Source organism: Planctopirus hydrillae, from assembly GCF_001707835.1.
Lineage (GTDB): Bacteria > Planctomycetota > Planctomycetia > Planctomycetales > Planctomycetaceae > Planctopirus > Planctopirus hydrillae.
In genome coordinates this window covers 461372-519042 of the sequence record NZ_LYDR01000039.1, presented here as the reverse complement: position 1 = coordinate 519042, position 57671 = coordinate 461372, and the positions used below count along the sequence as shown (strand labels likewise).

Sequence of the window (57671 nt, the reverse complement as noted above, 5' to 3'; positions counted from 1 at the left end):
AACCCCAGTTCTTGGACTGAAAATCCAATGTCCTAGGCCTCTAGACGATGGGGCCCAGTGCTAAGAAATGTAGCTGCTCTGTCGGAGGCAGGCAAGTGTTCCGACAAGAATCCTGGTGTGGATTTTTGAATCGCGAGAATTCTGCCGTTCAGAGCGAAGACTGTCGACCAGTCAGGGAATCGTTTGCTTCGAAAATCCGAGCGATAAAACGACGTAACTCAGGCGGCTGGTGAATTCTGAGCTTTTTCCAGTGATGAATGATCGGGCACAGGCTGGCTGCCATTGACGGCAGCTTCACCCGCGATGGGAGGCTCAGACTGATGGCGATCTTCGAGTTCGCAGCGCTTAATGGAAATGTCCCGGGGGGCCTCGATCCCCAGCCGGACTTTGTCTCCCCGAATCTCGACCACAGTAATGATGATCTGCTCATCAATTACAATGCTTTCAAGCTTTTTTCGTGAGAGAACCAACATAACCATGCTCCGTGGCAATCGCAGTTCCGCGATGCTGCGTCAACTTCACCGACAACTTTTGCCTCAGCCTTGACAAAACAATACGAAGCGTTCAACGCACCAATTGTTAAGAGAAAAAATTCGCTCGTCAAGATGCGAAATTCCTTGAAATCCCTCAAGTTTGGCAAATTTTCACTGAAAATTTGCACTAACGACCTCCACATCGGATTTATCCGACCTGTAAGGAACCGGTTTTGCACTCAACGCCTGAATTTCAGTGACTTGCGTCCTGTTGATTCCATTGGCCGGCTGAGGTCTGAAAAACGCGGTCAGTTCTTGAAAGATCGGCTTCCGAGAGTGATTCCCAGACCGCCTCACACCAGACGCATTCTACCGTTTCGAGATGAAAACGGATCTGTTCCGAGAGGCCGGCCCCGCTTTCATTTCTCGCATAACGAGCCAGAATTTCCCGGGAAAAACACCCCACGCGATGGCATCGCCAGATTTCACCCAACGTTAATGAGCCGTTCTCGCGAGTTTGCCGCAGTCCATTCAGTCGGTTTTGGAGTTCGGCCGACTGCCTGACGAGATGCTCTATTTGAGCACTGCGTGCCAAGGAAACGGTCTCATCCAGCCACGCCAGAAGTTCTTCGTCTGTTGGTTCAGGATTGGTGACGGTGAGGTGGCGAAGTGTCATCGCTCGAAGAGATCCAATCCGTCAGTAAGGATATGAAGACAGTCCAAATCGCTTATGGCAGTCAGGATTCGAGAAATCCTGCAGTAAACTCGTTCGCCACAATGCCACATCGATATCGTTCATTCAATCGTTGATTGTCAGGAACTGGAAATTCCTTCAAGCAGCCGCTCGAAGAAGTGGAATTCGCGTCAACGAACCCGTCTGCTGAGTTTCCACAAGCGATTTTTGCATCCCTCTTGAATTTCTGGCGTCACTGGTTTTGGGAATGTAAGGCTGAATTTTAACGTGAATTCATTTTTAGAAGCAGAAACCTGCCAAGTTTGCATGGGTTCAGTCGTGCAGGCTTGCTGCTGGTTTTCTTCAGCGTTAGGATTCTGCGGGCAAGGAATCAAGCGGAATTGGCAGTATGTCAACTATTTCGCCCGGAACCACTGACAGGCGGTTGGGTGAATTTTTGAAGACGTGGTGTCCACTGGCTGCCTGAAGACCTGCTATTGAACAAATTTTCCCGTCGCCTCCCATCGAAGGAATATCGAGTGGCCATTTTCAAGCCGCTGTCGCTGGACGAGATGAAAGCCAAAACCAAGGTGCTGCGCCGACACATTGTCCGCATGACCACCGAAGCTGGCAGTGGCCATCCCAGCAGTAGTATGTCTGCCGTGGAGATGGTGACAGCACTGTTTTTTGGCGGGTTTATGCAGCACGACCCTGCACAGCCTCGCTGGAATAACCGTGACCGCTTTATTCTCAGCAAGGGTCATGCTGTTCCCGTGCTCTATGCCGCCCTGGCAGAATGTGGTTACTTTCCTGTCGAAGAACTGATAACACTCCGCAAGCTGGGGAGCCGACTCGAAGGGCATCCCAATATGAAGCGACTCGATTGCATCGAAGCTTCAACGGGTTCGCTGGGTCAGGGGCTTTCCGTCGGTGTTGGACATGCACTGGCCTGCCACATGGACGGTCTTTCGGCTCATACCTACGTCATGCTGGGTGATGGCGAAATGGGTGAAGGCCAGGTATGGGAAGCTCTCGCTTCTGCCGAGAAGTACAAGCTGGCAAACCTGACGGCGATTGTCGATCAGAATGGCTACCAGCAGACGGGAGCCACCAAAGACGTTCTCAAGCTCACCGAATTCCAACCCAAAATCGAAGCTTTCGGCTGGCACGTACAAACCATTAACGGCAACGATATCGAGCAGGTGATTGCCGCTCTGAAGATCGCCCGTTCCGTCAAAGATCGTCCGACGGCGATTGTCTCTCAGACACAAAAGGGCTTTGGAATTCTGCCCGTTCTGGCCCCCACCGGCGATCTGAACTATCACGGCAAGCCACTTTCCAAAGAACTCGCCGAAAAGGCATTGGCCTTGCTGGCCGATTAGTTCGCACAATTTCTTGTTGCTGCTGTTATTTTCCCGTACTTCAAGTTCATGCCTGTAGAACAGGATTTTTCAAATGACAATCGGACAAGCAGCCGGTCTTAAGCTGGGCAAAGCCGTACGCGATGCGTTCGGTACTGCCTTGAAAGAACTGGGCAATGAATTTCCCACAGTCGTCACTGTCGATGGTGACGTGGGCAACTCCACACGCACAGAAGTCTTCGCGAAAGCATTCCCTGAGCGTGGCTTTAACGTCGGCATTGCCGAGAGCAATATGGTGGGCGTGGCGGCTGGTCTGGCTGCTGCCGGCAAGATCCCTGTGGTCTCCAGCTTCGCCGCCTTCCTGACATGCAATGCCTACGACCAGATTCGTATGTGTGTGGCTTACCCTCATCTGAATGTTAAGATGGTGGGTTCTCATGCAGGGATTTCGATTGGTGAAGACGGTGCCTCGCAAATGGCCATTGAAGACATCGCCTTGATGTCGGCTTTGCCAGGTGTGGCAGTTGTCGTCCCGGCCGATGCTCCGAGCACCAAGCACCTTGTGAAAGGCATGCTCGAGCACAAGGGCCCGGTCTACATGCGTTGCGGGCGTATTGATGTGCCTGAAATCTATGGTCCGGATTCGGTACTGACAATTGGTAAAGCCAATCAGCTTCGGGAAGGTAAGAACCTCACCATCATTGCGAATGGCCTGATGGTAGGTATTGCTCTCGATGCGGCTGTCGCACTCGAAGCCAAAGGCATCACGGCTCGCGTGCTCGATCTTCACACCGTTTCACCGATCGATGAAGAGGCGATTGTCAAAGCGGTCAAGGAAACAGGTCGCCTCGTGGTGGCTGAAGAACATCTGCCGCACGGTGGTGTGGGTTCGGCTGTGGCCTCAGTCACTGCCCAGTTGGCACCTTGCCCGATTGAGTTCGTCAACATTGGCAACACTTATGCCGAGAGTGGCGATCCGGAAGGCCTGCTCAAGAAGTACGGTCTGACTGCCGAAGCGATCGTGGCTGCTGCTGAGAAGGTTTGCAGCCGCTAAGCGAGAAATCGGTGAAAACTTGTCGATCAGAACAAGGTCGCGTGGACATTCCATGCGACCTTGTTGCATGATTAAGATGTGATTGATGATGATGGTGTCAAATAGACTAGGTTCAGAAAGACATCTCCTCCGCGTGAAGTTGATCTGACGGATTTGCAATCAAAACCAGGGAGTGAGTTTGTTGGAGTTTCGTTCGTTTCGAAACCATGATGTCCCCGTGATAGCCGAACTATGGAATAGTGCCGAGCTGGGTCGTGGTGCGGTGATCATGCACGGAACGGACGAGCTCGACTTTTTTGTGCTCTCGCAGCCTCACTTTGACCGGCATGGCTTAATCCTGGCGTTTGTGGATGGTCAACCGGCTGGCTTTGTCCATGCCGGATTTGGTGTTGGCAGCAATCGCACCACGGTGGATTCCACAACCGGTGTGATCTGTGCTCTGGTCGTTCACCCGGCTTTTCGTGGGCGCGGCATTGGGCGGGCACTGGTTCAACAGGCGGAAAGTTATCTTCTTTCGCACGGTGCCCAGGTTTTACTGGCGGGGCCGGCAGACCCTTTCAATCCTTACTGGAGTGGTTTGTATGGTGGCAGCGAAGCCTCTGGATTTCTGGAATCAGATGTTCTTGCTAAGCCGTTTTTTACATCCCTCGGTTATCGTCCACAGAGCATGATCGGAGTATTCCAGCGAGTGATCGGCCAGCGAGATCCGATCAATGTGCGGCTGATGCGCGTCCGCCGATCGACGGAATTGCGATTGCTGGAGGATCCAGTCCCGCACGACTTCTGGACACTGACCAATCGAGGTCGTCTGGAAACGGCCCGGCTCGGACTGGTCCTCAAAAAACAGGAGTTACCCGTCGGCTGGGTGACCATCTGCGGGCTCGATATGTATTCGAGCAAATGGCAACAGCGGGCGATTGGTCTGCATGGAATTCATGTGGCTCCTGAACATCGCCGGCAAGGCTATGGACAGGCTCTGTTATGCGATGTCAGCAAACAACTCAAAGATGACCAGGTCGACCTGATGGAGGCTCACGCCAACATGGAAGACCCTGCCGCAATGGCAGTACTGATTTCGAGTGGCTTTCAGTTGATTGATACGGGAATCGTCTATCGCAAAGCCTGAGTTTTTCGACGGTAACTCCCTTCGACTGACGGGAGAACCGGCGGATGACAAGTGAGCGTTGTCTGGCTCAGGCGACGCACATGGCGCGGCTTCTTGTTGTCGATGCTTTGCACAACAACCCGGCCACAAGTTGGCCGGGCCACCCTGCCGGGCTCATCATGGCGATGGCCTGGATGAGACTGGCTCGGTCATGACGGGAAAGAGTTGTGCCGTGATCAGTTTCTCATTGGAACCGAGGCCCTGAATGAGCTGGGGGGCCCAGTTTTCGATCAGTTGACGGTCGGATGCGGAAAGATCTTCGGCATTTCGTTCGCCAATCCCTTCTGGCCATCGAATCGGCTCGCCAATCAGTTGCATCTGCTGGAGCTTTTCGATGCTCCTGGGATTCGCAAAGTCTGTATAGCCATAGCTCGTTCGATAACGCAGAATCTCCCGCCAATTGACGAAGAGATGGGTAATGCCTGCTTGTGCCAGGCGTGCCCGAATCTCGTCGGCTGTACGCCACTGGCCGTCTGGGTCGGTACACCACTCTTCCAATAAACAGAAATCGAAGACGGTGTTGTATCTCAAGTCGAATCGTGCATCGAAGATTTCTGCCTCACCGACCATGAGAACACGAATATCTTTGGGAAGCGCCCCCTCTTCAATCGCCAGATTAATGGCGGCAATCTCGGGGCAAGTGGTTCTCGCAGTGAAATCGCTGGCCGCAGAGAGTTTTGTCAGCCACGAGTTGTAGTTGCCGACAGGGCCGGTGTTGATCGAGAAATTAAAGACTGCCGATGCCCCCAGCAGCACCATCAGGGATTGCCTGACCACATGGGGGACACTCTGAGAAAAGCGAGTTAGCCCTGCAGCCGAGATCAGGCAGAGCAGAGGGAGCATTGGTGCCCAGAAGCGGTCAATCCGGTGCGTGAACAACCACCAGGTGGCATAGAACCATGCCAGAAACAAGAGAGCCAGGAGGAGAACGTCTGGGGAGTCCTCGGGTTGTTCATGATTTTTTTTGCGAGCGGCAGGCAAAATCCAGCAGAGAGGTAAGCCCAGCAGAATGAGACCACTTTGCCAATCACTGTGGGCCAGGATGTCGTAAACATCGGTAACAAACGAAAGGGGCGAATAATGGGGTGGGGCATGCCCACGTCGCCATTTTTCATTGAGTGCCGCATTCCAGTCGAGGCCACCGAAGACAGAGTAGAGCAGGGGATAAACCGGGTTCCCGGTTTGCCAGAAGTTTTTAATCAGCCAGGGGCCAGCAAAGACGAGCACGCCGGCAGAAAAGATCAGTGGCCAGATCCACCATGTGCTGAGTGACCCGGCTGATGGATTTTCACTTGTAGAGCTGTCGGCCTTATGGAAACGTGGAAACCGAATGATCGTTGCCAGGCCGATGGGGATGACCACGAAAAGGAGTGCCGGGTATTTGCAGCCAAAAGCAGCACCAGCAGACAAACCGGAGATCCACCACCAGAAATTGGCATGCGCTGCTGAAGATGCGGCACGACTGATTTGCGGGAGATTAAAGGATCGTCCATAGAGAGCCGCCAGAAAAGCGGCGAGCAGATAGCACGAAAAGGCTTCTTCCACATACGCAATCGTCGAGAGCCGGTACGTCCAGGGGATCGTGATCCAGATCCAGGCTGACAAAAGAGCTGCCTGCGGAAACCACTTTTCACAAAGGGCCCATAATCCCAGTGCCGTCAGTGGTCCGAAAAAAGCGAGTGTCAGAGTGGCGACATAACTCCCGGCCAGCCAGTCGTTCATCAGCACCATGGCGGCCAATGACAGCATCTCGGTAAGAAACGGAAAACTCGTGTAGACGTTATGTGGCAAGAATTCAATCTGGCCTTTCAGGAAGTATTCCTTGGGCCCGCCGAGATGATACTCCTTCACGTCGAAGTCGGTTGTGGGCGAGACTCCACCCAGCCAGATCGTCCATAGAAATAGCAGTGCCGAGACCCAGCCCAGGAGAGTCCAGAGATCGCGGGATTGCCAGGCATTGGCGATTGATGACCATGCCAGTTGGCTCAACCGAAGTGATGGCTGAGCTAAACCCACGAAGGCCCCGGCACTTCCAACGACCAGCCAGACGGCCAGCAGAATGGTCGATAACTGCCCCATCAGCCCGACAATCAACACGCATGTCGATGTCGTGGCGAGCCCCAGAGCGGCGGAGAAAAACAGCAGATTTCCCGTTGAAGCGTTAGTTCCATGGATTGCAGGAGTTGCCTGATCGATCAGCTCTTTTTCTACGAAGAGATCCGTTTTGAATAATCGACTCGATCCGAGGATGAGCAGCCACCCCCAACCCGCCGAACCGATGATGAGAGCCGCAGAAACCAGCGAGTAGCCGATGCGTTCAAACAGATAGAAGAATCCATGTGGCAATCGTGATTCAAACTCGGGATCGACGAGATCCATCAGTTGGAAAGGGACCAGCGACCAGTAATCAAGCCGGGAAACATTGCCATTATTGGGCAAACCCGTCACGTAAAAGAAAACAGTCGCTAGCACCAGCCAGAGACAGGCGACTGCCCAGCGAACTGTTCGAGATAAGGCTGGTGTCTGTGGGGCTTCAAGACTCGATGAGTGTGAAGCAGCCGGCGGAGGAGGTGTTTGTGAACCTGAGCGTTTTCGACTCATGGGCCGCTTTACTGAAATCGCAGTCGTGGGATCCATCGGGTCATAGTGTGATCATGACATGCCGCTGCCGGAAGTGCGATCGAACGGGCTGCCGGATGTATTGGGGCTGTTGATCACATGCATCAGGCCTCGGAAAAAAGTCATCAGGCGATCACATCGTGAACAACATGTCCAAAGACATCTGTCAGTCGCATATCCCGCCCGCCAAAACGAACCGTCAATTTCGTATGGTCAATTCCCATGAGCCAGAGCATGGTGGCATGCAGGTCATGAATCTCCAGTTTTTTGTCGATGGCGTAATAGCCGTATTCGTCAGTCTGGCCATAGCTCATGCCTCCCTTCACACCACCGCCAGCCATCCAGACCGTATAGCCAAAGGGATTGTGATCACGGCCGTCGGCACCCTGAGCCTGAGGAGTTCTGCCAAACTCACCTGCGAAGACAACCAGTGTCTGGTCGAGGAGGCCACGGCTTTTCAGATCGGTCAGGAGAGCAGCAATCGGTTGATCGACCGCTTTACAGTTCAATTCATGACCATTCTTGAGACCACCATGCTGATCCCAGCGATCGACTCCCACGCCGGGGCAAGTCAATTCGATAAAGCGCACACCTGATTCGACGAGCCTGCGGGCCAGAAGACATTGCCTCGCATAAACGCGCGTTGGAGCAAAATCGGAATCGAGACCATAGAGTTTCTGCGTCGCTTCGGATTCGGTCGCCAGATCCACCAGTTGAGGAACAGTGGTTTGCATCCGAAAGGCCAGCTCGTAGTTGGCAATCGCCGATTCGAGAGCATCTGGCTTTCCTGCGCGATTGGAAGCGGCCTGGTCGAGTTGCTTGAGCAGATCGAGCTTTCTTTTTTGGGCTGCGGGAGGGCCGGGAGCCGGCTCCAGATCCGAGATGGGCATCTTTTGCGATTTAAGAATTGACCCCTGATGGGTGGCTGGCAAAAAGCCATTGTGGAAACAATCGACACCACCGGGAGGGATCAGCCCTCCGTTCAGCACGAGAAAACCGGGCAGATTCTGGCATTCTGTGCCAAGACCATACGAAACCCAGGCACCCATGCTGGGGCGGCCCTGAAGGCCATGGCCTGTGTGAAGAAAGTAGTTGGCATTGGTGTGTTCAGAGAAGGCGGAGGTCATCGAGCGGATCACGCACAGATCGTCGGCCTTCGAGGCGATGTGAGGAATCAACGAACTGAAAGGTAAGCCACTTTCGCCATGTTGGGTGAACTCCCAGGGCGACTTCATGATCTTGCCGTTGTTATCGAACTGCGTGGCCTGAACTTTCATCTTCATCGGTTCGCCATGCTCTTTGGTGAGCCTGGGCTTGGGATCGAACAGATCCATCTGAGATGGGCCACCATCCATGTACAGAAAGATGATATTCCTGGCTTTGGGGGCATGATGGGTCGCTGGCAGAACCGGTGCACCGGCAACATCGGCATAGCCTCGTTCTGCTGCCAGGCCTGCCAGTGCCACACCACCAAAGCCACAAGCCAGTTGTGCCAGATATTCACGGCGATTCGTGGGAGATGTCTGAAAATTCAAGCAATGTGTCATGGCGGGAAAATCCGGCGGGTGAGCCACGAAGGGCGGAGCAATGCACCCCCTGATTCCAACACATCGAATGGCAAGATGCCAGAGGAAACTGGAAGCCAGGCCCCGGCGAACCGGGGCTGGCCTTCTGGGGGACTTACGCTTCGCTGGCAGGTAACTGAGCAATCCACTGCTGCAAGGATGTCACGCTCGGCTCTGGTGACTCCTGAATCGATTCGAGGGCCTGCACCACGGCAATACATCCAGGCAGTGTTGTTACACAAGGGATGCCATTCATGACCGCAGCAGCACGAATACGGCCTTCATCGGAACGGGCACCCTTTCCACTGGGTGTGTTGAAGACCAGTTGAACCTGGTTATTGGCCATGTAATCGAGCAGGTTCGGTCGACCTTCCTGCAGCTTACGAACCGTCTCGACTTCGATACCGGCTTCCCGCAGGACACGCGAAGTCCCCGAGGTCGCCAGAATCTTGAAGCCCATATCAATCAGCCGACGGGCACTGCTGATGATGTGCTCTTTGTGTCGGCCAGCGAGACTGATGAAGACGGCTCCGCTCGAAGGGAGTTTGTTCCCTGCACCAAGTTGAGACCGGGCATACGCCGCCGGGAATGTTGAGTCGATCCCCATGACTTCGCCCGTCGATTTCATCTCGGGCCCGAGGATGATATCGACACCCGCGAATCGCGTGAACGGGAAGACACTCTCTTTAACTGAAACGTAAGGCGGCACAACTTCCTTCGTGAAGTTCAGCTCTTTCAAGGTTTTACCAACCATGATCTTCGCTGCCAGCTTGGGCAAAGGGACATTCGTGGCTTTACTCACGAAAGGCGAGGTGCGGCTGGCCCGCGGGTTGACTTCGAGAACATAGACGACCGGTTCGCCACCCTGATGTTTGACGGCGAACTGGATATTCATCAGGCCACGCACCTGCAGTTCTTTGGCCAGTGCATAAGTGGCGGTTTTGATTTCATCGACAATGGCGTCAGGGAGGGAATAAGGTGGCAACACACAGGCTGAATCGCCGGAGTGAACACCCGCTTCTTCGATGTGCTCCATCACACCGCCAACGAGAGTCGTTTCACCATCGGAAATGGCATCGACATCAACTTCGACCGCGTCTTCGAGAAACTTATCGATGAGCACAGGACGATCGGGCGAAACATTGACAGCTTCCGTCATGTATTCGCGAACCATACGCTCGTCGTAACAGATCTGCATGGCCCGGCCACCCAGCACAAAGCTGGGGCGTACGAGGACGGGATAACCAATTTCACTGGCAATCTGCACAGCACGGGCGGCATCGGTGGCCATGCCGTTGGGTGGCTGATGGAGGCCCAGTTTGTCGAGAATCCCCTTGAAGATCTCGCGATCTTCGGCGGCATCAATCATCGATGGACTTGTACCAATGATCTTCACGCCGGCCTGTTCGAGACCACGGGCCAGGTTGAGTGGTGTCTGCCCACCGAATTGAACAATCACACCATCGGGCTGAAGTCGATCGCAGATATTTAGCACGTCTTCCGTGGTGAGTGGTTCAAAGAAGAGCAGATCCGAAGTGTCGTAATCGGTCGAAACTGTTTCCGGATTGGAATTGACCATGACCGATTCAATACCCAGTTCGCGCAGTGCGAACGAGGCCTGGCAGCAGCAGTAATCGAACTCGATCCCCTGGCCAATTCTGTTGGGGCCGCCACCTAAAATGATCACTCGCTGACGACCATCGGTGCGTGGCCCGGGGGCTTCGTCTTCCGATTCGTAGGTCGAGTAGTAATAAGGCGTGTAAGCTTCGAATTCCGCAGCACAGGTATCGACCTGCTTGAACGTGGGGAGAATGCCCCTCCGTTTGCGTTCACGCCGGACTTCCATATCCGAGATATCGAGCCAATCGCCAATCTGCTTGTCGGAGAAGCCATAGCGTTTGACTTCGCGCAGGAGTTGATCACTGACCTCGTCGAGTCGCTCATGGCAGCGCAGGCGGTCTTCCATCCGGACAATGTCGCGGATGTTCTCAAGGAACCACGGGTCGATCTTGGTCAGATCGTGGATTTCGGAGTTGCTCAGGCCGGCTTTCATCGCATAACGGAGATAAAAGATCCGCATGTCGTTGGGAGTGGCGAGTTTGCCTTCGATCTCTTCGATGGTCGGGCGATGATCAGATTCCCAGAGGTCTTTCTTGCCGCCACCTAAGCCGAAGTGACCAATTTCGAGGCCGCGAAGAGCCTTCTGCAGTGACTCTTTGAAAGTCCGGCCAATGGCCATCGTCTCGCCGACAGACTTCATCTGCACGGTGAGTTCAGGATCGGCTTCGGGAAATTTTTCGAAAGTCCAGCGGGGAACCTTGGTGACGACATAATCAATCGTCGGTTCAAAGCAGGCGAGAGTTTCCCGGGTAATGTCATTGGGGATTTCATCAAGTGTGAAGCCGACGGCGAGCTTGGCAGCAATTTTAGCGATTGGGAAGCCCGTCGCCTTCGAAGCCAAAGCACTGGAGCGACTGACACGCGGATTCATTTCCACCACAACCATGCGGCCGGTCTGCGGATGAATGGCGAACTGGACATTCGAGCCACCGGTCTCCACGCCAATTTCCCGCATGACGGCAATCGTGGCATCACGCATGCGCTGATATTCACGGTCCGTCAGTGTCTGAGCAGGTGCGACGGTGATCGAATCGCCGGTATGCACACCCATCGGGTCGAGGTTCTCGATGGAGCAGATAATGACGACGTTGTCGGCCTTATCCCGCATCACTTCCATCTCGTACTCTTTCCAGCCAATGATCGATTCCTCAAGGAGGACTTCATTGATCGGAGAGAGTTCAATCCCTTTGCGAACCTTCTCTTCGAATTCTTCGCGGTTGTAGGCGATGCCGCCGCCCATGCCACCCAGAGTAAAACTGGCGCGAATGATGATGGGGAGGCCGATTTCCTTAAGTACGTCGCGGGCCTCTTCCATCGAGTTCACAATCCGGCTGCGACAGACATCGAGCCCGATCTTCTGCATCGCTTCTTTGAAGAGTTGGCGATCTTCCGCCTTTTCAATAACGTCCGCGCGAGCCCCAATCATCTCGCAGTTGTATTTTTCGAGAATGCCCCGGCGGAACAGTTCCATGCCGGTATTCAGACCGGTCTGGCCCCCCAGCGTGGGGAGAATCGCATCGGGACGTTCGTTTTCGATGATTTTGGCAACATATTGCCAGTGAATCGGCTCGATGTAGGTGGAATCGGCCGTATTCGGGTCAGTCATGATGGTGGCGGGGTTGGAGTTGACGAGGACGACCTCGTATCCACACTCGCGCAAGGCTTTACAGGCCTGAGTCCCTGAATAATCGAATTCACATGCCTGCCCGATGACAATAGGGCCCGAACCAATAATAAGTATCTTCTTGAGGTCGTCGCGGCGGGGCACGGCTGTGAAATCTCCCTAAGACGGTCAGCAATCAGCGAAAACAATTGGCAGTTCTACTCTTACGGCTGAAGTTGCTGCCTCGAACCAATCGGCGCAAAACTTCCCAAGCGTACCAAGCCCTCATGGAGAATCAAGGAAGCGAGACCGACTGGTTACAGTCTCGGGTAAATGGTCAATTCGGCATGGCGAAATCCCCGCAGAATCCTGGTGACTCATGAAAGCAGATCGAAAGCTTTCGCTGCGGGAATAAATCTGGTTCGATAGTGGTTCCTGGGAACCAAAGAGAGCAGACATTTTCTGCGGGAGCAAAGCCGATGATGGGAATGATGGTGTCGCCTTTGTATTCGATGGTCATCGAAAAGGCTTTGCGAGTCGCGGCGGTCGCACATCATGGTCAATTGCGGAAGGCGACCAATGTGCCTTACTTATCCCATCTGGCGGGGGTGGCTTTGATTCTGCAAAGAGCGGGATTCGCCGACGATGAACTGATTGCGGCCGCGATTCTCCATGACATTGTTGAAGATACCGAGGTCACCATCGCTGATCTTGAAACGCAGTTTTCTCCGGCGGTGATTCAGGCCGTCATCGCCTCGACCGAGGAAAAGGAAGACCCCACGGGAGCGGCGATTCCCTGGAGAGCCCGCAAAGAAAAGCATCTTGCGCAAATGCGCATGGCCTCACATGCAGCCAGAGCCATCACTCTGGCCGACAAGCTGCACAATCTGGGAGCCACATGGTTCGACCTCCAGGAGAACCCCAGGGCCTTGGAAAAGTTCAGTGCGACGCCTGCGGAATGGCTCTGGTACCACCGCGAAATGGTGACAGCGGCCAGTGGGATTGATAGCGATCTGCAAATCCTGTCTTCCGCCTGCCGGCAGATGATTCACCAGATTCAGGAGTTTATTGAGGCTCAACCCACGGAGACCTCTCCAGGTTGAGTCGATCGCGATGAGATCCAAGTTTGGCAGAGTTGACCTTCGACTGCCGAGTTTGCATTGTATGGCAATAAGTATTTCCGCACGCAAAATCAAACCTCAACTTCTGGATAGATGCCATGGGTCTATTTTCTCTCAGCGACGTTCAGGCAGCGATTCGGGAACAGGGAGTCGATGGCTGGTTGCTGTACGACTTTCGCAAGTCGAATGTCCTTGCCGAGCGTGTGCTGGGGCTGGACAAAAAAACCAGCCGTCGCTGGGCCTATTTAATTCCTAAAGAAGGGACCCCGCGAAAACTGGTGCATCGCATCGAAACGGGTGTACTCGATGGATTACCCGGCGAAAAAAGGATTTATCTCAAGTGGAGTGAGTTCGAAGAGGGGATGGCGGCGCTGGTGGCGGGCAGCAAAAAAATCGCCATGGAATACGCTCCCCGGAATGGTAACCCTTACATTTCGCGTGTCGATGGCGGAACCATTGAACTGATCCGGTCTTTTGGTGTGGAAGTTGTTTCATCAGGAGACCTTATTCAGTTGTTTGAAGCGGTCTGGGATGACGAGCAGATCGCCATGCATCTGGAGGCGTCCAAGGTCACTGATGCCGCTTATGCTGTGGCCTGGAAGACGATCGCCAACGATATCAATACCCAGGGTCACTCAGACGAACTGCGAGTCCAGCGGGCCATCCTGGATCATTTCGAGGCTCACAATCTCACCACCTACAGCCCGCCGATTGTGGGTGTGAATGCCCATAGTGGTGACCCGCATTTTGAAACGGGTTCACTGCCTGACACGATCATTCGCGAAGGCGATTTCGTACTGGTCGACTTGTGGGGCAAGCTCGACAAGCCACGGGCTGTTTACAGCGACTTGACACGCACGGGTTATGTGGGAACGAGTGTTCCCGAGAAGTACACCAAAGTTTTTCAAGTCGTCGCTGCTGCCCGTGATGCCGCCATCAGGTATGTGGAGGAGGCTTTTGCTGCAGGCCGGCGTGTTGAAGGTTATGAAGTCGATGATGCCTGCCGCGAAGTGATCGAAAAGGCAGGCTACGGGCCTTACTATGTCCATCGGACAGGGCATAACATCGGCCAGGAAGTTCACGGGAATGGCGCCCATATCGATAACCTTGAAACACATGAAACCCGTGCCTTGATTCCCCGGACATGCTTCTCGATTGAGCCAGGAATTTATCTGGAAGAGTTTGGTGTTCGCAGTGAAATCGATGTGCTGATTCACCCGGATGGACGTGTGGAAGTGACTGGTGGAGCACTTCAGACAGAGATTGTGCCAATTCTCGCTCAATGAGTTCTCGGGAAGATCTCGTGACTGGCTGGCGAGTGATCTCTCCAACGGATGGTTGACGCCATGCGGTCGATACCTGCATGCTGACGTGCATTCGTTATGAAATCGGTACTCTTCCAGAGGGGATCCCCCGGAAAATGTCGGGCGGTCATGTTGTCATTACCATTGATGGGCCAGCAGGGACAGGCAAGAGCACAGCCGCTCGAAAGTTGGCTCAATTGCTTGGTTTTTCATTCCTTGACACGGGCGCGATGTATCGAGCCATTGCCTGGGGATGCCTGCAGCAGGGAATGGATCTGACTCGACACGATCTGGTGACCAACTTTGCTCGCCAGGCCGACCTGCAGTTTGAAGATCAAACCATCCGTCTGAATGGACAGGATGTCACGCAGGCTATTCGCCTGCCACAAGTCACGCTCGTCGCTTCGCAAGTGGCGGCCATCGAAGGTGTGCGCGAGCAGATGGTGGCACTTCAACGGCGTGCTGCCGAGGGGCAGAATATCGTCACTGAGGGACGAGACCAGGGAACCATCGTGTTTCCGAAGGCTCCCTGCAAGTTTTTTCTGACGGCATCACCATTAGAGCGTGCCAAACGGCGTGAAGCTCAGCTTCGCAGTTCCGGGCAAAGTGTTCCTCTTGAAGAGATTCTTGAACAGCAGCAACTGCGCGATGAACGGGATGAGAACCGAACCATTGCTCCTTTACGTCCAGCGGCTGATGCAACGATCGTGGATACGACATCGACATCTCTCGAAGAAGTCATTGATTATCTTCAGCGGGTCGTCATGACAAAAACTTCTTCACCCAGAACGACAGCCTGATTCCTCGGCAATGCCGGTCGAATCCATAGGGTTTACGCACAGATTCTCTATCGATAGAAATGAGCTTTTTGATGCCGAAGATATTGATCATCGCGGGGGATTTTGTTGAAGATTACGAGTTGATGGTTCCTTACCAGATGCTGCAGCTTTTGGGCTGTGAAGTCGATGTTGTCTGCCCTGATCGACGCGCTGGTGATTTCATCAAAACCGCGATTCACGATTTTGAAGGGGATCAGACCTATAGCGAAAAGCCTGGTCATCGATTTACCTTAAACGCCGAACTTGATGAGGCAACCACTCAGCAATCGACTTACGACGGTCTCTATCTCCCCGGCGGCCGCTCTCCTGAATATCTGCGGCTCGACCAGCGTGTGCTGGATCTGGTGAGGCACTTCTTTGAAGCCGCCAAGCCAGTGGCTGCCATTTGTCATGGTATTCAGCTATTAACCGCCGCCAGAGTGATAAGCGGCCGTCGCTGTACGGCTTATCCCGCCTGTGGCCCGGAGATCACATTGGCGCAAGGGCAGTATGTCGCCACGCCCGTCAATGAAGCCTATGTCGAAGGCAACCTGGTCACGGCCCCTGCCTGGCCCGCCCATGCCGCGTTGATCGGCGAGTTCGCGAAACTTCTAGGGATTACCATCAGCCACTCAAAGGCCTAATAATCTCGATCGAAACTCCGTTGTCAGGCATTGTTTTTTGTCAGCAACCGGTTATTTGTCAGAAACTGGTCACTTGTCAGCCACTTGTTATTTGTCGGCTACTGGCAAGATCGGCAGTGCTCCGAAATCGTGCTGGCGATCGGCAGGTCGACTTTCAAATTCTCGATGTGGCTTGTAAAAGAACTTGAGTTGATGTTTTTTGATAGCGGCTTCGGGCAAAGGACTCCCTGTGCGGAGTGTTTGTGAATTGGTCTGCAGACGGAAATCCTGACGAGCGATATCGACCCAGCCGGGTTGATCGCCGGTTTGAAGAACTCCCAGTTCGTGAATCTCTCCCTGGCCTGTCGAATGGGTTTTCCGCCAGTCCTTTTTCAGCCAGTTGTTATAGAGGTTGACTGTCCCATTCCCATCGAAGATCGCAAGTGATCGACCGGGTGCCGTCGTCCAGACAATGTTGTTGCGGCAATCCACACTTTCCTGCATCGACGAAAGTCGAAAGAGGACTGTGGTGGCGGGACGTTCGGAGATGACGGTGTTGTTGTAGAAGTACAGCATTCCCATGCGGTATTGATCGAGGCGGCCGCTGTCTCCGCCATAATGAACGACCTGATTATTCCCCTGGTCGTTCTGTTTGATCAGGATGTTGCCGAAGACGAACGTCTCGCGATAGTTGGCCTCTGGTGATGTTGGCTCTTTCCAGTGACTATCCACCAGATCGAGCATGCGGTTTCCCCCTTCGATCCAGTTGTATCTCACCACGAGACCTGCTGAGCGGTCCTTTAAGTTATTCCCCAGGCACCCCTCTCTTAGAGGGCCGAACTGATTGAACTGAAAGGTGATCCCCTCGGAAGAGGTGTAGTTGTTATGTTCAAGGATGCTTCCTTCGATCCCATTGCCATAGATCGAACATTTCTCCACCAGAATGCGGCGTGTCTGGGGTGAGGTAAAAAAGCCATTACCGCTATCGTGCAGCACACAGTTAGAAATTGTGATGTCTTCTCCCTTTTCGATGAAGATACTGGCCGCGTTGACCGGGTAGGGGGTGAGACCTTCTCGTCCTTTGAACTGAAAAGGGGGGCGGGCACTGCGAATTTCGAGGTTGGCGATGGTGATATGGGCGGGTATGAGATCGGCTGGGCGATTTGCACCACCGATCTTGATAATCCCCCGGCCTTCACTCCAGAAATTCAGCGATGAGCGAGTGAGGGCATCACGCCCATCAATCACGGGTCTTTGGCCACTGCTATTGGCAATCCCCATAACCACAATCGGTTGATCTGTCGTTCCTCGTCGGCAGATGACCCACTTGGAACGATACGGCTCCAGGCGGGCATGAATCAGCACTTTGTCGCCAGGTTCGAGGGATTCCCAGGGAACTTCTTCCAGTTCTTTAAGTGGGGCCTGGGGGCCGACAACGTAATCTTTGGCACTGGCATGGGGCGAAAAGACCGTGATTGCAGAAATCAAAATCGACCACAGAAAGACCACAGACATCAACCGGATCCAGTGATGACTTGCATTCTGTCGCCCTGAGGCGGGCCATGAATCGCAGTGATTGATCAACGGAAGGTCACTCATGAAGTTGCTCTCGTCAGCGGAGTTGTCGATCTGTGATTGTCCCGGCCACTGTAACTTTGCCATCCCGGGAGAGCTATAGGGTGGTTCGATCGGACAGAATCTGCGCAGAATAGAATCTGGTAGGTGCGGGAGTCGGGTCATTCGAATTCAGTAGTTCAGAACATGAAGGTTCTCCATGAAACCTCAGTGGTGGTTGATCATCGGTGCCATGATTTGCGGGACGAGTGTCGGCACCGGAGCGTTTGCGGCTCATTCCCTGACCGATCATTTTGCCAATGTCTACGCAGGGCAGACGCGTGAGGTGGCGGGGGAAGTGATTCCTTTGGCACGCAAGTATCTTCAGGATTTCAAGACTGGTGCGGAGTACCAGATGTTCCACGGCCTGGCCCTGCTGGCTGTTGGCATCTGGACTCTGGTCAAGCAGCAGAGTGGCCAAGCCGCTTCTCGATTGCTGAACTGGGCAGGATGGATGTTTCTGGTGGGTGTGATGCTCTTCTCAGGGAGTCTGTATGCACTGACGCTTTCGGGAGTTCGCGTCCTGGGTGCCATCACACCTCTTGGTGGGGTCGCGTTTTTGGCTGGGTGGGTACTTCTGGCCGTGGCAGCGTTTGCTGATCAAAAAAATCTGGTCACTCAAAAGTAGGCAAGATCCACTTAGAGGGCCGAGACCTGGCGTGCTTTTGAACTCTCTATCAATTCTGGGTGAGTCATCGCGATCCAGCAGGTGCGGCAAAACCCTCAATTTGCATCGTCAGATCGAAAAGTCGATGAGTTTTGCCACAATGATCGTTTCAACAATCAATGATTGTGCTATCATTAGCCGCAGGATCCACGGGCCGGGTCAGTGCGAATAGCCAATATGATGGAACAGGAAAGGCCCTTTATGTCCTTCTCGCTGCCCAATGAGGGTACGTCACGTCCCCTTTGGACAAATCCGGAAGTCTTTGATCGCATTGCTGAGCGATTGCGAATTCTCGCTCACCCCCATCGACTGCGGATGGTGGAAATGCTGCTCGCTGGCAAATATTCCGTCGGAGAGTTGGCCGAGTCTTGCTCGATTCCCAGCCACATGGCATCCGAACATTTGCGACTCATGCAGCATTGCGGTCTTTTAGGGAGTGAGAAAGAGGGGCGGTATACCTACTACCGGATTGCTGAACCGAATCTGCAGAGACTTCTTTCCTGCTTAAAGGATCAGCAGTTGGGGATGGATGAACCCGGCATGGTCAGCCATAACCCAGTGTCTTTTGCATCTGTCTCTGCTGAGTCAGTGGACGCTGCCGCTACCAATGGTCTGGAATGTTCGAAAGATGCGGTCGCATCCCATGGTGAGAGTCAACACATTGAAAAACTGCATACTCCGACAGAATTGAACGGGTAGACCGTTTCATTAATTGTCGTCTTGGCTGTTGAACTGCTTTTCAAATTGGCCATGAAATCAAACCTCCAAATCGAGAAAAGTATCTGGTTTTCGTCCAATCGCTAAGGCATTCTGAATGTTAGTTCGCGTTGCTCAGTTAGAGGCGTTGAGTCATTCAGGATACTTCGATGCCAGACAATCCTCATTCATGTGACCATGGGGTGGCTGCCACTGTGGACAGTCAAGATTCTACGGCCAGCTCTAAGTCTCCGACATGGTTGTGCCAAACGACGGGGGCTTTGGTCGGCGCAATTCCTGGGCAACTTCTTTTATTTCTCCCAGTGAATCAACGAATTGCTTTGTCTATTGCCGGCGCTTTGATTGGGTTGATGGCTTTCTATGAAGGGATTGGTCTGCTCAGATTGCTTGCTCTGTCGTTAGTTCCTTTGCTTGGCAATGGGGCGGTTGCTGTCCTCGATGAAGTTGGCGTCGAGCCAGACAAAAGAGAAAGTCAGGAGACAGGTAACGCGTTCGAAATCTGGATTACGACCGTTGAAGGGATTGGCAGACCATGGCTGGTGCTGTTCGCTATGGTGATTGCAGCCTTGATCGCAGGCGGCATCGGATGGCTTGACTCCTTGAGCATCAAAGAGGGGAAAGCTGGTTGGATTTTACCCTACGATAACTCCAGGGTAGATCTTGGAACACAGATCGCTTATCTGGCTTACTCAACAAGTGCGCTGGCAGGGTTTGGCACCGTGACTTTGTTTTCCCCCAGATATCGTCGCATCCTTGGTTTTGCCACATTCGTCGCCATGATCTTTGCCTCAATTATCGCAATTGCGAGCATCTCAGAATTGCCGAAGTTTATCGATTTTGTGACCCTATTCATGATCATGGGAATGTTTGCGACGTTGATGGGAATCCTGCTTATCACTCTGTTTCCGACTCCGAATGAAGGTGAATTGGAGAATCAGTGAGTGTGCAATAAGGGAACGGCGTATTCCTTGAGCAAAAACACGAGCTTGATTCCAAACTTCAGAATACAAAAAACGCCTTGCTGAATTACCCGTGGCTCGGGAACATCAGCAAGGCGTTTTGAATTGTGATCGTCAAATATCGAGAATCACAAGCGAGGCCGGCGGGGCTCGAACCCGTAACCTCCGGATCGACAGTCCGGTGCTCTAACCAATTGAGCTACGGCCCCGGAGAGAATTTTGTTTCGCAACAATCTCCTCTGCGAGATGACGCGATTGTAACCCGTTGCGAGCGTGGGTCAACCGAACCGGCTCTGTTGAGTTGCTGAAGAGACTCCGTGATCCTCAATCGCTCTGCATTCGTGAAACTTTCGCTACAACCAGTCACTCAGAGAACTGCCGCGAATGTTCAGGGATTCCATCGCAGAAACAGACAAAAAATCTGGACCTGATATTCCCACAACCTCTTGGTGCAATTGGGGGTTACGACCGAATCATATCCCGAGTCCAAGCGGCCATTGCGCCTCCAATAAAAACCGGGAACCAGGCTGCCAGATCTGCTGCAATGATTCCCGAAGTGCTCAGGTAAGCCGAAAGTTGCATCATGCCGAACAAAATTCCCTGTGCGACCGCGCACACGCCGGAGTCCATCACCAGTCCTGCACTTTCTCGACGCACCAGCAAAGGCAGTGACAGCAGAACGGCAATCAGGTTGATCAGCGGTTGAGTCAAACGACCGTGAACCTGTGTAACAAACTTCTGCACCGCGAGTGGGCCGTAAGCCTCATTCCGAATGCGCCCGAGAAGTTCACTGGTCGACAGGTAGTTCGAGCTCGATTTTCGTTTAAATAACTGATCGCAACTGACGGGGCTGGCAATAAAAAGCTCTCCGCTGCGACCCACTTTCCGTACGATTTCCTGCCCACGAGGCGTCAGTGCCAATTCTTCAAACTGAGGTGCTGCTCCAAAAATCACCCAGCCATCAGGACGCTGCCCGGCCGCTTTCCGGAAGATGGCCTTCGTCCCGCGAATAATCGTGAGATCATGCACGATTAATGGAGCTGGCAGGACAAACTGAGCTCCCTCCAATTGAGATTCTGCCAGACTGACTTTCTCGCCATTGATCGAGATTTTCGTCGAATAATCGTAAATCGGTTCGACCTGCCCCCCTTCACCCGTCTGGATACCGCGCCCGCCGTGGGCAGCGTGAGCAATCACCGGAACGATCAGTTCCTGATTGGCAACGAGAACAGCCGTCACGAGGACCGGGCCAATCATCAAAGCTCGCAATACGCGATACATCGGCACCCCGGCTGCCAGCATCGGATGGAGCTCGCCAGATCTTTGAAAAAGTACCAGCACCACCATGACGGCAATCACCATCAACGATGCACCGCCACGATCCAGAAAGAAAATGGCCTGATACCCGTAGTAAGTTCCAATCGAAATCAGCAGCGAAAGTGCCCCGCCACCCTGATTATTGAGCATGAACTCGTCAAGATTTTCCAGAAGATCAATCGTGACGACCAGCCCGAACGCTGCCACAAAGCACACGAAGAAGACGTAGAAAAAATTTCTTAGCAAATATTGATCAAATGTCCACACTGCGATTCATCCTGAATGTCCGCGTGGCAGTATTTTTGCCGAGCCATCATCTTTTTCGGCTGTGCAGCCCACCATCCCCAATCAGAACTGAACTCATGGTCAGATTCCGAGGTCGTTGATGAGAGGGGATTGAACGTTGTAACTGGTCTGCCGGTCAAGGTCGAATCTTCTGAGGCATTCGACTTTTCCTCTGTTGAGAATAGCCCCACGCGGGAGGACAATCAGTTACAATGACACCTCAGGCGTGCGGTGAAGCGACTTCTGGCCGGGAAGATTCCAGCCGGTGATTCGATGATGCACCCGGATATTGCCTGAATGATGACTGTGGGCTCCCTGGGGGCCAGGAACATTTTCGCTCGATTTTTGAAGACACTCTGACCATGACAGACAGCCGTAATCTCTTCAACAAGGTGTGGGATCTCCATGCCTGCCAGACCCTTCCTTCAGGTCAGGATCAATTGTTCATTGGCTTGCATCTGATCCATGAAGTGACCAGTCCTCAGGCTTTTGCCATTCTGCGAGAGCGGAATTTAAAGGTGGCTTACCCGGAACGGACAGTGGCCACAGTGGATCATATTGTCCCCACGCAAAGTACAGCGCGACCCTTTGTCGATCTTCTGGCCGAAGAGATGATGTCGGCGATCGAGAAGAACTGCCGCGATTTTGGAATTCGGCTCTTTGATCTGGTCGATAACCGCCAGGGTGTGGTTCACATCGTCGGGCCTGAGCAGGGACTCACGTTGCCAGGCATGACCATTGCCTGCGGCGACAGTCACACAAGTACGCACGGTGCGTTTGGGTCGATTGCTTTTGGTATCGGTACCAGCCAGGTGGCCGATGTTCTGGCCACACAGACACTGGCTCTGGCAAGGCCTAAAGTCCGCAAGGTTGAAGTCACTGGCCAATTGAAGCCTGGTGTTTACGCCAAGGACGTGATTCTGCACATCATTCGCAAGCTGGGTGTGCAAGGTGGCGTGGGCTACGCCTATGAGTATGCAGGTGATGTGTTCGACCGGATGTCGATGGAAGAGCGCATGACGGTCTGCAACATGAGCATCGAAGGGGGAGCCCGTTGCGGGTACATCAACCCTGATCAGACAACAGTCGATTACATCCAGGGGCGGCCTTTTGCGCCGCAGGGCGAAGAATTTGAGCGGGCTGCCAAGTGGTGGCTGAGCCTGGCCAGTGGTAAGGACGCTCAGTTTGATGACGTGGTTGTCTTCAAGGCCGAAGAGATTGAACCCACAGTCACCTGGGGGATTACGCCTGCTCAATCTGTCGGTGTCAAAGAGACATTGCCGACGATTTCCAGCTTTCCTGCTGACGATCAGAAGGTGATCAGCGAAGCCTTCCAGTACATGGATCTGAAGGAAGGTCAGCCGATCCAGGGGCTTAAGATCAATGTGGCCTTTATTGGTTCTTGCACGAACGGTCGCATCAGCGATCTGCGGGAAGCGGCCCGAATTGTCAAGGGGCGCCATGTGGCTGCCGGCGTGAAGGCATTAGTGGTTCCCGGGTCACAACTGGTGCGTAAGCAGGCCATGGAAGAAGGCCTGGACAAGATCTTTGAGGAAGCTGGCTTCGAGTGGCGTGGTGCCGGCTGTTCGATGTGCCTGGCCATGAACCCTGACAAACTCCAGGGGAATGAAGTCTGTGCTTCGAGCAGTAACCGGAATTTCAAAGGTCGCCAGGGCAGTCCCACCGGCCGCACATTACTCATGAGCCCCGCCATGGTCGCCGCCGCCGCCGTGACTGGTGCCGTGACCGATGTGCGGGAGTTGGAATAGGTGAATTGCTGACTATAGGAGGAACGAAACCATGGCGCCAGCCCTGACAACACCGCAGAAAGCAGAGACCCAGTTATGGGTCGATGATCTTTTTCGTCAGTTGGAAGGGATCGAGGGGAAGGCTGAGATTGTTAATGGAGGGATTTTTCTCATGTCTCCCGCAGGGGCCTGGCACACGATTGTGTCCGGATTGATCTACTCGCAATTGCTGGCATATCAGAAGAAGATCGGTCACGGAATCGCTGTCTCGGACAACGGGACTTTTCGATGTGAACTGCCTCATCGGCAATCATTCAGTCCTGATGCCGCGTTTTATATCGGGCCTGACGTGGATATGGGACCATTTCCTATGGCTCCGATCTTCGCTGTCGAAATTCGGAGTCAACACGATTACGGAGTCCATGCCGAGCGGGTGATGGCAGCCAAGCGAGAGGATTACTTTGCCGCAGGGACTGTCGTTGTCTGGGATGTGGATCTTCTCTCGACGAATGTCGTCAAAGCGTATCGAAAGGATGCTCCCGAAGAGCCTGCGATTTTTAGCGATATGGAAATCGCAGATGCCGAACCAGCTCTGCCGGGCTGGAAAGCCCAAGTGAGAGAGTTTTTGCCGGGCAACTGGAAACCAACCAGATAATCTTGCGGCTGTTTAGCATGCGTTGATTCAATGTGCCGGAGAATCAAAAGCGGCTTTAAAGTACAGGAATTTATTCAGGCATCAGTGTTCGTTATGGGTGGACTTTTGAAAGGACACCCTTGCAGAAGTTGCTATCAAGTTGATCTGAAGTTTTCACTGGAACGAAACCATGGCACCAGCCCTGACAACACCGCAGAAAGCAGAGACCCAGTTATGGGTCGATGATCTTTTTCGCCAGTTGGAAGGGATCGAGGGGAAGGCTGAGATTGTTGATGGAGGGATTTTTCTCACGTCTCCCGCAGGGGCCTGGCACACGATCGTGTCCACGAGAATCGGACGGTTGATCGAGCATTACTCTCAAGCGACCGGCCACGGAATTGCTGTTTCAGATAACGGAACATTTCGATGTGAACTGCCTCATCGGCAGTCGTTTTCACCTGATGCCGCCTTTTACCTTGGCCCGCCTGCTCGCTTTGAGCCCTTTCCCATTCCACCCGTGTTTGCCGTGGAAATTCGCAGTCAAGACGACTATGGCCCACGTGCTGAAATACGCCTGGCAGACAAACGTCGCGATTACTTTGCCGCAGGAACACTGGTCGTCTGGGATATTGACTTGCGTTCGACTCAAGTTGTTCGTGTCTATCGTTCAAGCCGCCCTGAGGAACCGACAATCTATCGCGACTGTGAGCAAGCGGAGGCCGAACCCGCGTTACCCGGCTGGTCTGTCCCTGTGAAAGATTTTCTGCCCGATGATTGGGAAGTTGAAGCACCGCGTTAACATTTCACAATCGAAGGTCAGACCATTGCCCCAGGCAATGGGAAGTTCGTTATTTTGAGGTTTATTGCAAACAGCAGTTTTTTGATAAGTACAAGAAAGACATCATGGTTCAAGCCATTACTCAAGTGACAGGGTCAGCCGTTCCACTGTTACTGGACGACATCGACACCGACCGCATCATTCCCGCGCGCTTTCTGCGGTGTGTGACCTTTGACGGTCTGGGCGAGCACGCGTTTGAAGATGACCGGATTCAAGACCCGGCACATCCATTCAACAAGGCCCAGTTCCAGGGGGGCAAGATCCTTGTGGCTGGTCGTAATTTTGGCTGTGGTTCATCGCGCGAGCATGCACCACAGGCCCTGATGCGCTGGGGCATCCAGGCCATCATTGCCGAATCGTATGCCGAGATTTTCTTCGGGAACTGCGTCTCCCTGGGGATTCCCTGCGTGCGAGCCAGTCGAGCCGACCTTGAAGCTTTGACCAAGCTGATCAGTGCCGATCCCCGCACGTCGGTCGCCATCGATCTGCTGGCTCAAACCGTGACTGCACAATCTGAAGGGGGCCAGCAGCTCAAGGCAAACGTCGAGATTCCCCCAGGTGCCAGGCAATCACTGACGACGGGAGGCTGGGATTTTCTGGGCCAACTGCTGGATGGAGAACCCAAAGTCCGCGCTCAGGTTGCCAAAATTCCTTACCTGCAGAAGTTTGCTGTCGCCACGTAAAAGCGCTGACCTCGTTGAACTGGCAGATCTGCCAAACGTCGACCATGTGACGACTTACACCGAATTTCTATCCCTGCCTGCCCGGCCACCATGGCCGGGCTCTTTTTTTCAACTCTTGCTTGAGCCCACGGATCCTGGTTCAGCCCGCTGATTTATCGTTGGGGGGCAAAGTTCACAAAGACGATTCATCGCACCCGGAACCGCTGATGGTCTCTGGCAATCATGCGTATCTTGCGGATTGCCTGATCTTTGCGTTGAAATCATGAAGCTCAATTTGGCTCGCGGGCTTGCGTTAGCCTCTCGATTGAGTTGTATTGGCAGGCTTTGATCTGGGAAAGTTCTGGAGAGATCTTCGGGAAAAGCGACATTCGAAGAGTTCGTGCTGCGGAACAGCGTCGATCTCAGTCATCAATTCGTCCGCCAGACCGGTTGATCCATATTTCCTGAAATTCCCCCACGAGTTTTCCCCTCCCTGGTTTGCCCCTGAGACCATGGCAACAATCCCTGATTGAGATTGCTGCTGCCTTACGACGAGAATCGCCAGAAAGCCAATCAGAAAGCCCAGTCGTTATGCACCATATTGATACACCGGCTCAGTCGTCATCTCCTGTCCTTCCCGGGCCCTGGTGGCGATCGATGACTCGCTACCACTGGTTCGTCCTGCTCGTGGCCGCTTTGGGCTGGCTCTTTGATTGCCTCGATCAGCAGTTGTTTATTCTCGCGCGACCAGCGGCGATGAAGGAACTCGTGGTTCTCCCTGAGGGTGCCGATGCTGCTGCCATCAAGGCGGCTCGGGATTTTGGCGGAAACATCTCTACTTCGATCTTCATTGCCGGCTGGGCAACGGGTGGATTGTTCTTCGGAATGCTGGGAGATCGATGGGGCCGGGCGAAAACGATGCTGGTCACGATCTTACTCTATTCTCTGTTCACCGGCTTAAGTGCTCTGGCAGTTGGTGTCTGGGATTTTGCCTTTTACCGGTTTTTGACCGGGCTGGGAGTAGGTGGTGAGTTTGCCGTCGGTGTGGCTCTGGTGGCTGAAGTTATGCCCTCCAATGCCAGACCTTACACTTTGGGTTTATTGCAGGCATTGTCGGCAGTTGGCAATGTTTCTGCGGCACTGATCAACCTGTCTTTGGGTCTGGCAGAAGAACAGGGGTTGCCTTACAGCCCGTGGAGAATCATGTTTCTTATCGGAGCGATTCCTGCCCTGCTGGCAATTGTGGTACGACGCTACCTGAAAGAACCCGAGCAGTGGAAGTCGGCCTCGCATGATTCAGAAGGTAAAAAAGTCGAACTGGGCTCATACCGGGCACTCTTTCAGGATGCCAAATGGCGAAAGCATGCATTGCTTGGCCTGGTGCTGGGCTGCTCAGGTGTCGTTGGACTCTGGTCTGTGGGCTTCTATACGACGGATCTCATTCGTGAGGTACAGGCAGCTGATGTTCGGAAGGCAGTGCGGGATGAATTTGTCGCGATTCATGGTGATGAGAAAATGAATCTCGTCGATCCTGCTCCTGTGAAAGATGCCCCAGCAACTCCTATCGAGCTTTCCTCAGAGCTGGTTGAACTCAAAAGCAAATTTGAATCGGCAGTAAGCGGGCGACAGAACCGCTGGCCCAGCTATGTCTCGATCATGCTCAATATCGGTGCGTTTTTTGGCATGTTCGGTTTTGGCGCACTCTCGCAAAAGATTGGTCGAAAGCCGACATTTGCACTGGCTCTCACAGCGGCATTCATCAGTACTGTCACAGTCTGTCTCTTCCTGCGGGAGTTCTGGCAGATCTTTGTTTTTGTACCGATTATGGGTTTCTGCCAGTTGTCGCTCTTTGCCGGCTATGCAATTTACTTCCCGGAACTCTTCCCTACTCGACTTCGATCCACAGGGACCAGCTTCTGCTACAACGTGGGACGATTCGTAGCTGCTTTAGGACCGCTGGGCCGGGTCTATCTCGACATGATGTACCAAGGTCAGGCAGATGCATCCCGTTACACCGGCGCCACCATGTGCTTTGTATTCCTGATTGGTTTAGTGGTACTCCCTTTCCTGCCGGAAACCAAAGGAAAACCACTGCCCGAATAGAGTCAGTCGGTCACTTCGCAAAGAAAGAAATCCCGGTGCTGGCACTGCACTCCGGGATTTCTCTTTTCAGGTGCCAGGATCTGCTTCATCCCCGGCTGTGGGGGAAATCATGGTCTTCCTCGATCGGTGAGCATCGACCTGCTGCTGCAGCACACGCTGCTGCTCTTTGATCTGCTCTAAACTGAAGTGGAGCATCGCCCGCGAAGAGAAATAGTCGGCAACCGCCAGAAGACCGATCCAGAGTGCAATCAGCAGCACGCCAATCCAGAAGGCAGCCATCAGGACGGCGGCAGGTCGTTGCTCCATCCAGAGATCTCCCGCAGGAATCAACAATCCTTCCAGGATGATCAAAGCGGCAATCTGGATCCGCCGGCGAGCCCGCTTTTCCTGCGCTGAGATCGCCTTGGAAGTGCCCGGATTCTCACTCGATTGGCCCCATGCGTGCAGCAAAAGAGCCGCTCCCGTCAAGACCAGCAGAACACCTGCGACTAATGCCGGGATACGCGACACAAACAGTCCCTTACTTCACGACGGATCCATCAGAACCACAAAACATCGATCACTCTTCGACATGAGTCTGCGCTTGCCGGGCTTTCCCACGCACGTATTGTGCACCACCCAGCAGAATACAGTCAGTGGTGCCTTCCAGCAGTCGATCGACTTCCTTCAGGCTGGCCAACGGATGCAGAAACAGCTCTTCCAGAATATCACCCTCAGGCCCGCCGAGGAGATAGACAGTGGCAAAGTCGGCTGTTCTCAGCATCTGATCAATCGAGATTTCATCGACAGGCTGAACGGTTTTCACACGACGAATGGCATCGCGTGGCTGTGTGCAGTCTCTGACCAACTCCCAGCCTTCGGTCAATTCGGCTGAGAGGTCGGTCAGTAACACGACGCGCCCGCCATTAATGACTAATCGGCGGGCATTCTGAGCTGCCCGGCTGACATCTTCCCAAGTGCAGGGTTCGCCTGCCTGTCCTGTGACCGCAGCCACGACGGTTTCGGATCGGCGATCGACATTGAGCAGCCAATGCTCACGAATCGCCTGGCGGCCGAGCCGATGGACTGCATCCGGTTGACCAGCCAGCACCTGGGCAACTCCAGTTCCACCTGCTGCGGGGACCAGTTCGATGGAGAACTGCAGACCCAGCATCCCCGCCACTTCTTCGGCGAGTTGCCGAATGGGGCGTTCGTCTTCGGCATGCAGTTCCTCGTGGCTGGCCTTGTTAAGCCTCTGGAGGCTTTCGAGGTTTGTCAGAGCCGGAAAGATGGCGTGGATGGCACCGCAGAGACCGTGGACGGGATCCGCTTCGACAGTCGCCACGGGAATAATGAAATCGGCATCCAGCAGAGCCCGTGAAAGATAGATTCGTTCGCCACCAAGACTGCTCCCCAGATAGCCAGAACCATTCGGATCGGCTGGTTGATGGATCTGCCACTGGACTTCGCTGGCAATACCAGCCGGGAGTAGAGACCTCGGATCCGTCGATGGTTTTGATAATGAAGGAGCATCGATGATGGTCAGTTGAGCTGGTGCGATGCCTCTTTCAGCCAGAATCTGCCACAATTCTTTGACGATCACCTCGCGACAGGGAACACGGTGATTGAGCACAATCACCACTCGATCATCAGGGATCAGTGCCTCACCCAGAGCGGGGAAATCGCATGGCATGCGGCAAGCACTGGCAATTGCCGTTGAGAGATCTGCTAAAGGGGCGGGGCCCGTCTGTGAGGCCATAATCGAACTGGCATCGAGCGAACAGAGCCACGAAGAGCTGGCTCCAAACGGCATTGCGGGACTGGTATTCGAGGGGGATTGCGAACTCATCGGTCAGTACTCAACTCTTCAATAATGCGGTGCAAACTCTGCAAAGCAAAACTTATCGATCGTAAAGTCGTATGGCTGCACGCGGGTCGCGATTGGCTCACCGAACTCTGATTGGGCGATCTCTGCAGTTTGTGAGGTTCAAGTTTGTGCAGAAATTCAAAACTTCAGGCTGATTCCTGCACAATCAACTCCTGCTTCACGATAGACAATTTACAGAGGGAATCATACGCTGCGCGGACAGCGATCGTGCAAAACTGGTGCTTGTTCCTGCCCTGCTGGATGATCAGGTTGTCAGGGATCATGCCAGTCCGTGTTGATGTCGAGGAATATTGTTGGTTTTATGAGTTCTCAGGCCCCCACGGATGATGAATTGATGCTGGCCGTCCAAACGGGTGAGACGCGGGCATTCAATCAGTTGGTATCGCGTTATCAGGGGCCACTCATGGGTTTTTTTGTACGTCAGATCCATGACGTGCAACAGGCAGAAGACCTGACCCAGGAGACGTTGCTGCGGGTTTATAACCAGTCGTGGGATTATCTGCCGCGAGGTGCATTTCGCGGCTGGCTGTTTCGGATTGCCCGAAATCTGCTTGTCGATAACTTACGCCGCAGGTCGAGCGATGCCTTGATCCATACGATTCAACCTCGTCAGGAAGAAGACGAACTGTTGCAGAACATGGTGGGAGAGATCGGCTCCCCGGAACAGGTGGCTGATATTCGCGAAGTTGCGGCACTCGTCGATGAGTTTTTGAAAGAACTTCCTGAAGAGCAGCGATTAACGTTTATTTTGCATCACTACAACCAGTTGACGTTGCCCGAAGTGGCTGACTCGCTGGAAGCCAATCTGCCCACCACCAAAAGTCGTCTGCGTCTGGCGAAAGAAAAGCTGCGACAAAAACTGCAGGCACGCGGAATCCTCGAATTTCCGAATTTGCTGACTGAGGCGGAAGGAGAAAGCCGCTCGCAGGAGCTGACTTAAAGAGTTGGTACCGCAGAAAGTCCATTCAGACAGAAACCCCAGGAAACGATAAAATCTCAGAAGGTGCTTGCCAGAAGTGATCCGCAAACGATATTCAATCGTTCTTGAAGCTATTCAATCGGTTTGGGGACGGAGAGCCGAAGATTTGTGTTTGAAGAGCAAATGATTCTGCCGTTCATCGATTTGAAAGCCGTCTGGAGAGGTGGTTTGTAGTTTTCAGGAGGTCATCTCCTGTGCCTGCAGACTGATATCAGTGGAGAGTTGTACGCATTATGAACTACTTCAGCCGATTAACAGATATCGTAACCTGCAATCTTTCCCAGTTACTGAAAGATGAAACCGACCCTGTTCAGGCTCTGGAAAAAATTATCGAGGAGATGGATCAGGGAATTGCCGGCGCCCGGCGGAGTGTGACGGCCGCCCGCCTTGCCGTCGATCGCATGGAGGGGGAGATCTCCGAACGCCGTACTCAGATTATGGCGTGGCAGAATCGAGCCAAGACTGAGTTGCAGGGCGGCAACGAAAGTGGTGCCCGTTTAGCTCTGGCCAGAAAAACCGAGGTCGAAGACCTGGTGGCTGGTCTGCAACAACAGCATCGAGCCGCCCAGAATACATTTGAGCAGTTACAAACGACGGAGCGAGCTCTGGAGTCAAAAAAAGCCGAGGCCGTTCGAAAATTGGCCAGTCTCCGCGCGGGATACGCGACCGACGAAACGGAAGACTTCCCGCAGGAAGGCGGGATCAGCCTGCAGCAGGATCGAAATGAGCGCATCAATGCCGATCTGGATGCACTGCGGAAAGAGTTGCTGGCCGGCTAACGCCGATCGCCTCACTTCAAAAAAAAACCTCGACATGCCACGAGTTTTGCCACTCTCTGTGGTGAAATGCTCAAATCCACTTGGCAAACTTCGAGTAATGCCGGTATGGGCTCCAACTGGGTACCGCTGAACTGCGGGCTCTTGAGTATTGATCCCGTCTTTGGGCCTCGCTTGGCAGCACCTGTCCACTTCTGCTTCCATCCGGACGAGACTTTTCCTAACATCACGGCTCGGGAAGAAATTCCGGCTGCGACAGGCGACATACGTCCATCCATCGCAGACTGAAATTGGCCCAGTATTCTGGTGCCAGTCACCTCTCCTGGTGATCTTTCACGAGTGGTCTTTCAAGTCAACGTACAGCATGCCTGCGGATTTCCTGCAACACCTCCAAGGATTGCTGGATCTTGCATAGAATCCTCGGCCTGTAGGAAGTCTCGTCAGAGCACTCGATGTTCCTGTATGGCTCCCGAGTGATGTTAAACCGTTTTGAATTGAATCTGCAGACCAATGGGAAGGTGCCTCTGATGACCGAACAAAAAGCGACGAACGTGACCTGGCATGAACACAAAGTGAGCCGTGCTGAGCGAGAAAAGATCAAGGGACACAAGGGAGCCGTGCTGTGGTTCACAGGGCTCTCCGCCTGTGGCAAGAGCACCATTGCCAACGAAGTCGATTATCTTCTGAACCAGCGTGGCATACATACGATTGTGCTCGATGGCGATAACATTCGTATGGGTTTGAACAAGAACCTCGGATTCTCCGCCGAAGATCGCGCTGAAAACATCCGCCGGATTGGTGAAGTGGCCAAGCTGTTTGCCACCTCTGGTACCATCGTGGGTACGGCTTTCATTTCGCCTTACAAGGCTGATCGCGATAAAGTGCGCGCCATTCTGGCTCTAGGCGAGTACGTCGAAATTTATGTGAACGCTTCGCTCGAAACCTGCGAAAAGCGTGATCCGAAGGGCCTCTACAAGAAGGCACGTGCTGGCGAACTCAAGAACTTCACCGGGATCGATGACCCCTACGAAGCACCCGAAAAGCCCGAACTCGTACTGGATTCGGACAACAAAGGGATCGCCGAACTGGCTCAGGAAGTGGTGGCCTATCTCGAGCAGAACGGCTACCTGAAGGCGTAAGTCGATTTGCCACATATCGCCATTTAAGGCCGCGTGGTGAAAGTTCTGACAACATGCTTGCCCAAAGCGGCAAGCATCGGACATTCAGGGCTCGATCAAGCCCAAAGAAACGCGACAACCGACGGGAATCTCCTGCATGAGATTGCCGTCGGTTGTGCATTTCAGGCCAGCTTCATGCGGCCATTTTTCATCTCAATCGCAACCTCTCCATCAACCGCTGTTCATAACGATCACGATGTTGAGAAGTTGTTTCGAGCATGTTCAATACTGATGGTTCCACTTCCCCTCAAAAATGGAGCTCATCAGACTTTTGACCATCAGGCACGGTGAGTTGTCCCAGCGAAAAGGGCCTCAGGGCGTCACTTGTCGATCGGATCAACTGATGATTGGATGCACCTGTGGCGATGGTCTCGATAACTGCCTTTGCACCTTCAGGCCTCTGACAGGAGCGGCGACTCCTGCCGTGAAAACCTGAGTAGGATTGACGAGATCAAAGCAGAGTCAACGCGAGTTGACTTCTTGAACAGCCCTTGGAAGCCGCCAAATCTGTCTCGATAAACCCACCAGGTAAGAATGGGCATGGACTCCAGATCTCGTCAAAACCGCCCTGGCTGGATGAGTCATCATCTGTTGCAATCCCCGCAACCCACAGCAGGGAAAACAACTGATCATTTCTCGCGTCCGGTGCTCGATGACGTCTTCAGGACTTCGCAACAGGCTCAACGGTTCGCTGATTCTCGCGTTGAATCGCTTCGTAAACTTCCTGCCGATGGACGGGGACTTCAGTCGGGGCTTCAATGCCTAACCGAACCTTGTCGCCGCGAATATCGACGATGGTGATCTTGATGTTATCTCCGATGAAAATGCTTTCATCGCGTTGACGTGAGAGGACAAGCATCGGGCAATCTCCTGTGTGCTGTCCAGATCGAGCACGGCCATGTGCGTCCGTTGCAGATGCTGGAGGGGTGTGGATCTGCGGTCATAAATTGTTGTTTGAAACCGAATCCCAGACCTCGAATGTTCTGTGACGCTGCCCGTCATGGGCCCATCCGTCATGGATGGAAAGTGCTGGTCATCAGCAGGCGTCACAGAGATTCGAGAGATGGGACTCAGGGTCGTCATGCTCGTTTCACCTTTGTTGGCTGACTTTGCCAGGTGAACCGTGACAACCGCGACAACCTATGAATCGGCGATTCCGACCAATGTTAAGAGTTTACGACGACACAAATTGGGATTCCTGCGCAAATCACAGGGCAGTCTGACACTTGTAGAGAGAATTCATGATGTGCCGGTTGTAGCGAGTCCCGAAGTGCTGCATCCCGCCGAAGAAAATGTCAGGATCGATCGCAACTCCCGCTGGACAAGTCCCAGCCATGCTGGTTATCCCGGATGGGTAGGCATAGGGTGCGCTCCCCGAAGCAAACTCAAGGAAGTCGACAGGATCGACTCCAGAATTGTGATTTTGTGAGTGGGAAATCCCGAGAGTCAGTGAGGAATCCGGATGTTTGCAGTCTGTTCGTTGTCTCAGAAATTCAGGCAGGCTTGGTATGAATCAGCCATTACGCCAGTTTTCACACGACTACCGGCTCTGGTATTTCTCATTGCCTTTGTTGCCAATCCCGGTTTGGCGATCGCTCAAGACGCGAAAATCACTCAACAGTTTGCAGCCAATCCAGATCTGGATGTCCCTTTTGCCAAGTCCAATCCCCACATTTCCAGCAGCCCGGCAACCTACCTGGGGCGGCCGGTCGGGACTGATTTTCAGCTTGCCGACTGGAAACAGGTAGCAGGGTACTATCAGAAACTTGATCAGGCATCCGACGCTTTGCTGTTGCAGAATGCAGGGAAGACGACTGAAGGGCGAGATCTGCTGGTGGCGGTAATCAGCAGCCCTGCGAATCTGGCACGTCTGCCGGAGATTCAACGCGAGACCAAACTCATCGCCGATCCTCGCCTGGGAACGGCCAATGACCGTCAACTCGCCCTTACCCAGGGAAAACCCATTGTTCTGATCTCACTCAGCATGCATTCCGATGAACCAGCCTCAACAGAAATGGGGATGCAGTTGGCCTGGCTCCTGGCAACCTCCGACGAAGCCCCCTGGCGTGAAATTCGTGAGAACGTTGTCGTGGTGCTGATTCCTTCACTGAATCCAGATGGTGTGGACCATATTGTTTCGTTCTATCGGGAACGGGTTGGTACCCCTTATGAAGGGGCTGCTCTCAACAAGCTGTATCAGTTCTATACAGGGCACGACAACAATCGCGACTTTTTCAGCCTGACGCAAAAGGAAGCGCGCCTGATGACCCACTTGCTTTACCATGAGTGGAAGCCGCAGGTGATGTGGGATGCCCATCAGTATGGTGCCGGGACTCGCGAACGGTTTTTTGTGCCCCCTTATCGCGATCCGCTGAATCCAAATCTGGATCGGGATGTGGTCGCAGCAATCAATCTCATGGGGACTCGCGCTGTCGCTGACATGACACGGGCCGGGCATTCAGGAATTGCGACAGGGATTGGTTACGACAACTGGTGGAACGGTGGAAATCGATCAGTACCGGCTCGCCACAACATGGTGGGGATTCTCACAGAAGCGGCTTCGGTGAACATTGCTTCGCCAGTTTTCATCAAGCCCAGCGAACTGAAAGACCCTCTCCAGCGGCCCGAATATCTCCCCTCCAACCAGTTTATTCATCCATGGCCGGGAGGCTGGTGGCGACTGCAGGATATCGTCAACTACGAACTCGCCTTTGCAAAGTCGATGTTGAGCAGTGTCAGCCGGGAGCCTCGATTCTGGCTGGAAACGACACACGCCGCCGCCAGTCGAGCCATCAGCGATGGCCATGGAAATGGTGTGCGGGGCTGGATCATTCCGGCTCAACAGGTGGATCGCCACGCCATTCGTCGGTTTGCCGATATTCTGCTCCTTTCGGGAATCGAGCTGCATGTGGCCACGAAGCCCTTACTGATCGATGGCCGGAATTATTCTGCAGGATCGATCGTGATACGTCGTGATCAACCTTATAGTCGCCATGCGAAAGATCTGCTCGAACTCAAGGGATTTCCAGCCGGGGAGAAACCTTATGATGTCTCTGGCTGGGCGTTGGCCCATCTTTTCGGACTCCGCCGCGTCGAGGTGCTGGGAGATCTGCCTGACGATCTGCAGCCTGTCACTACGGCTGATGAAGCCATCCGCGGCATGACGATTGACGCTCGCATTGCTGCTGGCGACCGGCAGACATTATCCATCAGAGATTCAGGCTCTTGGAAAGCACTGGCCGCCGCCCTGACTCGCGGTGAAGCGTGGGAAGTGGCCATTCAGGGAAAGCTGGCGGGCTTGATGCGTCCTGCCAGCACTCCTTTCGGAATGGAAGAAGCCACAGAGAAAGTGACGATTTCCCGTCTCCCCAGAATAGGACTTTATGCACCATGGACAGCCAGCATGGATGAAGGCTGGCTGCGCTGGGTGCTGGATGATGCCGGGATCCCGTTTGTCACAGTTCGTAATGAGATGCTCAAAGCAGGGGAACTGAGGGAGTTTCTGGATGTCCTCATTCTGCCCGACGTCACATCGAAGACAATCAATGAAGGGCGGGCTCCAGGCACCATTGAAGAACGCTACGCAGGTGGGCTGGGGCCCGATGGTATTCTGGCGATTGATCAGTTCGTGAAGCGGGGTGGCAAGTTGATCACCACGGAAGGATCGGCTGCCTGGGCGATTTCCCAGTTCAGTTTGCCAATGGAGAATGTGGTCACATCGAAAGATGCGGAAGGATTTTCCTGTCCCGGCAGTGTGCTGCGTGTGACTCCTGTGAAAGATCCATTAACTGCCGGTTTGCCCGATTCCATCCCCATGATGTTTTCTGGTTCTGCGGCGTGGCAAGTGAACGAGGGGAAGTCCGGTAAAGCGAATCCATCGCAACTGAAAACGCTGGCCAGCTATCCTGAAAACAATCTGCTGCTGGCGGGTTTCATTGCGCGGCCAGAAGTTCTGGCCCAGAAGGGAGCCTGGGTCGAAGCCCGGGTCGATGCCGGGAAAATCCACCTCTTCGCCTTCCGCCCCCACTACCGCGCCTGGTCCCAAGGCACATTTCCATTGCTCTTCCGGGCAATATTGTTGCCGTAAAGTCCCATGCGAAAAAAGTGCTTTATAAGTACTTCTATCGAGACATGATGTTAACTTAGGGTACTGCGGGGGCTTAATTACGCAAGGTATCAGTGCCATACGTTGGTTCATAAATTTTAACGTAACTGTAAGTCCAGAAATGACGAATCTACTGCCATTATGGTCACTTGCACCGGATCTCAGGCAAAGGATTGCCCATCATGTGGATTTCAGTACGCTCTGGTATGGTCGGCAGCATCCTGGCCTGCCTGTTTGGGTCTTTAATACTTGAAACCAGCTTATACGCCGGGAGTAAAGGCAAGACCAACGTGCAGCTTCTGGCCCAGCAGATCGATGCACTGGAGCGGCATCTCGAACTGTATGGAACCATTTCCGCCAAGACTCCCGATGTCTGGAGCGAGGAACGTCTCACTCAGCATCGGTTCGAATATGAGCAGGAGATGGCTCGGGAACTCTCCCGATTCAACCCAGCACTACAAGCAACAATCCGCCGCGCGGATCTCGCCTTCCTCGCATCGGCTACTGCGATCGAGTCGGCCATGGGAGCATCAGGAGGAACAGATGCCCGATCGTTGCTGGGCGTGACCCGGATCGAGCAAACTATCTCCCTCCCCGAAGCGGGATCGCAAAACTTCGAAAAGTTCGTCCCCGCCTCGGATGGCAAGGACGGCCAGATCGGCGTGGAACCCGTGCTGCTGCTGGATCAGCGGTCGAGGTATCTGAAACACCTCCATAATTTGCGACGTACTAACCAGGGGGATGACACGGTCGATCTCCCCGGCTATTCGCTGCACCTCTTGAGAATGCCCGTCGGTCTTCTTCCCGGCAAGAAGACTCAAGATGGATACGGGGCGGAATTGACGCTCAGCGCCCAGCCCACATTGGGGGAGGAAACGCTGCCAATCGTCTTCCGTGAACTGGTGATCAAAGATCTCCTCTACCAATTCGCGATTCCCATGACTGACACCCTGAATAATTCCAGCTTCCGCGCAGCCGTCCCCGTGTATCAGCAAGTTGTGAATACTTGCAACGAAGACAAGTCTCCGGTCTGTCCTATCCCCTGGGGGAACAGCGATCTCTTGAGCCGGGAATCAACTGAAAGTTGTGAACTGTTCGTGCGAATCGAACGGAGTCTATATCGTGCGATGGGACTTGAATCTGAAAATGCAGAACCATCACCGGTGCAGGTGTCCTTGGAGAATCTCGGTATCAAATCGAAAGATCTGATCTCCCGTGTCGATGCGATAGCTAAGGGCCAAATTCTCTGCCCATGCCCTCCTGACTCGACGATGTCACCAAAACATCCAGAGTCCGGCAACAAACATGAATCAAGAAAGCCTCCTATAGACGATGGGACAGGCGCGGAACCTGACAGCACTTTTCCTTCGATGCCACTACCTCCACTCCCGCCCTCTCCGACACCATCTGCCCCTTTAGTCCCCGGCGCCAGCAGTCGACGATTAATCCGCGATCCGGAAGTTCAACTGGTGGTGGAGATCCGCGCGGATCAAAAGGCGGCCAGTCAATTGCGTCGCATGACCGGTGATTTCGACCTCAAGCCGGGGGAGATCCGTGAACCACTTGAGTTCATGCCACCACCCGTCTTTGATTTTGGAGGTAGCCTGCGATCACGGGGATTCATTGAGCGATCCGAAATTCGACTACCTCCGAACATCGATAACTCACCGCAACCCCCTACTTCCAATAATCCGGCAACACCCACCCCGGCGTTTGCTCCGCAAGCACCGATTGAATCTCCCGTTCAGAACTATTTACCACGTTCCAGCAACTCGCATGGCTCGTCGTCGCCTTCCGGGAACTGTCCAACCAGCGTTGCTCAAGCCAGCAACCAACTGCGTGACCAACTGACACAATCGCTTGGCGGCGCCCTGTCGAGGTCTTTGGCACGATTCAGCCGTACGACGACACGAACATCGCAAATCCCCTTCCCCTTGGCATCGTTTAGCGCTGTCTATGGCAAGCACATGATCATCCAGGTTTTGGTTGATGCCCATAATTCGATCCCGGGTGCCATCGAGCATCGGGCGACCTCCTTCACCGACGTGGAAAGATATTTGACCGACGAGATCGAAGCCGCCTATCAATTCCTCGAACTGGACGCCCGCTCCGAACACCCCACGATGTGGAAACATAGCAACGCACAGCTTCTCAGAGCGGTTCGCGAATGCGACTATCACACGTTGGAATGTCTCCGCTGCGCATTCTACAGCGAGCTTCCCAAGTATCTGCAGAACAACACGATCGGAGCCTTTGCCTGGGCGATCATCGTCGATGCCACCCTTCTCGCCGACCGCATGCGTGCCGACTTCCGCGAGGTCGCTTCGCAAAAAAACTGTCCGTGCCTCCCGATGGATCTCATCGATCCCCAGCATCCGTTTCCTCCTCTCGAAACCCGCATGGCCTTCAACGAATATGTTCGATGTCGTTGGCCGGTGCGGGTTTTTGCTCTCGACCCGGAGACTCAAGATCAGAACGTTGGTGATTCCTACAGTTCGCGGCGTGAACTTCAACTCGCCTTGGCCGTTGGTGTCTCGAGCGGGCAGATCAGCGCCGAAAACGCCACCCGTTTTGCCAGACAATTGCAAATCGACATCGACACGATCGCCCTCAATCGAACGGCGGTCGCATTCTCGGAAGGCAACGACACCTTCGGCTGGAGATTCTCGCCCCGGGTGCAGACTCCGCCCATCGAAGGGAACGCAAAGGTCATCTTCCGCGACCTGCTATTGGGCGGCCCCAGGAAAGACGCGGTCCGCAGGGCGCATGCGATCGAACCGGGGCCACGGGAATGTGCCGTCCTCGTCCTCACCCCGTCGTTCATCCGGCAGATTTCCCTGGATGTCCGCTCGGACTGGTACGATCTGGGGAACTCGCGACGCACAGGTTTCACTTTGGAAGAAACCATGGATTTGAGCCGTCAGGTTCAGTGCCTTAAGGAATCTGCGGCAACCTGCGAACTCGAAGCCCATCTCTACCGGGATGGGGAGGTCTATCGGCTGCTGAAGAGAGTGGATCAGTTGGCCGCCCGGCTGCCGTTGCAAACCCTCCATGTCGAGGTTCCCACGCGGATTAAATCACACGGATTCAAAATGTTCGCCCATGGGGCCATGTTCGATGCCGGCCCCACACTTTACAACTGGTTTGGGGCACCGGGCATCGATCTTGATCAAGAGACAACACTTTTCCTGTTAGGTGAGAATTTCACTCTCAGTGGCATTCAAGTGGTCGCAGGGAATCGTGAACTCGTCGCCAGATCGCCCAATTCCACGCCGCCAAGTGATTCACCCGCGGCAAATGCCGCAACCGCCACCGTGCCACCTTCGAATGCACCCCAAGAGAACAGCTCTTCGGCAAAACGAGGCAGCTTCTTCCTCCTGAGCGACCAATGCATGCAAATCACAATTCCTCCCGATGTCATGACATTCGAACGTCGGGATGGCGACGGAAATTTGATTCAACTTGCCGAAATCCATGTCGCCACTTGTTATGGCGTGAGTCAGTCGCTGCAGATTCCTGTGATCTCCAAGAAAGCCGAGGCTGCCCAGGCAGCGGCAGCGGCGGCCAGTCAGGCCGCCAAGGGGGCCGTGAAGGAGCATGTCGAGGCGTTGCATGTCGAGCGTTTCGAATTCGTCTCCAAGCTTCCCGCCGGATTGCCCAACGTGCTCATCGTGACGGTCGCGCCGAACCAGACCATCGATCTCGTTGAATTTGAGGAGAGGTTTCACCTGAAGCCACCGCAGATTCAATTGCCGAAGGATTCCCAAGAGGTGCATGGCCTGCTTCAGGAATTCCAAGGGGGGCAGGTGGCCTTCCGCGTCAACGCCAAGCCTCCGGCCGGAAACACTCTGCCGGTTGTCGCCTCGATCATCGGGCCCTTCGACATCAACGCAAACGATTCGTTGGATTGGGAAGCCGTCGAGGAAACGTTGACGAACTCCCTCCGCAAGACTCTTCCGGTCGGTTATCCGCTCGACAGTGTCCAACTCGTGGGATACGTCCGGGCGAAGAGCAAGGAGCCGGGGGAGATCAAACGGATTGGAGAACCGTTGGAATTCCAGGTGCAAATCATCCCCGCCTCCGAATGAAAAGCCCCCGAATCAAGGCTGTGATCCAGGCCAGTGACCGGTTTTCCTTGCCAAGCCGTGCCCACTGGATCCGTACCCACCAAATCCGTACCAAATGGAGCCGTGCGTACCGAGGAGAGGTGTGAAGAAGTGAGGCGACCTTCACTTCTTCACACCCTTCACAAGCAGGTTCATCAGGTCGCAACCTCGCGGCAGGCGGGTGCCGGCGCGGGTGGCTTCGGGTTCGCTGTAGTGGGTGGCATTGTCCTGGGGAACATTCGTGCCACACAGCGCGAAGGGCGAATAGCCGTGGCTGTGCGTTTTTGTCCGCAGAAATGTGGGGTGATCGGGGCAGACGAGCAGGCGGTATTCGCCCTGTGATTTCAGATATTCATGCACAGGACCCACAATGTGCCGGTCAATTTCTTCGAGGGCTTTCACCTTTTCGAAGGCGTGGCCCTCATGTGATGCTTCGTCCGTCGCTTCGACATGCACGACCATCAACTCGACGCCGTTTTTCAAAGCGTCAATCGCATAGCGGCCTTTGGCTGCATAATCGGTATCAAGATACCCAGTGGCCCCTGGCACTTCGATGACTTTCCAGCCGATCAATCGGCCAATGCCTCTTAATAGATCGACAGCGGTAATGACCGCCCCCTGAGGGCCATACTTACTGGTGAAGGCTTCAAGAGCGGGCCTCTGGCCTTGTCCCCATAACCAGATTTGCGTGGCGGCATTGTCGCCGCGTGCCCGATTGGCGGGGTGCTTCGCACAGAAGTCGCGACTCCACTCCATCAGCCTGAGCAGTTCATCGGCACCCTGACCTTGCGGCAAATGCGGCGCAATTGGCTGATCGGTGACATCGTGGGGCGGAGTGGTGGATGTTGTTTTATCGAAAGGTGCCGTTCTGCCCGCACCGCGGAAGATCAGCAGATTGCGGTAGCTCACTCCGGGAAAAAATTCCCAGGGGGTATTTGCAGGAAGTGCAGCCTGCATCTCTTTTAAAAGTGAAGCTGCTACATCAGTGGGAATCTGTCCGGCTGTAAAGCTTTTCATCAGGCCATCATGGGTTGTGACGAGATTACAACGGACTGCCCAATCCTCCGGCCCGAGCGTAATCCCTTGAGCAGCGGCTTCGAGAGGTGCCCGACCGGTATGAAAAAGCAGTGGGTCATACCCAAAGAGGCTCATGGTGCCGACATCACTCCCGGAGGGCATCGGCAGCGGGACATGATCGGCTTCTCCCACCATTCCTTGGGCAGCGACAGCATCCATGTGAGGAATATGGGCCGCTTCGAGAGGGGTTTTTCCCTTGAGGATCGGCTGGGGTTCATCGGCACAGCCATCGGGAATCACCAGCACCAGTTTCATGGGATCGCTTTCGTGGAATCATGTCGAAATGCAGAAAATTGCCACCAGCAGATGCTGTGATTGGTCGAATTCGGCCAGAGAACTCCGGGAGTCTCTTCGCGGCAGCACTTTTGGTGGCTATAATTTGGTGCAGTGTAGCCGAAGAGAGGAAATGTATGCGACTGAGGCCTCTGGTTTCATCATCGATTGGTGTACGCCGTTTGCGCTGGAAAACGCTGCTGGCGGTGGCAGTCTGTGAAGTTCTGCGTTCTTCATCGGTTTGGGCATGTCCTTCGTGCAAGCTGCTGGCAGACCAGCAGAGTGAACAGCCTCGTGCTTACATGCTGAGTGTCTTTTTCATGCTGGGAATGATCGGCGCTGTTTGTGGAACAGTCATCTTTGTGCTGTACCGCTTGCACAAATACGAGCGCCTGCAACTGGAAGAAGCGGGCTATTATCACTTGTTCGACAATGCAGCCAGCCCTGCCCCCGCTCACGAAGCGACTGATCGTTGAGCGGCGAAACGTTGTGATGGCCCGGTTGGAGAAGGCTGGAATCCAGAGAATTGACGGATAGCTCATGCACTCACAGGTCTCATTGAACCATCGAGCTTTCCGGAGAATTCGCAGCGAATTTTCCCCATGGGCCATGCGGCTGATTGGATGGATCGTCATTCTGTTTGTGGGAGCAATCCCCAGTGCCACCGTGACAAATGGCGCGGAATTGACGGCTGCCCGCGTGCTGGAATCGATTGATGCAGGGCGGGAGTTTCTTTTAACCCGGCAAAAGCAGGATGGCTCGTTTGATGCGGGGAACAACCTGGGACATCGCTCGGGGGTTTCCGCCTTGTGCACTCTCGCCTTGCTGAACAGCGGGATGGAAGCCAACCATCCACAAATTCGTAAAGCTCTCCAGTATCTCAGGCGTCTTCCGGAAGATGAAATCTCCCAGACGTACGATATCTCGCTGGTGATTATGGCATTGGTCGCTGCGAAAGATTCCAGCACCAACGATCTCCCCCGGATCGCACGGCTGGCCAGCCGATTAGAAAGCTGGCAGATCCGCGAAGGGAACAGCGGGTCGTGGACTTACAGTTCGCCAGGTGGCGGGATCAACCTGGGAGGTGATCGCAGTAACGCTCAATATGCAGTACTGGGTTTGCGCGAAGCAGCTGAAGCGGGCGTTGAGATTGATCGCAAAACGTGGGAACGCATTCGCACCCACTGGACGAGTCAGCAGAACCCGGATGGTGGCTGGAATTATTCCTCTGATGGCCAGAGCACAGGGAGTATGACCGTCGCTGGTGTCGCCACGCTCTCGATTGTGGAACAAATGCTGGTGGAAGATCGAAAAATTGGGCCCGATGGTTCGCCACCTTGTTGTGAACCGGCTCAGCCCAACGAAGCTCTTGATCGAGGGTTAAGGTGGCTGGCCAATCGATTTACACCGCTTCAAAACCCCGGATCGGGAACATGGTTGCTCTACTATCTTTACGGCGTCGAACGCGCTGGCCGGTTGAGTGGACAACGTTTTTTTGGCCAGCATGACTGGTACCGCGAAGGTGCCGAAGTGCTGCTCAAGGTGCAGAACCAAAGGACAGGGGCGTGGGTCGGCGTGGGGTTGTATGAATCGGAACCAACCGTGGCTTCTGCGTTTGCACTGCTGTTCCTATCGAAGGGTCTGGCACCCGTGCTGGTGAACAAGCTCAAGTATGGGCCACCGAACCCGAATCGACCCGGACATACCTTAACCGACGATTGGAATCGACATCCACGCGATGCCCGCAATCTCACGGAGTATCTGAGTGGTCGGCCGTTATGGCCCAAATTGCTCACTGCTCAGGAAGTCGATCTTTCAAAAGCTGTCGCTGCCAAATCGGTGGCAGCGCTGGCACAGGCTCCCGTTTTATACATCACCGGCCAGGATGCTCTCGATTTGACAGATGCCGAAATCGCCCTGCTCAAAGAGTATGTCGAGCAGGGAGGCTTTATTCTGGGAGTTGCCGGTTGCCAGAGTGCGCGATTCGAAGAAAGCTTTCGCGAACTGACACCGCGATTGTTCCCGCCCGGCGAAGGTGTGCTCAAAAAACTTTCCTTTGATCATCCCGTCTTTCGTAGCGAGTTTCTGCTTGATCCGGAAGGCTTGGAACTCTGGGGCGTTGATGCTGGCTGCCGCACACCAGTGATCTTCTGCCCTGAAGATATCGGCTGTTTGTGGCATTACTGGAGCCGGTTGGAGTCGGCGAACCGCAATCCGAATCTTCGAGCCAAAGTGATTCGTGCGACCCAGATTGGTACGAATATCATTGCCTATGCCACCGGTCGCGAACCACCGAATAAGCTGGATTCGCAGGAACTGGCGAATCTCAGCTCGAAAACAGATCGTATTGAGCGTTCCTTCCTGCAGATTGCCCGTATCCAGCATGCCGGTCAGTGGGATGCAGCACCGGCGGCCGTGCGAAACCTGCTCACGGCGCTTGATCAATCGGCAGGGATCGGGACCAATCCCAAGATCCGTCATTTGCCACTTTCCGATACCAATCTGTATCGCTATCCGCTGGTGTACATGCATGGACGTTCGACCTTCGAACTTTCATCTGCGGAAATTGAAGGTCTGCGAACGTATCTCTCTCGCGGTGGTGTCCTGCTGGCTGATGCCTGCTGTGGAGCCAAGGGCTTTGATGAATCGTTCCGCGCAGCGATGAAAAAAGCCTTTCCGGCAACACCTCTCACGCGCATTCCAGTAACTCACGAAGTCTTCTCGGCGAAATCTGGCCAGGATGTCACTCGCATACGTCGGCGGGTCAACTCTTCTCAGCCAGGTCAGGCAGTAAAATCGCAAGTGCTTGAAGGTGAGCCTTACCTCGAAGCGATCGAGATTGATGGACGACTGGCAGTGATTTACAGCAAGTACGACATCAGTTGCGCCTTGGAACGGCAATCGACCGTCAGTTGCGAAGGCTATCTGCCAGAGGATGCCGTCAAGCTGGCGATCAATCTTGTCATTCATGCCCTGTCACAGGAGGTTCCCTTACCTCCCGAACTGGCCAATCCAGCACCATAACCGAATCAAGCCGTAGTCGATTACCTCTTCTCAGATCGAGTGAAATCGTCGCCTCAATCCGTTTCGCGAGGGATGCGACCGAAGGCAATTTTGTTCTCCATATGCTGGCGGTAGTTGTGAACTGAGCCGACATAAACCTTCGAGGGGCCCCATTGCAGGTTGATTCGATCCATCGCTTGCGAAACCCGCTGTCGCTTCTGGACTTCGTCGAATAAGGGTCTGGAAATTTGAGTCGCCAGAACGAGCCCAGAAACTGAAACTTCGACTTGCCTGGGGGGCGCACTTCCCGGTTTGCGGGTCTGCCAGAGATCTTCAAAAGCTCTCATCAGCGTGTGAGTATCGTCGACCCCGGGCAAGCCAACTTCCAGCCTCGTCTCTCGGCTGCGTGTATCCTTCACCCTCAGATGCAAGGCGTTCGCAATGTAGCCACTCTGCCGGAGTCTCTGGCCCAGTTTGCAGACCAGCCGCTGGAGAATACCGTGAGCACCGGCCTCGGTTCGAAAGGCAGGATCGAGCACGTTGCCGTGACTCATTATGCGACGCCGGGTGAGTTGCTCGGGTTCATCTTCACCGTGGAAACCAGCCCACCAGCGTGCCCCGGTGACGGAACCCCAGATTCGAATGGCTTCATCCCGGCTGATGTTCCACAAATCCCGCACTGAGCGAATGTTGTGCAGCTCCAGCCGAGCCAGCATCCCTTTGCCAATCCCGGTTAATTTCGATAGCGGTAAGTGTTCGAGTCGGCCAGGAAGATCGGCTGCCGAGAGAATGGTCAAACCATCCGGCTTTTCGAGCCCGCAGGCAATTTTGGCCAGCAACCGGGAAGGAGCAATCCCGATCGAACATGTCAGAAACGGACTGAAATCATGGGCGAGTTGCTGCTTCAGACGAAGTGCCAGACGATATGCCTCATCGGGGTGCTTGTATTCGGCTGTTAATCTGATGGTCCATTCGTCGATGGAATAGACCTTCTCGACGGGAGCAATTTTGTCGATACTGCGGAGAATCGCTCGATGAACTTCGACGTAGGTCGCGGGACGAGCCTTGATCAGGACAAGACCGGGGCAGATCTCTCGGGCGTCGCGCACTTTCGTCCCTGTTTTGGCGCCATGTCTTTTCGCTTCATAACTGGCAGCGATTAGAGAAGTATAGTCCGATTCCACCGGCACAATCCCCACGGGTAACCCACGAAGTTCGGGCCGCAAATGCTGTTCGACAGATGCAAAGAAGGAGTCCATGTCAGTCATCAGCCAGTTCATGCCCCACCCTTCGCCGGCTTGTGAAGTTCACGCTTGACCAGTATAGTGTACGCACGCTTCATTCATCGGCAAGAGCATGTACGCAATTTCAGATCATTTTGCCAAAGATCGCTGCGGGCGAGGGAATTTCAGTCTGTTTGGGAGATGGAAGCTCTGCTGAAAGACGGATTTTTACGTTGCTGATGGAAAGGAATCCGGAGATGTGGGGAACTTCGTGGGGGGAACGAGCGCATACTTTCTGGCTCGTCGTCGCGGGTTGTGTGATGGCAAGCGTGTTTGCCAATCGAAGCAATGCCCGAAGTGAAGAGCCTGTGAGACGAGCGAATTCCATCAGGAAGGGAGTCGTCTCGGCACTCGATCTCGAAAATGCTCCCAAGAAAATTTTTCTTAAGGAGTTCCAACATGTGCTAGCTCGGCGTGCGAATTCCGGGAATCGAGTGATCGAGTTTACCCGCTTCAATTACGACACAGTTTTTGAGAGGCAAAGCTGCGAACATGGAGTGCTGGCAGTGGTTGGACCGGATAATTGGATCATGGCGACTCGGCCCGTCGATTACACCGCTTCACAGATCAGACTTCGTAAAGGATGTCGTGGCGAGGCGTATCAGGTCGAGAAAAAAAAACCTGAGTTTCTAAGTTTCGGAAGTGATCACGTCTTCATTGCAGCCCCTGAAACTCAAGAATGCTCGTTCGTTTCAAAAACGGGGGGGCTTCTATGCATTCCTTATTTACTTCGAGACATCGAGCAGCCTCACATTACCTTACTGACCTGGCCATGGCCCGACGATGACGTTTTGCTCGAATGTTATGTCAACAGGTGGGACTGGAGAATCAGCGATGTGAACGAATCGAGAATTCGCTTTCATGCCGAAAGGCGATATGCCGAGCCTGTGGCTTGCTGGAAGGCCATCGAACTCATCGTCGATCGAACGGCTCACCGGATCGAGGCTTTAAAACTTGTGAGTTATTATGATTCGAGAGAAGTGGTCTATGTTGTTTCCGGTGAGTCAAGGAACATTAATTTTTCACGGTATCCATTTCTAGAAAAATTTGAGAAACCACTTTCGCGACGGAACCTTCCTTCAGAGGAAGACTTTTTGAAAGCTGGCTACAGGATCATCACTTTGCCTGAGGTGAGTCAAACCTCTGTCTCTGCACTCGAACCGGCGAATGTCTCGACAGCAGTTTCTCTGCCCGCATATGTTCGATCGTGTCTGAACGCAAGTGCCGCTGGTCAGTCCATGGCAATCACAGTGCTACATTGTCTTCTGAGATCCGAATAAGCATGCGCGGTGTGGCCAGGAGGTCGCGTTTGGCGGCCATTTCCCGGGGCCAAATCAACCATCCGGGCTGAAAGTTCAAGTTTCCCTGACTCCCAACCGCCTCTAAAGATAAACAATTGACCACAGCACGCCTGTAGAGTTGTCGATTTCCCAAAATTCATGCATTTCGTCAGCGTTTGGGCAAATGCACACCGCAGGGTTGAAGAGGATTTTACCGGTTGAAACGATTGTGCCAGCGGAAATCAGGGTGATCGTCGGATGGCCGTTCGATCAAGAATTTGCCCTGAGATTGGCACATAACCTGCATTTCAGTGGGAATGTGAGACAGGAACAGACAGATTGTGGCGAACTTCAACAGGTGATGCGGCTTTCCCGAACAGTTTGCAGCAAGTTGCAGCGATGGCGAGAAAGTCGGTGTAAAATCTTCTAAGGCAAGCCTTTTCAGATCGACACCTGATCGCGGAAACCACATAATTTGTTGAGAAGTCCAAGGCATTCTGGCACGATCTTGCAGAATGACGCGAAACTCACCTGTCGTCATGATTCAGAGATTTTCCAGAGGTTCAACCCAGGGATCCAGGGCAAGCCAAAACGAGCGGATGATTCCGCTCACTGGCATGCCGATTGAAACTCTGGAAGAACCTGGAAAGCCTCGATCTATCAAGCCTATCAACCCGAACCATCACCCAGTTCTTGCAGATCAGAAAGTGGAGACCCGTCAATGAAAGCCCTTCGCCCCACCTGTTTTCGTTCTGGTGGCGCCGCTCGCCCCGGATTTACGCTGATTGAACTCCTGGTGGTGATCGCCATCATCACCACTCTGATCTCGCTGATCGCCCCGGCCGTTCAAGGTGCCCGCCGCGCAGCCCGCAAGCTGGAATGCCTGAACAATATGAAAAACCTCGGCATCGCGATGCACAACTTCGCCTCAGGCCGCGGCGGCAAGCTCCCACGTCTGGCCGAAGATCAGACCGTTACGACGACCTTCACAACTGCCGACCAGTCAACCTTCTCGGCACTTTCCCCGGCTGAGCAGCACACGTTGCGAGTCGGCTGGACCATGCAACTCCTGCCTGTCCTCGACAACGCTGCTCTCTATCGCTCAATTCAGAGTCGATCGGCGAAGTTCACGGGTACAGGCGGGCCATATGCTGTTCTCAGTACCAATGAACGCACCTGGCTGCCATTCTTCACCTGCCCTGATGACCTCGTCAACCACCGTAAGGCACTGGGTCTTTCGTATGTGGTCAACTCCGGCATTGCCGCGGATGAAAACTGGGGCTTGGTTACTGATAACACCTCGGACCCAGCCGGTGGACACAGTTCGGCTTCAATCAGTTGGGGAGACGCGACACTTACCGCTGCCAGTACGAACGACCGCAATATTGGTAAGTCAACAGGGGTGATCTGGCGTGATACCGATATGACTCTGGATTTTGTGGGGACTGGCGATGGTACGGAAAACACCATGATGATTGCTGAAAACCTAAATTCTGATAACTGGGCTTCGGGCAACACCTGGGATCTGGCTTTCGCTGCGAAAGTGGGAAGCACCGGCTGGGCCCCTGCAACCTCACCTGCCTTTGTACAAGGGGCTGCTCCTTTTGGTGTTGGAAACATGGCCGCGAATACAAGTTCACCAGTCGGTGATTCACGACCTGGGGCTCCTGTCGTTGATAATACACGCAAGGCTCCACGTCCCAGCTCCAATCACGGTGGCAGCATTAACGTGGTCATGGTCAGCGGAGCTGGCCGATCGATTGCCGACACCATTGATCAGCGGGTCTACCTGAAGCTGCTCACCTCCAACGGCCAGCAGTACGGTGAAACCACTCTCAACAGCAGCGACTTCTAATTGGCCTTGAGTTGACTCTCTTTGCGAGAATTCAATTTCTGAAATTCGCAGCGTCAACTTGATGAACACACAGAGGGTGATCAGCATTCAACGGCTGATCACCCTCTGTTTTTTATGTCGGTTGAAGTACAGATCACGGATTTGAACACGTGTTGGGCCATGCTTGCGGCTCTAAGCTGTCGACGACGCACTACTGCCACCCAAGGGTGGCCCGGCCCACTCATGCCCAGGTTTCCTAAACAGGTTTTCGTGCCAAGTCACGACAACAAAAGCGCCTCCATGCGCATACCCTGCCACCACTCTCGACCTTATCTTGGGTGACACGCCATTGAAGCCACAAACATCAAAACAGTGCGAAAGGGCATAATGTTTACCGGAGTGGCATAAGTCGCGATGGAGATGACTGAATATCAGACGCCAGAAGATCGTGTTTATGGCCGACCGCGTTTCGGCTGATCTGGTCTCCCTCCGCCTGGACTGCCACGCGGGCGTTCCGCCTGGGGGTCGTAATGGGGATTGGGACCTGGTGGCATGGATGCGTTAGTTTTCTCTTGCCAGGCCCGTAGTGTTTTCGCGAGTGCAGCGGCCTTGTTTGGCATCACCATAGCCAGGTTCTTTTCTTCATTCGGATCGTTTTTCAGATTGAACAGTTCGACTCGCCCTCCATCTTCAAAGAACTCAATCAGCTTGAAGTTTCCTTCTCGCATGGCACTTGAAGGAGTCGCTTTACCGACATAGCACGGGAAGTGCCAGAAGAGTTGATCGCGGCCGAGCGTTACATCGCCTTGCAGGAGTGGGACGAGACTGACCCCGTCGATCAATTGTCCTTCAGGCGGGTTGATACCTGCCAGTTCGTGCAGCGTCGGATAAAAGTCAACGCTCGACACCGGCACATCGCATCTGCTGCCTGGATTCTTGACTCCTGGTCCTGTGACAACCAGCGGGACACGAAGACCACCTTCATAGAGTTCGCCTTTGCCGCCTCTTAACGGCGGAGTGTATTGCTGGGTGCCGCCATTATCTGAAGTAAAGATTACGAACGTGTTGTCAGAGAGACCTAACTTCGAAAGGTGATCCATGATTCGCCCCACGTTCTGATCGACGGCCTCGATCGTCGCTGCACATGCAGGGTCGTCGCGGCGATCGTTACTCGCTGCCGCCTTTCGCTTGTATTTCGCCAACAGATCCGGCTTGGGATTGAATGGTGCATGGATGGCATGATCGGGAAGATAAACGAAGAATGGCTGCTCGCGATGCTCGTCCACAAACTTGAGAACTTCATCAGTCAATCGATCACTCAGGTAGTTCTTGTCATCATCGAAATACTCGTCTTTGCCGAAGCCAAGGTTTTCTGGAAAGACGACTTTCTGGAAACCCTGACCGCCTGGTGTCACTGGCCCGGTGCGACCGCGTCCCAGATTCCACATGCCGAAGAATGCGGTCGCATAGCCCCCATCGCGTAGTGCTTCGGCAATGGTGACAACGTGCGTATCGAGCTCTGATTTGCTTTCCGCTGCCTGCCACTTGTGCCAGGGCGCACCAGGTGGCTGTCTGGGATCGACGACGGTATAGATGCCGTGTCTGGGCGTGTACTGGCCCGACATCAGACATGCACGCGTCGGGGCACAGTTGGGAGCGCTTGCATAGGCCTGAGTAAACATCAGGCCGGTCTTGGCCAAACGATCGATGTGGGGAGTCTCGACGAACTTGTTCCCCATGAAGCCCACGTCTCGCCAGCCCATGTCATCCATTAGAATGAGGATCATGTTTGGTGGCCGGCGGCTTTCAGCTGCTAACGAATCGGCATGAATCGGCAGCCAGGGCGTCAGGCAGAGGATTGCCGCCCACATGGTGAATTGTCTGAAGGATGTGGTCAGGAATGGCGCCATGATCGTCACCGAGCATCCTTCCGTTCATATTTGAAGTCGAGCGTTCCGGCGGCCAGCGTGATGTCCTTGACTGCCGCGAGCAGGTCGGCTCGTGACGCTTTTTCCGGAGCCAGGTCCAACCTGGATGACAGTGCATAGACTGTGATGTGGTACGTCTTGATGCCGGGGCCTTTCGAGCACATGGGGTCGTATTCTGCACGACGGCGATCGTTAATGCCCAGCATTCCTGCTGCTGGTGACCTCTGAGCGAGGCTCTGTGTTGTCGCGGGGATGTTATAGACGACCCAGTACGACTTCTCTTGATCCGGAGCTGTATGCCAGAGACTGACGGCAAACGACTTGGTTCCCTCGGGCGCGTCTTTCCAGGCAACAGCAGGTGTTTCGCGTTTCCCGTCACAGGTGCACTCGACCGATATGAAACCTTTTGCATCAACGGAGGAACTGGTCACCTTTAACTGGGGAAGTTTGGTGTTGGTTCGACTTGTGGCCTGGTTTGCTGGAGAGGCTTCGTCTTTAGGAGGAGGCGGAGGTCCTTCGTCACGAGGTGGACGCTGTCCATCACTGCGGGGCGGATTATCACGAGGCTGAGGCGGTGGTCGTCGCTCTCCGCTGACTGGGCCGCGCTGCCTTGGCGAGTAAGTTTCCTGAGTCGTCTTGCCATTCGTATCGACAAACACGAACTTCGCTGACCCATCATTTGAGAGGGTGTAACTGATGGTTCCCTTCGCCCCGCGCACATCATAGGTCAAGGTGTAATTGCCAGCCCTGGTTTCCTGGAATCCGGTGATCCTCGCATCTCGCAACGGGGGCAATGCCGGACGGAGTGGTTCCGCCCGCGGTTGCGGATCGACCTGACCATCACGTTCGGTCACAACCCCATAGAATCCACCATTGAGGTAAGGGTACTTCTTCGTCGCGTGATAGTGATAGTTTCCGCTGGCGTCTTTGTGGCCGTTGAGAGCATCGAGATTTTTGACGGGCGATCCATCCGGCTCTTCGTAGCCATAGATCGGGTAGCCGTCCAGCGCATAGGCGATGGGCTTCCCCTTGCCATTGGTCTTTTCCAGATGGACCGGTGCAATGTGATAGTGGTAATCGTCAGCCCGCCCACAGTGACCACCGAATTCATCCAACTCTCCGAACAGGTAGGCATCATCGCCCCGATTATTGAGCGGGTTGAAGATTGGAATGCCATTGACAGCGACGGCAATCGCTCCTCTCAGAAAGCGATTTTTAGCGATGGCAGGAGTCACAGCGGGGACGGGATGCAACGGAATCTGCCACGCGTTGTCGCCGACGTATTTCTGCGGCAACGGTACCTGCTGCTGCCAGGCTGTGATACCGACCATCATCTGATGATCCGGCATTCCATTCGATTCGACATAGAAGAAACGGTCGTCCCAGCGGGTCTGAATCGCCTTGAGGCCCACGAACGTCTCAAAGGCGTTAGCAATTTCAGGAACTTGCACACGCGCCACAATTTTCTCCTGCTTTCGATTTCCTGATTGTGCGAGGAGCACCTCCACCGGGAGATTTTCATTTCGGCGGCCAACCTGTTGAAGCGGGAACTCGTTGACAACGAATGGAAGGAATTCAACCACTTCATTGGGCTGTGAATTAAGCCAGGGTAAGTCGAGTCTTCGATGGATTACTGATTTCCCTTGAACAAGCCCATTCATCTCGGCAAGACGCCGGATTTCAGACATGCGCTGATCAATCCAGCTTTGATCATCGCTCCGCAGCAGCACGATGGGGATTGAAACCAATGAGTCGTCGTCTCGGCGGATCTGGACCAGGCCATCCCGCGCCATGACGAACGCCCCCTGTTCACGAAACGAGCCGGTCGAGGACGTCCAGGTGCGTTCTGAGGTGGCTGACTCTTGATTGGCAGCCGGCGATGACGTTTTGCGATGCGAATGGCCAGGATGAGCTAACACGATGGATCCCATGAATCCAACGGCAAACATCATGAACCCGACTTTGAGAAGAACATGCATATCAGCCTCCTGGAACATTTCTCGGAATCACCTGAAAGCGGGCTTATCAATTCGTGGTCGACTTGCCTGGCTTGTTCTTCCCACCACGTTCTTTCGGTTCAACAGGCTGATGGGGATCGAAGTTCGGGTTCGGCGACGGAAACTGCGCATCGACTTCGGCAAGGTATTTGTCGAGACGCTCACGGAGCTTTTTCGTCTCAGCGGGTCGTTGCGCCGCGAGGTCGTCGCGTTCGCCAATATCTTTTGAGAGATCGTACAACTCGTCGCGGTTGTCTTCGTAGAAATGCAACAGCTTCAGATCTCCAACGAAGATGGCTGAGTGCGGTGCATCCCCCTGATAATGCGGAAAGTGAAAGACGAGTTCCTCTCGCGGACGCTTCACTTCTCCCAGTCCAGCGGTCTTGAGAAGTGAAGCAATACTGCCTCCTTCAATTCCTTTCGGCATCTTGCCGGGAGCGATCCCCGCGAATTCGCAGAACGTGGGAAAGAGGTCGTAACCGACGACGCGCGTGTGACACCACGAATTCGGTTTCACACCCGGGCCACGCACGATGAAAGGAACACGAATTCCTCCTTCCCAGACGCCCCCTTTACCGCCGGCCAGGACTTTTTTGCCACCGCCAGCACCGTTGTCGGCCATGTAGATCACGTAGGTGGTTTCGAACAGGCCGAGTTGGTCAATAGCCTCCATGATGCGGCCCACCCCGGTATCGAGGTCTTCTGTGATGGCCGCTGTCGTGATCCGTTTTCGGTTCTCGCCTTTGAGTTGCCGTTCGTATTTGGTGAGCGTGGCCTGATTCGCATTCTCCGAGGCGTGAAGTGCGTTCCATGAGAGTTGAATAAAGAAAGGCTTTTTGACCTTGGCGTTCTTCTCCATGAATGCAGCCGCGCGATCGGCCATGCCAAAGATATCGACGGGGTTGGGGTCTTTGAACTGATAGGCGTTCTCGTTGCCAGTGTCACCGTCCGATTCGTCGAAACCGTGCTGTTCCGGACCCCCGCCGCCAATATGCCATTTGCCGTAGTGAGCGGTTGCATAACCGGCTTTGCGCAAGAGTTCACCAATTGTGGTTTCGTTCGCTGGGATGCTGCGGATGTTTCGTGGCTCCATCAATTTGTGCCCGGTCTCGGGTGGAGCGGCCTTCGTCCAGTGCAACGCAGCTGGACTTTTCCCAGTCATCAAACTGATACGCGTTGGAGAGCAGACCGAAGCGGGCGCATAACCGGCCGAGAATCTCATTCCTTGAGACGCGAGTTTCTCCAGATTCGGGGTGTGAAAGTCTGCTTCCTTCGAGCCTGATACATTAGGGTGCATCGCCACCGACAGGCCGTTCCACGCTTGATCATCCGAAAGCATGAAGACGATGTTGGGGCGATCGGATGCAACTCCCATTGTCTGCAGAAGTAGTAGAAGGATCGCAATCAGAACTCTCATCATCAGCAATCTCCTGGTGTGTACCATCAGCCGATGGGACGAACTCACCGTTTCGGTCTTTTGGGTGGCGAGTCCGGTACGACATTATTCAGATTCGAAAAGTCCGTCCGCGTCTTGCCATCTGGCGGCGACGTCACGACGTGGCGGAAAATGACTGTATTGTCGAGAGCAATATCCTGGGTCCAGATGAACTTCGCTCCCTTAAAATCATGCTCAAAATAGGACTGTTTCGGATCCACGACATCTTCCGGGTACTCTTTTGCCAGATCCCAGTTGCTGTCATCAAAATTGATGGCGTACCAGTCTTCTGGAATCGGAAGATTCTCGACGCGCGGGTTCCTTGTATCCCGGTTAATGGGCCCCCAGGAGTACCTCTTCGCCTTCCACTTCCCATTCGTGACTGTGCCATCACCGAATTTCAACACGAAGCCCGCGTCACCAATATTCGTATTGGCATATTCCATCCCGGTCTTCGGATCGGCATTGTCCCTGGCCATGACTGCGATCGTCATCGGGTAGCTGGGCAGAATATCGACCGAGACCACGTTGTGCGGAATGAACTTGATCGAATCAACGGCAACAAGTTCGCCGTTGATGTAGAGCATGAACCAGTTGTCGGCGTAAACACTTGCTTTGATCGTGTCGCTGATCTGTGGCTTTCGAGGTTTACCGGCAGAAGGGTAGTTTCGATCCTGCCCAAAACTCCAGGCGGCGAACAAAGTCAGCGGTAGTAACAACCAGATCATTTTCTTCATGGAATTACTCCACCTCCACAACGCGATCTGACGCATGGTGTGATTGGTGATCAAAGAAAGTGGGTCCCAGAGGGCGTTCTTCTTCTTGAGTAAGCCGCACTGTGAGATGCTCAGGACCGTAAGGCATTTCAATAAAACGAAGTTGGTGAATCTGCCCAGTAGGAACAGAGTAAGTAATCTCAACCCGCTGCGGCCCACGGTGGCCACGCTTCTTCACTGCGACAAGTAGCCGGGTCGGCAGGTCTTTTCCCGCCGAATCGTCGTCATTCTCAATTGGCAACAGTTGGATATCGTAGGCGTTCTGTAACTGGGCCAATCCCCGTTCGATCTGAATCAGCGGAAAATCATGTTCATGGCCCGGCAGATCCCGGTTGAATCGAGTCAGGTCATTACTGATCCGAACGGGGCCATCTGGCCGCACCGCCCAACTCGTCTGACCATTGCTCCCGGTTACAAACTGCTGTCCGCCTGCCATTTGACGAATCAGCACGAACTGGTTGCCCTTTCTGACGTGCAGAACGGCACCATCCAGGGGAGGCTTCGGAGGGCGATTGCCGTCGATCACGGGTTGCCGTTTTCGACGTGGAGTGGGTGCTTCTTCGACCGAGATGCGATACGTCCTGTCGTGTTCGGTCTCTTGAGCCGAGATCAACCGTTTGAGTTCTGTAGACGCCACTGCCGAAGTCTTACCGACTTCCAATGACATGAGAAACAACGCGACGAATGCTGCCATGACGCCACAGGCGATAATCAAGGATCGCCGGATCCACCGAGTTTCTGGGGGAACCGGGCAGGATTGAGGTCGCGGTAAGGGTCGTGTGATCGAGATCGCCATCTGCTCACCGCGCAGGCGGTCGTGGAGCAACACGATTCGAGCGAATTCCCTGGCATGATCTGGCGATGAGCGTAACCAGTCCTGTAAATCGCGATGTTCGTTCTCGGTCAGCAGATCATCGAGGTATCGAGAGATAAGTTCATCGGGATCGCACGTCATGGCATTCCCTTTTCGAAGGTGACTTTACGCTCAATACATGCTCTTAGTTGATCACGTATTCGCTGAAGTGCCTTGGCGACTGAATTGCCGGACATACCCAGTGATTCGGCAATCGCCGCTGGCTTCAGATCGCGACCATACCGAAGTTCGCAGAGTTCGCGGGCTCGACCCTCGAGTTGATCGAGACAGCCCCGCAGAAATCCGAGGGATGGCGACTGTTCCGGAAACGTCTCCTCAAAAGCCGCCGCTAACTGAACCAGTACATCTTCGTCAAACACCAGTCGATCGCGTTGAACACGTCTGAAGTACAAGCGGACTTGATTCTGGGCGATCCCCATCGCCCAGGCGACGAATGGCCGCTGAGGATCATAGCGATCAAAAGATTCCATTACCGCGACGGCTGTTTCCTGCAGAACGTCGTCCCGCGCTGTAAAGTCTCGCACTGCCGAAACGACAAACGCCGACACGACCGGTTGTGCCAGAGTCCAAAGTCGCGTGGCTTGTCGTGTGCGATCGTCCAAGTGGCCTCCAATTCTCTCACTATGGTTTCTTAACCGAACAGGAGAAATCGTGACCAGAATTCGTAAAGTTCTGCAAAAATAAAATTGCTTGCAAATGATTTGCAGCAAATCCAGTCGCCATGTTCCGTGAGAACAGCATGGATGAACGATCGGGCCACATGACAGTTGGTGCAATCGCTGCCGGGTGGGACGGGTCAACTGTAGTCGCAATCGACGACTTTCACCTTGATCCGGAATGAACAGGCGAGCTTGTCTGGCCGAATCATTCCACAGCGAGTCGGTAACCAACTCCTTGTTCTGTCAGGATGTATCGGGGTCGGGCCGGATCGTCTTCGAGCTTCCGTCGCATGCTGGCGATGAAGACCCGCAGGTAATGGTTCTCCTGCGAGTCCTGCGGTCCCCACACTTCACGCAGCAGAAACCGATGCGTCAGCACTTTCCCGGCGTGCTTGATCATCGTCACCAGAAGCTTGTATTCGAGCGGCGTCAGATGAACCTCTTTGTCGCTGCGGTAAACGAGCCGGGCTGCCAGATCGACACGAAGAGCACCAATTGTGGCAGTCGTTGCCTCAGGCCCGACTCGGTGAGCATGACGCATCGCCGTTCGCATGCGGGCGAGAAGCTCTCCGATGCCAAACGGCTTGGTCACGTAGTCATCGGCACCGCTGTCGAGTGCCTTGATCTTCTGTGTTTCCTGGTCCCGTGCGGAGAGGATGATCACAGGTGGCGTGTACCATTCCCGAAGCCGCTTGAGC

The 57671-nt window shown here is 54.1% G+C and carries 46 protein-coding genes and 2 tRNA genes (3 of these 48 only partly in view); 25 read left to right on the top strand and 23 right to left on the bottom strand.

All coding sequences use genetic code 11. From position 1 onward, the window contains the following. Positions 1 to 20, top strand: partial view of a tyrosine-type recombinase/integrase gene (locus A6X21_RS25480; RefSeq protein WP_369009486.1) — the 3' end only. It extends 847 nt beyond the left edge of the window; the window shows 20 of its 867 coding nt (coding positions 848-867); the start codon falls outside the window, past its left edge; the stop codon is at positions 18 to 20. On the opposite strand, the gene A6X21_RS05305 is transcribed toward A6X21_RS25480, so the two are convergent. The 3 genes from A6X21_RS05305 to A6X21_RS05295 all read right to left on the bottom strand — a co-directional run. Then, positions 1 to 55 (bottom strand) — tRNA-Glu (locus A6X21_RS05305); it reaches 18 nt to the left of the window's first position. The two genes, A6X21_RS25480 and A6X21_RS05305, sit on opposite strands and share 38 nt — an antisense overlap. Before the next feature lie 163 nt (positions 56 to 218). Beyond that, on the bottom strand, positions 219 to 473 hold the full coding sequence (locus A6X21_RS05300) for a carbon storage regulator (RefSeq protein WP_068846504.1): 255 nt from the start codon (positions 471 to 473) through the stop codon (positions 219 to 221). Between the two features lie 253 nt (positions 474 to 726). Next, positions 727 to 1149, bottom strand: a complete 423-nt coding sequence (locus A6X21_RS05295) for a hypothetical protein (protein WP_068846502.1) — start codon at positions 1147 to 1149, stop codon at positions 727 to 729. A 536-nt stretch (positions 1150 to 1685) separates the two neighbouring features. On the opposite strand from A6X21_RS05295, the gene A6X21_RS05290 reads away from it, so the two are divergent. The 3 genes from A6X21_RS05290 (at position 1686) to A6X21_RS05280 (ending at position 4687) form a co-directional block, all read left to right on the top strand. Next, positions 1686 to 2528: a transketolase gene (locus A6X21_RS05290; RefSeq protein WP_083233423.1), complete on the top strand. Its 843-nt coding sequence runs from the start codon at positions 1686 to 1688 to the stop codon at positions 2526 to 2528. Between the two features lie 73 nt (positions 2529 to 2601). After that, complete coding sequence (locus tag A6X21_RS05285; protein ID WP_068846500.1) at positions 2602 to 3561, top strand: transketolase family protein; 960 nt, start codon at positions 2602 to 2604, stop codon at positions 3559 to 3561. Positions 3562 to 3778: 217 nt separating this feature from the next. After that, on the top strand, positions 3779 to 4687 hold the full coding sequence (locus A6X21_RS05280; protein ID WP_131818195.1) for a GNAT family N-acetyltransferase: 909 nt from the start codon (positions 3779 to 3781) through the stop codon (positions 4685 to 4687). A gap of 156 nt (positions 4688 to 4843) precedes the next feature. Here A6X21_RS05280 and A6X21_RS05275 read toward each other — a convergent pair whose 3' ends face one another. The 3 genes from A6X21_RS05275 to carB all read right to left on the bottom strand — a co-directional run bounded on the left by A6X21_RS05275 (position 4844) and on the right by carB (position 12298). After that, complete coding sequence (locus A6X21_RS05275; protein ID WP_068846496.1) at positions 4844 to 7327, bottom strand: glycosyltransferase family protein; 2484 nt, start codon at positions 7325 to 7327, stop codon at positions 4844 to 4846. A 143-nt stretch (positions 7328 to 7470) separates the two neighbouring features. After that, entirely contained in the window at positions 7471 to 8892 is a 1422-nt protein-coding gene (locus tag A6X21_RS05270; RefSeq protein ID WP_068846494.1) for a DUF1501 domain-containing protein, read from the bottom strand. A gap of 133 nt (positions 8893 to 9025) precedes the next feature. Beyond that, positions 9026 to 12298 (bottom strand): carbamoyl-phosphate synthase large subunit, encoded by a 3273-nt coding sequence (carB, locus tag A6X21_RS05265; RefSeq protein ID WP_068846492.1) that lies wholly within the window; start codon positions 12296 to 12298, stop codon positions 9026 to 9028. A gap of 314 nt (positions 12299 to 12612) precedes the next feature. Here carB and A6X21_RS05260 point away from each other — a divergent pair, with 314 nt between their 5' ends. The 4 genes from A6X21_RS05260 (at position 12613) to A6X21_RS05245 (ending at position 16020) form a co-directional block, all read left to right on the top strand. Continuing rightward, positions 12613 to 13236 (top strand): HD domain-containing protein, encoded by a 624-nt coding sequence (locus A6X21_RS05260; protein ID WP_068846490.1) that lies wholly within the window; start codon positions 12613 to 12615, stop codon positions 13234 to 13236. Positions 13237 to 13352: 116 nt separating this feature from the next. Further along, on the top strand, positions 13353 to 14540 hold the full coding sequence (locus A6X21_RS05255; RefSeq protein ID WP_068846488.1) for a M24 family metallopeptidase: 1188 nt from the start codon (positions 13353 to 13355) through the stop codon (positions 14538 to 14540). 134 nt (positions 14541 to 14674) lie between these two features. Further along, the gene (gene cmk, locus A6X21_RS05250; RefSeq protein WP_068846486.1) at positions 14675 to 15358 is read left to right on the top strand and encodes a (d)CMP kinase; all 684 of its coding nucleotides are present in this window, start codon (positions 14675 to 14677) and stop codon (positions 15356 to 15358) included. 71 nt (positions 15359 to 15429) lie between these two features. Next, on the top strand, positions 15430 to 16020 hold the full coding sequence (locus tag A6X21_RS05245) for a DJ-1/PfpI family protein (protein ID WP_068846484.1): 591 nt from the start codon (positions 15430 to 15432) through the stop codon (positions 16018 to 16020). An 87-nt stretch (positions 16021 to 16107) separates the two neighbouring features. Here A6X21_RS05245 and A6X21_RS05240 read toward each other — a convergent pair whose 3' ends face one another. Beyond that, the gene (locus A6X21_RS05240; protein WP_068846618.1) at positions 16108 to 17514 is read right to left on the bottom strand and encodes a right-handed parallel beta-helix repeat-containing protein; all 1407 of its coding nucleotides are present in this window, start codon (positions 17512 to 17514) and stop codon (positions 16108 to 16110) included. A 259-nt stretch (positions 17515 to 17773) separates the two neighbouring features. On the opposite strand from A6X21_RS05240, the gene A6X21_RS05235 reads away from it, so the two are divergent. The 3 genes from A6X21_RS05235 to A6X21_RS05225 all read left to right on the top strand — a co-directional run bounded on the left by A6X21_RS05235 (position 17774) and on the right by A6X21_RS05225 (position 19938). After that, a complete protein-coding gene (locus A6X21_RS05235) occupies positions 17774 to 18241 on the top strand; it encodes a DUF423 domain-containing protein (protein ID WP_068846482.1) in 468 nt (155 codons plus the stop codon). 240 nt (positions 18242 to 18481) lie between these two features. Beyond that, the gene (locus A6X21_RS05230) at positions 18482 to 18979 is read left to right on the top strand and encodes an ArsR/SmtB family transcription factor (RefSeq protein ID WP_068846480.1); all 498 of its coding nucleotides are present in this window, start codon (positions 18482 to 18484) and stop codon (positions 18977 to 18979) included. Positions 18980 to 19146: 167 nt separating this feature from the next. Next, positions 19147 to 19938, top strand: a complete 792-nt coding sequence (locus A6X21_RS05225) for a hypothetical protein (protein ID WP_068846478.1) — start codon at positions 19147 to 19149, stop codon at positions 19936 to 19938. 153 nt (positions 19939 to 20091) lie between these two features. On the opposite strand, the gene A6X21_RS05220 is transcribed toward A6X21_RS05225, so the two are convergent. Both A6X21_RS05220 and A6X21_RS05215 read right to left on the bottom strand, forming a co-directional pair. After that, a tRNA-Asp gene (locus tag A6X21_RS05220) sits at positions 20092 to 20165 on the bottom strand. A gap of 253 nt (positions 20166 to 20418) precedes the next feature. Next, positions 20419 to 21540, bottom strand: coding sequence for an LptF/LptG family permease (locus tag A6X21_RS05215; protein ID WP_083233414.1), 1122 nt, complete (start codon positions 21538 to 21540; stop codon positions 20419 to 20421). Between the two features lie 380 nt (positions 21541 to 21920). Between A6X21_RS05215 and leuC the strand changes: the two genes are divergently transcribed. The 5 genes from leuC to A6X21_RS05185 all read left to right on the top strand — a co-directional run bounded on the left by leuC (position 21921) and on the right by A6X21_RS05185 (position 27543). Beyond that, positions 21921 to 23327: a 3-isopropylmalate dehydratase large subunit gene (gene leuC, locus A6X21_RS05210; protein ID WP_068846474.1), complete on the top strand. Its 1407-nt coding sequence runs from the start codon at positions 21921 to 21923 to the stop codon at positions 23325 to 23327. A gap of 31 nt (positions 23328 to 23358) precedes the next feature. Next, positions 23359 to 23961: a Uma2 family endonuclease gene (locus A6X21_RS05205; RefSeq protein ID WP_068846472.1), complete on the top strand. Its 603-nt coding sequence runs from the start codon at positions 23359 to 23361 to the stop codon at positions 23959 to 23961. Between the two features lie 169 nt (positions 23962 to 24130). Continuing rightward, complete coding sequence (locus A6X21_RS05200) at positions 24131 to 24739, top strand: Uma2 family endonuclease (protein WP_068846470.1); 609 nt, start codon at positions 24131 to 24133, stop codon at positions 24737 to 24739. Between the two features lie 104 nt (positions 24740 to 24843). Beyond that, complete coding sequence (gene leuD, locus A6X21_RS05195; RefSeq protein WP_068846468.1) at positions 24844 to 25461, top strand: 3-isopropylmalate dehydratase small subunit; 618 nt, start codon at positions 24844 to 24846, stop codon at positions 25459 to 25461. A 570-nt stretch (positions 25462 to 26031) separates the two neighbouring features. Then, the gene (locus A6X21_RS05185) at positions 26032 to 27543 is read left to right on the top strand and encodes an MFS transporter (protein WP_240490168.1); all 1512 of its coding nucleotides are present in this window, start codon (positions 26032 to 26034) and stop codon (positions 27541 to 27543) included. A 66-nt stretch (positions 27544 to 27609) separates the two neighbouring features. On the opposite strand, the gene A6X21_RS05180 is transcribed toward A6X21_RS05185, so the two are convergent. Further along, a complete protein-coding gene (locus A6X21_RS05180; protein ID WP_068846464.1) occupies positions 27610 to 28053 on the bottom strand; it encodes a hypothetical protein in 444 nt (147 codons plus the stop codon). Positions 28054 to 28102: 49 nt separating this feature from the next. Continuing rightward, positions 28103 to 29371 carry a lactate racemase domain-containing protein gene (locus A6X21_RS05175; RefSeq protein WP_083233413.1) on the bottom strand — a complete coding sequence of 423 codons (1269 nt, stop codon included), beginning with the start codon at positions 29369 to 29371 and terminating at the stop codon, positions 28103 to 28105. Positions 29372 to 29711: 340 nt separating this feature from the next. Here A6X21_RS05175 and A6X21_RS05170 point away from each other — a divergent pair, with 340 nt between their 5' ends. From A6X21_RS05170 to cysC, 3 genes are all read left to right on the top strand, one after another. After that, positions 29712 to 30350, top strand: a complete 639-nt coding sequence (locus A6X21_RS05170; RefSeq protein WP_068846460.1) for an RNA polymerase sigma factor — start codon at positions 29712 to 29714, stop codon at positions 30348 to 30350. Between the two features lie 272 nt (positions 30351 to 30622). Beyond that, positions 30623 to 31168: a PspA/IM30 family protein gene (locus A6X21_RS05165; RefSeq protein WP_068846458.1), complete on the top strand. Its 546-nt coding sequence runs from the start codon at positions 30623 to 30625 to the stop codon at positions 31166 to 31168. A gap of 524 nt (positions 31169 to 31692) precedes the next feature. Continuing rightward, positions 31693 to 32304: an adenylyl-sulfate kinase gene (cysC, locus tag A6X21_RS05155; RefSeq protein WP_068846616.1), complete on the top strand. Its 612-nt coding sequence runs from the start codon at positions 31693 to 31695 to the stop codon at positions 32302 to 32304. Positions 32305 to 33004: 700 nt separating this feature from the next. On the opposite strand, the gene csrA is transcribed toward cysC, so the two are convergent. Both csrA and A6X21_RS25315 read right to left on the bottom strand, forming a co-directional pair. Next, positions 33005 to 33202: a carbon storage regulator CsrA gene (csrA, locus tag A6X21_RS05145; protein ID WP_013108593.1), complete on the bottom strand. Its 198-nt coding sequence runs from the start codon at positions 33200 to 33202 to the stop codon at positions 33005 to 33007. 348 nt (positions 33203 to 33550) lie between these two features. Next, positions 33551 to 33679: a hypothetical protein gene (locus A6X21_RS25315; RefSeq protein ID WP_261340084.1), complete on the bottom strand. Its 129-nt coding sequence runs from the start codon at positions 33677 to 33679 to the stop codon at positions 33551 to 33553. 126 nt (positions 33680 to 33805) lie between these two features. Here A6X21_RS25315 and A6X21_RS05135 point away from each other — a divergent pair, with 126 nt between their 5' ends. Next, positions 33806 to 36430, top strand: coding sequence for a M14 family zinc carboxypeptidase (locus A6X21_RS05135; protein WP_068846450.1), 2625 nt, complete (start codon positions 33806 to 33808; stop codon positions 36428 to 36430). 200 nt (positions 36431 to 36630) lie between these two features. Continuing rightward, positions 36631 to 40536, top strand: coding sequence for a hypothetical protein (locus tag A6X21_RS05130; RefSeq protein WP_068846448.1), 3906 nt, complete (start codon positions 36631 to 36633; stop codon positions 40534 to 40536). A gap of 141 nt (positions 40537 to 40677) precedes the next feature. Here the strand turns inward: A6X21_RS05130 and A6X21_RS05125 are convergent, their stop codons facing one another. Next, a complete protein-coding gene (locus A6X21_RS05125) occupies positions 40678 to 41886 on the bottom strand; it encodes a cofactor-independent phosphoglycerate mutase (protein ID WP_068846446.1) in 1209 nt (402 codons plus the stop codon). Between the two features lie 155 nt (positions 41887 to 42041). Here A6X21_RS05125 and A6X21_RS05120 point away from each other — a divergent pair, with 155 nt between their 5' ends. Beyond that, positions 42042 to 42380, top strand: a complete 339-nt coding sequence (locus tag A6X21_RS05120) for a hypothetical protein (RefSeq protein WP_068846444.1) — start codon at positions 42042 to 42044, stop codon at positions 42378 to 42380. A gap of 64 nt (positions 42381 to 42444) precedes the next feature. Next, on the top strand, positions 42445 to 44928 hold the full coding sequence (locus A6X21_RS05115; protein ID WP_068846442.1) for a DUF4159 domain-containing protein: 2484 nt from the start codon (positions 42445 to 42447) through the stop codon (positions 44926 to 44928). Positions 44929 to 44981: 53 nt separating this feature from the next. Here the strand turns inward: A6X21_RS05115 and A6X21_RS05110 are convergent, their stop codons facing one another. Further along, positions 44982 to 46187: a Y-family DNA polymerase gene (locus tag A6X21_RS05110; protein ID WP_068846440.1), complete on the bottom strand. Its 1206-nt coding sequence runs from the start codon at positions 46185 to 46187 to the stop codon at positions 44982 to 44984. A 200-nt stretch (positions 46188 to 46387) separates the two neighbouring features. On the opposite strand from A6X21_RS05110, the gene A6X21_RS05105 reads away from it, so the two are divergent. Next, positions 46388 to 47470: a hypothetical protein gene (locus tag A6X21_RS05105; protein ID WP_068846438.1), complete on the top strand. Its 1083-nt coding sequence runs from the start codon at positions 46388 to 46390 to the stop codon at positions 47468 to 47470. Positions 47471 to 47681: 211 nt separating this feature from the next. Here the strand turns inward: A6X21_RS05105 and A6X21_RS05100 are convergent, their stop codons facing one another. Continuing rightward, positions 47682 to 48011: a hypothetical protein gene (locus A6X21_RS05100; RefSeq protein WP_068846436.1), complete on the bottom strand. Its 330-nt coding sequence runs from the start codon at positions 48009 to 48011 to the stop codon at positions 47682 to 47684. 180 nt (positions 48012 to 48191) lie between these two features. Here A6X21_RS05100 and A6X21_RS05090 point away from each other — a divergent pair, with 180 nt between their 5' ends. Continuing rightward, positions 48192 to 49325 carry a DUF1559 family PulG-like putative transporter gene (locus A6X21_RS05090; RefSeq protein ID WP_068846432.1) on the top strand — a complete coding sequence of 378 codons (1134 nt, stop codon included), beginning with the start codon at positions 48192 to 48194 and terminating at the stop codon, positions 49323 to 49325. 431 nt (positions 49326 to 49756) lie between these two features. Here the strand turns inward: A6X21_RS05090 and A6X21_RS05085 are convergent, their stop codons facing one another. From A6X21_RS05085 to A6X21_RS05055, 7 genes are all read right to left on the bottom strand, one after another. After that, on the bottom strand, positions 49757 to 51214 hold the full coding sequence (locus A6X21_RS05085) for a sulfatase (RefSeq protein ID WP_240490175.1): 1458 nt from the start codon (positions 51212 to 51214) through the stop codon (positions 49757 to 49759). A 5-nt stretch (positions 51215 to 51219) separates the two neighbouring features. After that, on the bottom strand, positions 51220 to 53211 hold the full coding sequence (locus tag A6X21_RS05080; protein WP_068846615.1) for a YbhB/YbcL family Raf kinase inhibitor-like protein: 1992 nt from the start codon (positions 53209 to 53211) through the stop codon (positions 51220 to 51222). A gap of 46 nt (positions 53212 to 53257) precedes the next feature. Next, a complete protein-coding gene (locus A6X21_RS05075; protein WP_240490167.1) occupies positions 53258 to 54649 on the bottom strand; it encodes a sulfatase in 1392 nt (463 codons plus the stop codon). 41 nt (positions 54650 to 54690) lie between these two features. Next, positions 54691 to 55401 carry a hypothetical protein gene (locus tag A6X21_RS05070; RefSeq protein ID WP_110766430.1) on the bottom strand — a complete coding sequence of 237 codons (711 nt, stop codon included), beginning with the start codon at positions 55399 to 55401 and terminating at the stop codon, positions 54691 to 54693. A 4-nt stretch (positions 55402 to 55405) separates the two neighbouring features. Further along, positions 55406 to 56395 carry an anti-sigma factor family protein gene (locus A6X21_RS05065; RefSeq protein WP_068846428.1) on the bottom strand — a complete coding sequence of 330 codons (990 nt, stop codon included), beginning with the start codon at positions 56393 to 56395 and terminating at the stop codon, positions 55406 to 55408. Next, the gene (locus A6X21_RS05060) at positions 56392 to 56916 is read right to left on the bottom strand and encodes a sigma-70 family RNA polymerase sigma factor (RefSeq protein ID WP_068846426.1); all 525 of its coding nucleotides are present in this window, start codon (positions 56914 to 56916) and stop codon (positions 56392 to 56394) included. Before A6X21_RS05060 ends, A6X21_RS05065 begins: the two co-directional genes overlap by 4 nt. Before the next feature lie 262 nt (positions 56917 to 57178). Beyond that, a protein-coding gene (locus tag A6X21_RS05055; protein WP_068846424.1) for a response regulator crosses the window boundary here: on the bottom strand, positions 57179 to 57671 show its 3' portion. It continues 200 nt past the right edge of the window; the window shows 493 of its 693 coding nt (coding positions 201-693); the start codon falls outside the window, past its right edge; it ends in the stop codon at positions 57179 to 57181.

Bases quoted from the DNA above. Each gene is read 5' to 3' on its own strand.
- A6X21_RS05085 (WP_240490175.1), bottom strand. From the start codon at position 51,214: ATGGCGCCATTCCTGACCACATCCTTCAGACAATTCACCATGTGGGCG.
- cysC (WP_068846616.1), top strand. From the start codon at position 31,693: ATGACCGAACAAAAAGCGACGAACGTGACCTGGCATGAACACAAAGTG.
- A6X21_RS05240 (WP_068846618.1), bottom strand. From the start codon at position 17,514: ATGTCTGTGGTCTTTCTGTGGTCGATTTTGATTTCTGCAATCACGGTC.
- A6X21_RS05225 (WP_068846478.1), top strand. From the start codon at position 19,147: ATGCCAGACAATCCTCATTCATGTGACCATGGGGTGGCTGCCACTGTG.
- A6X21_RS05070 (WP_110766430.1), bottom strand. From the start codon at position 55,401: ATGAAGAAAATGATCTGGTTGTTACTACCGCTGACTTTGTTCGCCGCC.
- A6X21_RS05205 (WP_068846472.1), top strand. From the start codon at position 23,359: ATGGCGCCAGCCCTGACAACACCGCAGAAAGCAGAGACCCAGTTATGG.
- leuD (WP_068846468.1), top strand. From the start codon at position 24,844: ATGGTTCAAGCCATTACTCAAGTGACAGGGTCAGCCGTTCCACTGTTA.
- leuC (WP_068846474.1), top strand. From the start codon at position 21,921: ATGACAGACAGCCGTAATCTCTTCAACAAGGTGTGGGATCTCCATGCC.
- A6X21_RS05245 (WP_068846484.1), top strand. From the start codon at position 15,430: ATGCCGAAGATATTGATCATCGCGGGGGATTTTGTTGAAGATTACGAG.
- A6X21_RS05130 (WP_068846448.1), top strand. From the start codon at position 36,631: ATGTGGATTTCAGTACGCTCTGGTATGGTCGGCAGCATCCTGGCCTGC.
- A6X21_RS05260 (WP_068846490.1), top strand. From the start codon at position 12,613: ATGATGGGAATGATGGTGTCGCCTTTGTATTCGATGGTCATCGAAAAG.
- A6X21_RS05285 (WP_068846500.1), top strand. From the start codon at position 2,602: ATGACAATCGGACAAGCAGCCGGTCTTAAGCTGGGCAAAGCCGTACGC.
- A6X21_RS05115 (WP_068846442.1), top strand. From the start codon at position 42,445: ATGCACTCACAGGTCTCATTGAACCATCGAGCTTTCCGGAGAATTCGC.
- cmk (WP_068846486.1), top strand. From the start codon at position 14,675: ATGTCGGGCGGTCATGTTGTCATTACCATTGATGGGCCAGCAGGGACA.
- A6X21_RS05135 (WP_068846450.1), top strand. From the start codon at position 33,806: ATGTTTGCAGTCTGTTCGTTGTCTCAGAAATTCAGGCAGGCTTGGTAT.
- A6X21_RS05270 (WP_068846494.1), bottom strand. From the start codon at position 8,892: ATGACACATTGCTTGAATTTTCAGACATCTCCCACGAATCGCCGTGAA.
- A6X21_RS05100 (WP_068846436.1), bottom strand. From the start codon at position 48,011: ATGACGACAGGTGAGTTTCGCGTCATTCTGCAAGATCGTGCCAGAATG.
- A6X21_RS05275 (WP_068846496.1), bottom strand. From the start codon at position 7,327: ATGAGTCGAAAACGCTCAGGTTCACAAACACCTCCTCCGCCGGCTGCT.
- csrA (WP_013108593.1), bottom strand. From the start codon at position 33,202: ATGCTTGTCCTCTCACGTCAACGCGATGAAAGCATTTTCATCGGAGAT.
- A6X21_RS05110 (WP_068846440.1), bottom strand. From the start codon at position 46,187: ATGAACTGGCTGATGACTGACATGGACTCCTTCTTTGCATCTGTCGAA.
- A6X21_RS05065 (WP_068846428.1), bottom strand. From the start codon at position 56,395: ATGACGTGCGATCCCGATGAACTTATCTCTCGATACCTCGATGATCTG.
- A6X21_RS05125 (WP_068846446.1), bottom strand. From the start codon at position 41,886: ATGAAACTGGTGCTGGTGATTCCCGATGGCTGTGCCGATGAACCCCAG.
- A6X21_RS05105 (WP_068846438.1), top strand. From the start codon at position 46,388: ATGTGGGGAACTTCGTGGGGGGAACGAGCGCATACTTTCTGGCTCGTC.
- A6X21_RS05230 (WP_068846480.1), top strand. From the start codon at position 18,482: ATGTCCTTCTCGCTGCCCAATGAGGGTACGTCACGTCCCCTTTGGACA.
- A6X21_RS25315 (WP_261340084.1), bottom strand. From the start codon at position 33,679: ATGGCTGGGACTTGTCCAGCGGGAGTTGCGATCGATCCTGACATTTTC.
- A6X21_RS05075 (WP_240490167.1), bottom strand. From the start codon at position 54,649: ATGATGAGAGTTCTGATTGCGATCCTTCTACTACTTCTGCAGACAATG.
- A6X21_RS05295 (WP_068846502.1), bottom strand. From the start codon at position 1,149: ATGACACTTCGCCACCTCACCGTCACCAATCCTGAACCAACAGACGAA.
- A6X21_RS05200 (WP_068846470.1), top strand. From the start codon at position 24,131: ATGGCACCAGCCCTGACAACACCGCAGAAAGCAGAGACCCAGTTATGG.
- A6X21_RS05185 (WP_240490168.1), top strand. From the start codon at position 26,032: ATGCACCATATTGATACACCGGCTCAGTCGTCATCTCCTGTCCTTCCC.
- A6X21_RS05120 (WP_068846444.1), top strand. From the start codon at position 42,042: ATGCGACTGAGGCCTCTGGTTTCATCATCGATTGGTGTACGCCGTTTG.
- A6X21_RS05255 (WP_068846488.1), top strand. From the start codon at position 13,353: ATGGGTCTATTTTCTCTCAGCGACGTTCAGGCAGCGATTCGGGAACAG.
- A6X21_RS05235 (WP_068846482.1), top strand. From the start codon at position 17,774: ATGAAACCTCAGTGGTGGTTGATCATCGGTGCCATGATTTGCGGGACG.
- A6X21_RS05170 (WP_068846460.1), top strand. From the start codon at position 29,712: ATGAGTTCTCAGGCCCCCACGGATGATGAATTGATGCTGGCCGTCCAA.
- A6X21_RS05090 (WP_068846432.1), top strand. From the start codon at position 48,192: ATGAAAGCCCTTCGCCCCACCTGTTTTCGTTCTGGTGGCGCCGCTCGC.
- A6X21_RS05165 (WP_068846458.1), top strand. From the start codon at position 30,623: ATGAACTACTTCAGCCGATTAACAGATATCGTAACCTGCAATCTTTCC.
- A6X21_RS05300 (WP_068846504.1), bottom strand. From the start codon at position 473: ATGTTGGTTCTCTCACGAAAAAAGCTTGAAAGCATTGTAATTGATGAG.
- A6X21_RS05080 (WP_068846615.1), bottom strand. From the start codon at position 53,211: ATGCATGTTCTTCTCAAAGTCGGGTTCATGATGTTTGCCGTTGGATTC.
- A6X21_RS05175 (WP_083233413.1), bottom strand. From the start codon at position 29,371: ATGAGTTCGCAATCCCCCTCGAATACCAGTCCCGCAATGCCGTTTGGA.